The organism is Pseudarthrobacter sp. MDT3-1, assembly GCF_054510755.1.
The window spans coordinates 1-57,671 of sequence record NZ_JBTNDX010000008.1; the positions used below are offsets into that span (position 1 = coordinate 1).

Sequence of the window (57,671 nt, forward strand, 5' to 3'; positions counted from 1 at the left end):
CTTCCGCGTGGCCAGGCGAACGCTTTCGCTTCGGCGATTTCGGGTACGGCGGTGACGATGCGGGCCGCTGCTGCGGCGATCTCGGCTGCCACAACCCAAACACAGGTTGACGCCGCAGCCGAACTTGTCAAAATTGAGTCCGTTCGGTCATCCACGGCCAAACAGGCGGCCAACAAACTGGTCCGGCTCCAACAAATGCGGCTTGAGCACATTTCTGTCGTGACCATGGCTCTGCAGGACAGAGCGGCCGGTCGAATCTCAGTCGCAGCCTACTCCGAACTGGATTCAAGGGCCGCCGCGTTAAGCACTCTTCTCTCGGTTGCGGTCAGCGCCCAGCTGCAGACGGTCGGCAAAGCAGTGCCCTCACCACCGTTGACCGTTGAAGCCCCCCTCGCGGCTCTCAAGTCAGGAACCGGGCCCATCACCCCTGCACCGGGTTGGGTGGGATTCCCCGGCGGCTGTGCTCTTCCGGCAGGGCAGGACGCGTTTCGCCCGGTCCCCCTCTCACCCGGACCATCGATTGTCACCACGGCCAAAATGGTCCGGGACGCCAAAGCCCGCATGATGGCCGACCCCGTCCAAGCCAAGGAGCATGCCTACCTCCTAAGGTCCGCTACCGCAGAAGCCGCCATTGTCCGTGATCCAACAACGCCGTGGGTCTGGTTCCCCAACCGGGTTTTGCGTCTGGGCTATGGCTGGCTGGCGGGGCAAGACACCTCCTCACGCGACAAACTCGCAGCGGACACCCGGAACATATTGTTAGCCGGACCCGAATCCATGGATGATGTCCGGTCGGCCACTGTCCTGACGGCAGCGGCGATGGCCGTGGACTGGACCGGAGGCATGCCTGCGGTCAACGATTCCGTTCTCGTCAAGTGGATTGGACCCACGACGTGTATGTTGTCCGACCATGACAGCTGGGTAGACGGACCTACGAACCTCTCGGCCGCTCACGATTCTGCAGTGTTTCTTGCCGCAGTGGCCTTCCTGAAGGACCGCCCCGCCCAATCAGCCACCCTGGCAAAGGCAGCCCTCACGGCAGTCCAACCGGCTCTCAAGACCATCACGGCCGACGGAGGAACGTTCGAGGGGCCGGGGTACTGGAATTACCAAAGTGGTGCCGTGTCATCTTTGTACTCGACTGTGGCAAACGTCTACAAAACGGCTCCGGCACCCCTCCCCGCACTCACCGGTGTGTCCAAATACGCAATCGACGCTGCCACACCGTCCGGGCAAGCGGTGTCCTTTGCCGACAGCTCTCCACAGCGAGTGTCCGCCCTCATGCCCGCCTGGGATTCCTACGCCCGGCAGGACGCCGCCGTCGCCGGATGGGTCACCGGGGAGTACCAGAAAGCCAGGGATGTCCGGCTCCTTTGGTGGTGGGTCAACCCCGGAACACCGCGGACACCCGCATCCGCGATGTTCCCGGCCACAGGCCTTGCGGTTCTTCAAGCCCCAGGAAAGACCGCCGCCCTGAAAGGCGGCGTCAACGGATCCCTGCACAGCCACCTGGATCTCGGAACGTTTAGCTACAGCAGCAAAGGCGTCGACTGGATAATTGACCCGGGCCCCGGCTCATACAGTCTCCCCGGATACTTCTCATCCACCCAGCGATGGACGTATTGGAAGACCAGCACCGCAAGCCATTCAACGATCAGCGACTCAGGCAAAAATCAGCCCCTCACCGCATCAGCCCCCCTGGCCGTCCCCTCCCCAACAGCGGCGGCCGTAGACCTTCGCGCCGCGCTGCCAGGCACCACCAGAGCCCTCCGCAGCGCGACCCTCACCACGACAGGCGTCAATCTCAAAGACTCAATCCAGGCCCCCCAGCCACGAGATCTGAAGTGGCAAATCGTCACCGACGCCGTCGTCACGGTAACCGGGTCACAAGCCACCCTGAACAAATCAGGCCAGACCCTCACCATCACATTCACCGGCGCTCCCCCGACCGCCCAACTCAACGCCATCCCAGCACCCGAAACCAGCTCCACAGGCGCCAAACTCACCCTCATCACCCTCTCCCTGCCCAGCGCCACCGCGCTAACACTCACCGCAAGCTTCAACTAGTGCGAAATTGGGGCTGGTTCGGTCAATTTAGAAGGTGACCCTAGACGCATGGCAATCCTCGACCATCCCGCTCACGGGGCCCAAATCGGCCGTGCTGAATTTCGAGGCCCGCGCCGCCGCGGTAGCTGTCCCCGAGTAGTGAATGGCCTCGTGCGCCCAGGGCGAGATCGCGGACATCGCCAGCGCCTCCAGGGGACCCGACAAGCCTAAGGAAACAGATCCACCCCGACGCGATCGACGTAATAGCTTTGGCGGCGCCCACGATAGTGAGCGGTCCCTCAGGGCCCAGCCTCCCTGTCCGTAGCCCGCAGACCTTGATGGAGGCGGCGTCCATGACCGTCCCGGGATGCGACACCTAGTCGGTCGTTGAACCGCGATTTCCCGCTGCTTAGGTTGGATCCCAAAACCGAAGATCGAGGCCCATCGCACGACCCGGATCTGCAGTCAAATGGCGCGTGCGCAGGCCCCGTTCAGTCATCAGAGGTGACGGATATCCCCGACCTTGCGTTCACCCTGGGCCTAATGCCTTGCCGGCATGGCCGTCTGCTGCGGTTTGTTCCCGATACTCGATACCGGGCTACGACGCCGGCCTGACATTACTCGCCACTGACTCGGCGTACTCATGTTGATCCGCGGGGCTACTTGGTGCCATCTGCCGTGTGTACCTGACTTTCGTTACAGCCCGAATTCGGGTAGTTCCAGCTGTTGTCCGCCTATGTTTTCGCGTGCCAAAGTCTCCCTACCAGGCCGGATGCAACCACCCGGCGACGGCGCAGTCAACTCTGGGGGGCACAATGAATTCGCTTGCGAGATCCGTATCCATGGGGCTGCTCGTGTACGCGTTGATTTCTGCCGGCGCCCCACCGCCGTCCCATGCAGGCCAGCCCGTCTTCGCCACGATTCACCCCGTAACTGCCCTCGGTACAATCAGCGAGCAGCGTGCGGTACTTCGTAGTGCCTACTACCTGTCCCTCCAAGAAATCAGCGACGCGCAGGCGGCTGGTCGGACTCTTCCGCGTGGCCAGGCGAACGCTTTCGCTTCGGCGATTTCGGGTACGGCGGTGACGATGCGGGCCGCTGCTGCGGCGATCTCGGCTGCCACAACCCAAACACANGACCCGCACGTTAGGCCGAACATGACCTTCGGTAGTGCCAGCACGGGACTATCTCATTAACGACGTATCCGGCGTTTTCATTTAGTAGCTTTCAGCTGCCGGGAAACGGTCGCTGAAAGTGATGGCGAAGGCGTTCAAAGCGGGCTTCCAACGCACGGCCCATCGGGTCCTGCCGGCACCGGTCGGATCGAGGGATCGGGTGACCAGATACAGGCACTTTAGCGCAGCCTGTTCGGTGGGGAAATGACCCCGGGCCTTCACTGCGCGCCGGTACCTGGCGTTGAGGGATTCGATCGCGTTGGTCGAGCAGATCACGCGCCGGATTTCCACGTCGTAGTCCAGGAACGGGATGAATTCCTCCCAGGCATTCTCCCAGAGCCGCACGATCGCCCCGTATTTCCTGCCCCAGCGCTCCGTGAGCTCCTCGAACGCCGCCCGCGCGGCCGCAGCATTCGGCGCCGTGTAAATGGGCTTCACATCGCGTCTGAGGGCGTCCCAGTCCTTCTTGGACCCCAACCGGAAGGTGTTCCGGATCAAGTGAATGATGCAGGTCTGCACGGTCGTCAGCGGCCACACGTTGGTGACGACTTCGGGCAGGCCTTTGAGGCCGTCGTAGACCAGGAAGAACGTGTCTTTGACGCCGCGGTTCTTGATGTCAGTGAGCACGCTCATCCAGAACTTCGCGCCTTCACCGCCGGTGCCGGCCCACAGGCCCAGGATGTCCTTCTCCCCGTCCAGGGTCACGCCGATGGCGACGTAGATGGGCCGGTTGGCGACCTGCCGTCCCGGACTTTGACCACGATGGTGTCGATGAAGATCGCCGCATAGACCTCGTCCAGCGGCCGGTTCTGCCAAGTAGCCATCTCTTCAAGGACCCTGTCGGTGATCCGCGAGACCGTCTCCTTCGGCACCGAAGCGCCGTAGATCTCGGCGAAATGGGCGCTGATCTCCCCGGTCGTCAAGCCCCTGGCGTAGAGGGAGAGGACCATCTCATCCACGCCGGTGATCCGACGCTGGCGCTTGGCAACGATCTTCGGTTCGAACGGTGCCTTCCCGGTCCCGCGGAACGTCGATCTGCACCGGTCCGGTCGTCTCCGTCAGCAAGGTCTTGGCCCGAACGCCGTTGCGCGAGTTGGCGGTGTCCTTAGCCGCGGTGTCGTGTCTTTCATACCCAAGATGCTCGGTCATTTCCTCATCGAGAGCGGTCTCAATGACGGTCTTCGTCAGCTGCTTGAGCAGCCCGTCAGGACCAGTCAGGGCCACCAGGCCCTGTTCCTTGGCCATCCTCACCAGCTCGCGCGCGGCCTCGACCTCGGATTTTTCTGTCAGTTTTTCAACGGTTTTCGTACTCGGCACAGCCCCAAGTGTTGCGGCCATATCGGGCTCCTCCCCGCCAGGCTCACCGCCCGGCGTGTCGAGCCGGATACACCGTTAATTCCACAGTCCCGCCAGCACTGCCGAGTCTTCCGGTAGAATCGCCTCGGCACGATGAAGGCCTATGGGGGATTAGCCAGTTTTTCTGCGTGCGCGATGCGTCCGGATTAACGCTTCTGGCGTGACGAGTCCTCAGCCTATCTGCTAGCCGCTGGGTGAACATCCTTCATGGGGACTCCCTTGTGGTATGCCCGGACATTGGATGCATTGAGAACGGATGAATAATTGAAGAACCTCGTAGTAGTTGGCCAGGGATATGTGGGGCTTCCCCTCGCTCAAGGCGCGGTGTCCGCTGGCATGAATGTAGTCGGGCTAGAATTGAATCCTGCGATCGTGAAAAACCTAAATGCGGGCATGTCACACGTTGATGACATCTCTAATTCCGATCTCCAGACGATGGTCGACGCCGGTTATCGAGCGTCCACCGATGCAGCGGTTATCCGTGATGCAGATGTGGTCGTCATCTGCGTGCCCACGCCGCTGGGTGAGGCTGGAAGCCCGGACCTGAAGGCCGTGATTTCGGCCACGGAATCGATTGCTGCAAATCTCTCGCCAGGGACTTTGGTGGTTCTCGAATCGACGACCTACCCCGGTACTACCGAGGAGCTGTGCCAGCCGATACTGGAACGCCACGGAGCGCATATCGACAATGATTTCTATCTGGCATTTTCACCGGAACGAATTGATCCGGGTAACGAGACGTACGGGTTGAAGAACACGCCGAAGGTTGTGGGCGGAGTTACTCCTGAATCAACTGAGGTTGCAGTCGCTTTCTACAACAAGTTCGTGGACACTGTCGTCCCTGTCAAGGGCGCCAAAGAGGCGGAAACAGCCAAACTGCTTGAAAATACATACCGTCATATCAATATTGCGCTTGTCAATGAAATGTCGAAGTTCTGCCATGAGTTGGACATCGATCTTTGGGACGTAATCTCAGCAGCCAAAACTAAGCCCTTTGGATTTCAGGCCTTTTACCCCGGACCAGGGGTTGGCGGCCACTGCATTCCTATCGACCCCAACTACCTTAGCTACCAAGTGCGTCGTTCCTTGGGATATCCTTTCAGGTTCGTTGAACTGGCAGAAGAAATAAACAACTCCATGCCACGCTACGTGGCTGACCGCATCCAGGCGCTTTTGAATGACGTGTCCAGGCCGCTGCGGGGGGCCAGCGTGCTCCTGCTGGGAGTCACGTACAAGGCCAACATTGCCGACGAGAGAGAGTCACCAGCGGTTGATGTCGCCGAGGTCCTGGTAAGCCGGGGAGCTATCCTTAGTTTCCATGACCCCAAGGTAAATACTTGGACTGCTGCTGGCGCCACGTATGCATCCGTCGAGGACGTGGACGACGCTGTTGCAGGCGCCGATGTTGTTGTGCTCCTTCAGAATCACTCTGCCTATGACGTGAATTCCCTGAGCGACAAATCGTCCATCTTCTTCGACACTCGCGGCGCAACGTCCACTTCGTCCGCGAACCGACTTTAAGGCGGAGTGGGGTGTTTCAGGGTTTCGGCACTTGGCAACTGCGCGTTTCTGGCATTGGTTGCACCGCAGCTGTCGGGGCGGTTATCGGCGCTGCCTTCGGAAACGTGCTGCTATTGACCATGGGCATTTCCGTTGCCTTGGTGGTAGTGATGCTGTTGGTGTTGTCTGCTGCGCGATTGCAGAACAATAGGACGCAACAGATCAAGTTGTCATTGGCTCGTCTGGAAGCCAAAGCGAAACGCGTGGAAGCGGGCCAGCCTAACGCACCCCTCTCGGCCGGGGACCTGGGGAGTGGCCTGACATCGAAGGCACCCACTTTGCGCGTCGGCGCAGAATTCGAGTATGCAGGGCGCATAAAGACGATGCAGTCTCACTTCGAGACCTTCGCTCTACGCTCGCGAAGCCGCCTTATCCGGGACTCCTTTGCACGAGCCGCCACGGGTGGATCCATGGGCTACTCCGATTTGGTTCGTTCATTGGCAGTAATCGAACTAGGTTACGCATCTGAAGAATCAATCCAGCAGGTCAAGACTTGGCGGTCTGATTCTTTGCTCGCCCTTGCAAGATTGGCCGCCAACCAGAGGTCAGCTGAACTAGACCTCGAAGAGGCAGCCCGACTTTTCGCCTGCGTGGAGAAGAACTTCGGCACCAAAGCGCTGGGACGGAACGATCGCCTCCTTTATGTGGAAGCCTTGGGTGATCTCGGATCGACCAAGGCTCTTCGGCTCGCAATCAAGCGCTTCCAGCTAGGAACAAAATACCCGGTCCAAAGTTCCCTCCTGTGGTCGAATGCCCTGCAGGTGACGGACCAGGGCGAAACAGACTGGCTAGAAACGCTAAATGGGATGTTCAGGGATGGCGGCATAAGCGAAGTCCGCCTGCGTGAAGGTTCGATGGATCGAATCGACCGACTGATTCCGGCCGAGTCGGAGTCGGTGACAGACGGACCTCTCGTGAGCATCATTATGCCTACGCACAATGGTTCGGAGCTCATCGAAACAGCCGTTTCCTGCCTCGTCAACCAAACGTGGCGGAATATCGAGATCATTATCGTCGATGACTGTTCCGACGCGTACCACCGTTCGCGCGTAGAGCATCTCCGGCAACTGGATCCGAGAATCGTTGTGCTCCAGCAACAGACAAACTTGGGGGCTTACTGCGCACGGAACCTCGGTCTCGGGGCTGCCAGGGGACAGTTCGTGACTGTTCATGATGATGACGACTGGTCACATCATCAGAAGATTGAACTCCAAGTGCGTCACCTTGTCGACAACCCAGAGCTGCCGGCAAACATGAGCCAGCATGCCCGGTGTACCCCTGAGTTGAACTTTTTGAGGATAAACAACAATCCGCAATTTTGCCAACCGAATTTCTCTTCGCTGATGGTTAAGACGTCGATCCTGAAACACTTAGGCGGCTGGGACGCTGTAAATAGAGGCGCGGACGCCGAGTTCCGCGATCGCTTGGTGGCCGCCCATGGGATTGCTATTCCCGTCGTCGGCGACCTGCCTTTGTCGTTCACCAGAACTCGAGAGGGTTCGCTCACCTCCGGTGAAATGTGGCGCGGCTACGTAGACTCCTCTCGACTCCTCTACCTCGCTGCCTACCAGCGATGGCATGCAGCGGCCGATGACCCTAACTCGTTCACCCTGAGCTCTCAAACGGAACGTGCGTTCCCAGTCCCGCAGTCGATGCTTCCTGGCATGCGTGGCCAGCATTTGGGAAACTTTGACGTTGTTTTCGCAACGGACTTCAGATTCCCCGGAGGTACTTCCTCTCTCACTCTGGCAGAAGTCCGTGCCGCCGCCGGGGAGGGGTTGCGCGTGGGTGTCATGCAGCTGGATTCACCTCTGAACCAGGCTACGGACAAAATATCCGATCGCTTCTTCGATGCCCTTGAGCTCCCGCAGGTAGCAACTATCGGGCTTAGGGATGTCGCGGACGTGAGACTTTTGGTGGTCCGCCACCCGTCTGTGGCCACGTTCCTCGACGCGGCCGATAGCAAGCTCGCGGTGAGCCGGTGCGTCTTGATTGTCAATAACCCACCGGTATTGCACGGCGGAAAAGGCATGGTATTTGACCTCCCAACTTGTGTGGCCAACCTTGACCGGCTCTTCCGCCTGCGGACAACAGTGGTGGCCGAATCAAAACTCACACGCGACCTATGCCGGGGCCTTATTGCAGCGCCGCGGCTTGCAAATGGAACATGGCCTGGCTTTGTGGAAACAACCCAGAAATCCACGGCATGTCCAAGCCCGGGCTCTGCCGTGTTGGGCAGGCATTCACGGGACCATGAACTTAAGTGGCCAACACGTGAGCAGGATTTCAACGCCGTCTATAAGTCGGAGAACGGCAGTTTCAAGACAGTCATTCTGGGCGGGATCCAGTCTTTGAACTCTAAATACGGAGCAAACGTTGAGAACGGAATTACTGTTCATCCATTTGACTCCTTAAACGTAGGCGATTTCCTCGAAGAACTTCATTTCTGGGCATATTTCCACGATGACCGGCTCACTGAGTCCTTCGGCATGGCAACAGCGGAGGCTATGGCTGCCGGCAAGGTCGTCATACTCCCGCCCTACATGGAAAAGACTTTCGGCACTGGGGCCATCTATGGGCAGCCCAAGGACGTTGCGGCGATCGTGGCAACGTACACATCCCAACCGGAACTGTTCGCGCACCAGTCAAGAGTTGCACAAGAGACCGCTCTGCGGGACTTCTCTTCCTCAGCGCTGCTAGCTCGGATTGATCGCTTTTCCGAGCGGACGGCCTCTGCGGAATGAGCAGGAAGAAGGACCTTGGCTTTGCTTCACTGGTGCTGGGAGGCCTCGTGGTGTCAGCCACGCTCGGCGGCGCCGCCTTCCTCACGGGGGATCTGATTGCAGTCACCAGACTTATCGGCACCGCCGGCTACGTTCTGGGCGCGACTGTCCTCGTTCTCTTGTGTGTCGTCGGGTATCGCCAAGTGAGGCTGGGTGAATCAGCCCGACGGCAGCTTTCTGCTTTTAGCAAATCAGAATCTCGGCATGATTACAGCCGAAGAGTCCAATTAGATCAATTTCAGTCAGGGCTGGCCAGACTGCGGTTCTTGACCGAGGGAATAAGTGGCTATCAGGCGCCATTTGACCCTCGGCTGAAGCTCCCGTTCGACGAGGAATCAGATCTTCCGCGTGTGTTGTTTGTAACCAGCAATGGCGCAGGGGTGGGTCACCTCACTCGATGCCTCGCTGTTGCGCGGAGTGGGCGCGAGAAGTTCCAAGCCCAATTCGTCTCCTTGTCATCTTCCGCAGAAATAGTCAGACTGTTCGGCTTCGATGTCTTGAAATTTCCGAGCCAGGCGGCCACTGCGCAGGACACGGCGGCCTGGAACGACAGTTTTGCAACCTTTTTCGACGCGGTCTGTCGGCTGAACCATCCCCGGGCGATAGTCTTCGATGGGACCTGGATCTATCGCGGCGTGCATGAATCCGCCAAACGACACGGGGTTTCACTGATCTGGCTCCGGCGTGGACTTTGGATGGATACATCCGACGTAACCCAACTAAAGACTGCCCACCTGCTGGCTGACCGTGTGCTCGTTCCAAGGGACGTCGCAGACACCGCAGACGCAGGGCCGGTATCTGCGTCGCCAGGCACTGTCGTTCCAGCGCCTACGCTGACTACGCCTTCGGAGTTTCTCACGCGGGACGCCGCTCTCGGTGAACTCGGACTCGACCCGGCGAGAGGCTATGTCCTCGTGCAACTCGGGGCCGGGGCCATCAACGACGTTTCAAATGCCAGGGAACAAGCAATCTCCCGGATTCTGACGCTCAGCCCTTCAGTGGACGTTGTAGTGGGCCTTTCTCCCTTGAGCAACGACTACGTAGACAACAGGCCCGGGGTCCACGTCCTTAGGCAGTACCCTCTGGCAAGATACTTGGCGGCGTTTGACTTCATGGTCATTGCCGCCGGCTATAACTCAATTCACGAATCGGTACGTTTCCAGACGCCCGCAGTGGTGGTTCCAAATCTCCAAACCAGCACTGACAACCAGGCTCTGCGGGCAGCTGAATATGAACGACAAGGCTTCGGCCTTGCAGCAAATTCTCTCGAGGAACTTGCTGATGCCATCCAACGAACCAGCGATCCAGAACTCCGACGGTGTTTCAGGAAGGCGCTCCAGTCGGTTTCTCTGCCACTCGACTCCGGTGAAGGTGCGGCGTCGAAAATTCATGGCTGGATGACCTGCGGCTAGACCGATAGAAGGACCCAATCTCATTGCGTTCGCGATGGATTCAACGAAGAACGGATAATCTAAGAATCAATGCCCACAGAAGACCCAACCACCTCTGACCCCGCATCCGCGGACACGAATGCACACTACAAGGTTCCAATTCGGCGACATTCGAGCTTGGAGGACCTTCAGCTGCTGCCGAACACCAGCAGTGTCAATGAAGTAGAGTTCGCCGATGGTGCGAGTCTTCATTTCTTTGCACGACTCGTACCCTCGGACACTCTCTACGTCGCGTTTCATGGTGCAATGCGCGTCGACCATGACACATATCCGAGATTCGAACGGGTCAACTCGCTAAGCAAACGATCATCAACGTTCTTGTCCTTTGCCGATCCCACCTGGCATCTCAACCCTCATATGAATCTGTCTTGGTTCCTCGGCGGCCCGGATTGGGATGCCCTGGATCCGATTGAGCGCGTCGTGCGGCGAGCCCTGGACGTCACCGGAGCCAAATCTGTCGTGTTCGTAGGAGGATCAGGGGGCGGTTTCGCCGCTCTGCGCATTGGGATCCGATTCCCCGGATCATTGGCCTACGTTCAGTCCCCACAAACCGTCATTACTCGTTATCTACCGTCAACAGTTGATCTGTACTTCGAGTCGGTCTGGGGCGAACCCAAGATTCAAGTAGTCAAGCGCACACCCCACAAGTTTGATCTCACTGGCCTGTACCGGACCAACCCGGGCGTGAACTTTGTCTACTATCTCCAAAATCTGAACGATCCGGCGCATATAAGAGATCACTATCGGCCGTTCAAACGCATACACGGAATTTCTGAGGCTCAGGGCACCAGCCGTGACGCCATGAAACGTTTCTACATCTCAGACTCCGAGCTACTGCGCCACGGCCCTCCGACTTCGTCAGAATTCGAACTGAATTTCAGCCGAGCGATCCAATTTCATCAAGCTGGAACTGGTACTGCGAAGCATAGCGGGGCTTAGCTCACCCATCATGGAGCATGTACGACATATGTAGATATTGCACTCTGGCAATGGGCGACTGCTTCGCTAAATGCCGCTGCCTATCTCCGAGAGACGATCGCCCACAAAATCGTAAAAATCCTGCACGTAGTGAAAAGGCGCCAAGCCCCATTTATGGTTCGGATCACTAATGATTACATTAGCTGGCGGTCGGATTATTTGTCCCTCCGGGAGCTTAGAACAAAAATATTCACGATACCGAGCGTAAAGACTATTGGCGGCGTCGGGTGTTCGTCCGGCGTGCGATAGCCCGCGGTCCGCTCCCGCTCCCGCGACCGTTGTAGCCCACCCCGCGTCCAGAAAAGCGACCGGCGCCGGACGGGGAAGACCGCCGACGACGTTCAGCATACGGTCCAGGGCATTGACCCATCCCTCGAAATGTTCGTCGCTGCCGCTATCGATGCGCCGCCAAGCTGCGGCTTGATTTGCTGGAAAATCCGACTCCCTAAGCGCCGGGGAGTCTGTCAGTCTCTCTTCGCCTTTGGACAACACATTGAACCTTTCGTCGACGATGTCCACGAGTAGGAGGTCATACGGCAAGGAGCGCAAAACTTTGGGCAGACTCTTCTCAGCATCTGCCTCAAGCATCCGACGCTGGAAACTGGAGCGAACATGGGCAGACGAGCCGGCGAGATTGGTTGGCCTGCGGGCAAAGGCCGAAAGCAACGACGACCGCGCAGAATAGCCGGCTAACTCGACTCCTGGCCGTCGAGCAAGTTCAAGACTGTCTCTTGAGATGCAACTGCCATAAATGAGTACGCGCACTTCTAGATGACATCCAACACTAGCGGCGCCACGACGGCAGGTCGTGACCACAGACCGCATACATCAACCACCGCCGCAGCGGCAATATCTTCACGAACCAGTCCCCTGAAGGCGGAGTGATCCACCAAAACGCCCAACACGCCCTTTTCAGCGGCCACGCCGCCCGAACCGACCAGACGAACATTCACCAAGCCCTGCAATGTCAACGGGAGGGCCGAAATGTGTGGTTCGACCACATTGACCTGAACTTTCGGAAGCGCAAGGGCCACATCTCGAGCTATTTGCACCGAAGGGGACTCCCGTAAGTCGTCGATATCCGCCTTATACGACAATCCCAACAATGTCACTGAAGTGGCTCGGCACTCACCCACTGCTCGCGTGATGTCCGTCGCTACGTGAGCTGGCTTGGCGTCGTTGGTGTTCCTTGCCTGGCGCATGAGCGGTGTCTGATCAGGTGCTGCGCTAATGAGGAACCATGGATCTACTGCAATGCAGTGCCCTCCCACGCCTGGCCCCGGTTTAAGAATATTAACGCGAGGATGCCGGTTCGCGAGCTCAATGACTTCCCAAACATCAATATCGAGGACATCAGCGACGTTCGAGATTTCATTAGCCAAAGCGATATTGACGTCCCGGTACGCGTTTTCGACGAGCTTTGCGGTTTCAGCTGTCTCGGCTGTCGTCGTCAACACCTCCCCTTTGCAGAAAGTTCGGTAGAGAGCGGAAGCCATCTGAGTCGACGCAACGGATAAGCCGCCGACGATCCTGTCGTTTTCGATCATTTCTGTCATGATTCGACCGGGCAATACTCTTTCAGGACAGTGAGCGAATAGGACGGCGGATGACCCATGCTCATCACTGAGAGCCATCTCCAAGTCCGGACGCAAATCCCCGATTGTACGAGCCAGGCGTTTTGTCGTGCCTGGCGGTGACGTCGATTCCAAGATGATCAGCTCGGACCCTGTCAGCACGGGAGCGATGGCTCTCGCCGCCGCCTCAACGAACGAAAGATCTGGCCGATGGCCCGCCTTGAAGGGCGTTGGCACCGCAACGACAAAGATGTCTGCCACGGGCATCTCGAACTGCGCTGACAGCCACGATCGGCTGACAGCGCCCGCCACTGCAACGTCCAGGTCGGGCTCCACAAATGGAACTTCCCCAGCGTTGACGGCGGCAACAACTTCTGGGTTGGTGTCCACACCAATAACATGGAATCCGTGGCTTGCAAGAACGGCTGCTGTCGGCAACCCAATGTACCCCAGTCCGATCACGGCCACTGTTTTATTTTCCATCGATTTCCTTAGTCTTCAGTGCAATGGCTATTCGTAAAAGACGCTCGAACGGACGGTGTGTCAGACTTAGTCACAAGAAGACATGCCCGCTAAAGTCGCCATACGATTCGACGTCGCCGGTAGAAATGGCCTCCATGTCACTTAGCTGCCACGTGTGAGCGTGCACACCACGGACCTGAACGAAATTAAAACGATCGGCCGCGTAGATCATTCCGCCGGTGGCGCGCACGCGAGACAGGAAATCTGTGTCTTCTCCTCGTGTCAGGTCGGCAAAGGGCACCTCCAGAAACAACTCTCGCGCTCCCGTTATCGTGGGGCCCATGACTTGGCTTACGAAACGATGTTCGTTTTCATGGAACCGGCGTATCAGAATCTTTGAATCCTCCAAATACATGTAATGTGCTGACTTACCGACCACATCCGCACCACTAAAGGATCGGGCGTGCACTAAATCTCGCAGATAATGCTGACCATATAAATCGTCATCGTCCATTTTCGTCACTAGAGCTCCATCAGCAGCGGTGACTATTGCGTTCAAACATGTACCCAGAGAGTCAGATGCGCTCCGCGTCAGGTGAATAAAATTTTCGACATCATGCGCGCGGGCAATTCGCTGTAGAGATTCATCGGCGGGATCAAAACCATGCGTGAGAAGGACCAACTGCTTGCGCTCATAAAGCTGGCTCGAAAACTGGCTAAAAATGTGCTCCAGCTGCTTCGGCCTGTTGGTCGAAACCATGCAGGATACATCTGGTCGCAAATTGGACAAGTGAGCCGAGAGTCCAACTCTCTCTAGAACGTTCTCGACTCTGTGGGAGTACGTATGAGCATCCCATATTCTACGTTGAGCCAAATGTACTGCACGTTCACCAAGACTACTGTTCCGGACCAGCGCCCTGACAACATCCCGAGTCTCTTCGGCGTCGGTGGCGACGAAAATCTCTGCAGGCGGAAAAAACTCCCCAATAGCTAAACTAGGCGCACTTACTACCGGTGTTCCGGAGGCGGAAATTTCAAATATCCTTCGTGCACACATACTCGGCGAATCTGTCACTGAGTTAACGTTTAGGAAGACTTTGTATGCTTTGTAGGCAGTGAGCATTTCCGCGTAGGGAAGTTGACCAACCACCCTGTCAGCGAATGGCTCAGGAAACTGATATCTTTCATCATCGCCGAGCATCCTGGAAAAAATTTCAAGTCCGGAATCCATGCCTGCGCTGCCCGCTATCGCACCCCGGAGCAGGAAGTCCATTTGTTCCCGCCGTTCCGGAAACTTGTGACGAAAATACATGCCGGCAAAGGCGATGTCTCGCGAGTGCCAACCGCTCCGAGGCCGAACAGGGTTATGAATCTTCGGTTGGGCAGCAAAGGGCAAGACGTAGACTCGATCGTGGCCGAGATCCCGAACATAATGTGGACATCTCGTCGCATCACTTGTAAATATGACATCAAATAATCGCGCCGTCTCAAGAAAGTCAGCGTAGTGCGGCGGGTCTTCTTTATTCCAAAACACTGTTGGAATACTCTTGCTGCGACACCAAGCGACCAGACTACGAAGGTCCTGCGAGGGTCCACTATCTCCAGTCAGGTGATACTTCCAGGCTCCGGAATTTCCTACCCAGGCAGACTCCACAAACAAGATATCGATCGGATCGTCTGTGATCTGCAACAGCCAGTTGGTTGGAGTTACGGCGACGCTGTTCCACTCAAAACCAAAACACATGGACGAAAATTCATCTAGTATCACAGCTGCCCGCAAGTTGAAACGCGGTTGATCCACGCCACTAAGATCGACCGGGGAAAACGAAAGTCGCCGTGCACCCCAGCGGCGTCCCCTCAACCGTGAGAAAGTTCTCGGGCGAGCAGAGCCCGGGCCTTCCAAAGTTGCATTGCGCCGGGCCATCCATATCTTCAGCTCAGACACGCCCCCGCGCCGAAGGTGCCAGAGGCCAGTTCGAAGATGAGCAAGCCGCTTATGACCGCTCACTTCCAGCGCCTTCGTCCGGCGGCCCGCTCGGTGACCTCGACCCGCTTCATTTCACGACGAGCGGCGCGTCGAATCTTCTCAGCTGAAACCTGGTCGTCGCGTCGAAGATACCAGATGAATTTCTCATAGAGACTTACCACTCGCTCGGTAGCACCATCGTGGAGCATCTCCCCCTGATCGAGCCAGACGACCCGAGTGGCCAGATCCCTGATCGAGGACATGCTGTGGCTCACCAAGAAAACGCAGCCCGCCTGCTCTCGCAACTCAGTCATTCGGGCCCTGGTGCGTTCGCCAAATTCGGCATCGCCGGTATTCAGTGCCTCGTCCAGAATTAGTATTTCAGGGTCCACCGCCGCGGCGATTGCAAACCGCAAGCGAGACGCCATGCCAGAGGAATACGACTTCATCGGAAGGTGAATGGCTTTGCCCAAGGCAGAAAGCTCCACGATCGACGCGAGTTTTGAATCAATCTCGTCTCGACCTAGTCCCATGGCCAGGCAACCGAGCACGACGTTGGCTTCACCTGACAAATCAGGAACGAGCGCTGCGCTGACACCCAATGCGATTGGGGTGCTTGTGGCTAGAACGCTGCCCGTTGATGGGCTCTCCTGACCGCTGATGAGCCTCATTAGCGTACTCTTGCCGGAACCGTTTCGGCCAATGACGCCGATGCATTCTCCATGCTCCGCAATCATCGACATACGTTGCAGGGCTTCGACGCTAACGGTTGGGTGGTGATTTCGGAGTCTGCTCCGCATTTTCCCGAGTACGTCCTTTGGCCTATTGTCACTCGACTCCGAACTAATGACCCGGTAAGTCATACTAACGTCATCGACAACCACGGCTGGAGACGAGACCGAAATATCAGCTCCGTCCATAACGCTCCTCCGCCCGCCAAAAAAAGACAATACCCACGGATAAACTTCCCATTGCCCAGATGCACAATGTTAGCCACCGCACCATAGTCGGCCAAGTGTCATAAAGTAAACAATCCCTGGCAATGTCTAGGACAACAAACATTGGATTGGCGTTCATGACGGCGATAATCCACGGTGTATCCGCGAATCGATCGACTGAAAAAAATACGGCCGACAAATAGAGCCATGCACGCAATGCAAAGCCGAGCAAGTGAGACACGTCTGGAACGAACGCCACCACTCGAGCCATAATCAGAGAAATTCCTAAATGGAACAATGACTGAAGACAAACGGCGGGCACCAAAAGGATCCATTTAATGGAAATTACCTCAGCTGGTGGAATAAAAATCACGAGCAGAAGCATGACAATTAACGTCGGGACCGAAGACAGCGCCTCTCGCACGTTGACGGCGATCGGCAAAGTCGCGCGCGGAAACCTAAAGGCCTGAAGGACATTGCGATTCGTAATCATTGAGCGCGCAGAAGTTGAAATTGATCTCGTACTGTATTGAAAAAGAAAAAGTCCAATAATAAGATACGAGATGAAATTTTCGATTCCATGACCCGTGCCTAGCATTATACCAAATATCAAATAGTAAACTGCCCCATTCAATAGCGGTGTCAATATCAACCAAGCTCCACCCAGTCGATCCTGCGAGGTCCCGCTCATAACACGGGCTCGGGAATCGTAGTACACGAAATGACGATAATCCCACAGGGTAACGAGGTAGTCCAAGAACTTTGGCCGCGATCCTACTCGTTGCAGCAACCTTATATTTACGGGCGTCGGGGTCGGTGCCGGTACGAGCGGATCGTGCTGACTCATTGCCCGTGTCCTCTGATAATGCGGTCGTACTCGCCCGCGAATCTCTCAGCATTGGATGCCCATGTTCTATCCCGAAGCACTTCCGACCGTCCTGTAGTTCCAAAGGCTGCCCTCGTTGCGCTCGAACCAAGCAGTTGCGCTAATTTTTCCGCCAAGTCATTATAGTCACCGGGCTTGGTGAAGATGCCTGTTCGGTCTTCAGTAACAATCTCTCGGAGCGCAGGTAGGTCACTAGCGATCACCGGCCGCCCCGAGGCGAGTGCCTCGACTGGCTTGAGAGGTGTTACGGATCGCGTCACCTCAAGATCCTTGCGGGGCACAACAAATACGTCCAATGCTTGGTGGTAGCGAGCAGCTTTGTCCCGGGGCACCCGCCCCGTGAACACGATTCGATCACTCACGCCGGTTCTTTTGGCCTGTTCCTTCAGGAACGGAGCCGAGACCCCATCTCCGACGATGAGCAGCCTCAGGTCCGTGTGGCTCTTGGCTAACAGGCAGAAGGCAGCAATGAGATCGTCAATCCCCTCATAGGGTACCAAGCTGCTTATCGTGCCGACGTATTGCCCCTCCTCGGGGAGGCCAAGATCCCGGCGTGCCTCTGCTGTAGCGAGTGGCTCCAGCAGGAACCCCCCGCCGACAGCGTTGGGTGCAATGAGTACATTTTCAGCAGCTACCCCTGCGGCAACAATATTGTTTTTCATGTTGTCGCCAAGGGTCACTACCAGGTCCGCCGACAGCATGGCCTCCCTCTCGCGTGCTTGGAACAAACGGTATCGTTCGCTATTCCGGGCCTCCGGTCCGCGCGTGGCAGCCCACGTGTCTGCGAGCTGGCCGCGGACCTCATATACCCACGGGATGTCCAACGCCTCGGCCACCGCCCGCGTGACGATCGCATTCACGTGATGGGTGGTCGTATGCATCAGGCTTGGCCGGAATTTCACGGCCACAGCCAACAGGGCCTCGGCCTGCTGTTGAAGGCGGCCATCCATGGTGGCTGCGAGGCGGGACGGCAGCAGCCGCTGGTAAGCGATGCCGTCCACTACGTCGCGATGCCGGGCAGCGAGTTTCCCGACCTGCACTGGGTAACCCACTCGTGTGACGGCAAGGGTTTCCCAGCCGGCCTCCTGCTGGGCAAGCAATATGGAGTGCGAACGCTGCGCATAGCCACTGGCTGTGTGGGGTAAGGAATTTGTCAGAACGTGTAGAACCCGGCCTGGACGTGGATCCATGTGCACCGGATTGAGCCTCGGCCTCCAACCTTCGAGGATCCGCAGCTCAGCCGCCAAGCGTTTGCTCTGTCGGCGTTCGCCGCCGCCGGCGTCCGCCAGAACTTCGACCGCGGAAGTAACCGCACCGCTGTACCAGAACCTCCGCGCCTGCACGGCCCGGAGGCGGCGAGCTCCGGTTGCTTGCGCCAAAAGGGAGTCAGCCAGGTCAGGTCGGTGGGCGACAAGTGCGACATCGGCCATGGACCGTGCCTTGTTGGCAGAAAAAGTGCCACGGGACAGAGCGCTTTCGAGGCGCCGAACTATTTCTTCCTGCTCACCGGCGACCAGGCCGGCCAGCAGCACCGGAACCGAAATGGAATCCGCGGCGCAACTGCGTCGCACCAACCCGGCGATCGGCTGCACGAGGCGGTCCGGCAGCCGGCGAGAAATCTGCAGCATGAGCAGGGCAGGATCGTCCGCCAGATGTTGCGCTGCCGTTTCCGCCGCGAGGCGAAGGTTGGCGAAAAATTGCATCATGGACGCGGGCCGCCACTGGTGCTTAGCAGATCACGGATCAGATCCATGTACCGGGCAGCCAGCACGGGGTAATCAGCATGCTCTTTGACCCAATGTCGCCCGTCGCCATTTCGGATGAGCTTTCCGCGGTTAGCCGCGAGGTCCCGCCACAGGGCGGCAACGGCCTCAGGGTTGCTCGGAACGATGTCCCCCGCACCGGCTTCGGCCACGATCCGGGCGGCCTCGCCCTTGACTATGCCGGTCACATGGCGGCCCAGGGCCAACACTTCATAGGTCTTGGACGGAACAGTCGTATCAAACGATTTCCAATCGTCCCGCAAGGACACCACGCAGGTGTCCGCCGAGGCATATCGATCCAAGACGTCCTGGCCATGCAAAGAATCGTGGAAGGTAACAGGAGCGTTCAACTCTTTGGCTAGCTTCTCCAGGGCAGGGCGCTGTACTCCATGACCCACCATGTGAAGGTGAATCGAATGGCCTACAAGGGCACTGGCTTGGATGGCGATTTCTAGCCGCTGGCTCTTGCCGTGGTTTCCCAGATAAAGAGCCTCAAATACTTCCCGTTCCAACGCCGGAGCGTCCAGTACAGGAAGCGTCTCCAAGCGGACCCCGTTGCTGATGGTGGCAACATTCTTTAGGCCGCGATCGCGCAACGTTTCGGCAAAGCCCTCCGTCACCGTCACCACAAGATCAGCACGGCGCTGCACAAATTCGACTGCCCTTTCAGCCAGGCTCTTGACGTTGCCCTGAACCAGGCGCGCATCCCGGGCGAGGTCCGGCCAGGCGTCCCGCATCTCCACGACGAGCGGAATCCGTCGAAACCGGGCAAGTGCATAGCCGGCGCCCAGCATGGGCAGACTTGGAGCCGTGACAATGAGGACGTCTGATGGGCGTGTCAGCAAGCCGAGAGGAACAGAAAGCAATGCGGAGAAGCATTGATCAATGAACCTTGTGGCGTGGGAATTCCCATGCCACAAGTAAGGAACACGCCTGATCAGCTCGGCATATTTCCCCTTCTGAGCCAGCAAGGGGCGTCCGGCCACGCTGCGAGGCAACTGCCGGCGTCCATGTGGTGCGTGCGCCACGGGGGTAACGACATCAACCTGCCAGCCGGCCACCCTCAACTCTTTGACAAGCGCACTCCACCGTCGTTGCGGTGGACTGCTCTCTGGCCAGTAGGAATGGGTTACAAGCGTAACGCGCGGCTCAGCCCGCGCCCGGTCGGGCGCCTGTTCGGATATTGGCATTGTCCGCAGGCTACTTCACGGACTTGGACGGCATGCGGGCCCCTTTGGACCCCAGGGTTCGAAAATACGCAACGCCCGCGCCGATGAGGGCGAGGACGGTGAGTACCTGTACGTACAGTGGGCTGCCTGTCGCTGTGGCAACCACGGCATCGATGGTCTTAGTGACTGGCTCGGGTAGCGCCACGGGCGCAACAGCCGCACGTGGTTCAGAAGTGATGCTGGGGGTCGGCGTCGGTGTGGCGTCGTCCGCGAGGACGACTTCCTGACCCTCCGCAGCCGATCCCTCTTGCATCGGCAGGGGCACTACGGCCGGAGCTAACCCTGAGTCTGCGGGCACTGGGTTTACGACTCGCTGAGCGCTAGGAACTGCAGGCTGTGGCTCCTGGAGGGGATCCGGCAGGGTCACAGTCGTAGTGTCTTCAGGCGGTGTCGCCGTAACGTCAGGCGTAGTGGTAGTAGCGTCTTCAGGCGGTGTCGTCGCCGTAACGTCAGGCGTAGTGGTAGTAGCGTCTTCAGGCGGTGTCGTCGCCGTAACGTCAGGCGGACTAGTCGTGTCTTCAGGCAATGTCAAACCAGGAGTGTCAGCAATGATGGGCGGAGTCTCACCATTATCACCGAATGCAGCGGGAATCGGCGCGGCGCTCAAAAGCAGGGCAAAACTAACTGCCACCAGGCATTGGCGGCGGGCCATACCACTCGTCTTTTTCACTCAATGCCCCCCAGGCTGCAGATCTTCCGAAAGTTGCTGTACCACTTGGAATGCCCAAGTGGGACGCTATACGTCGTCGTACAAGCAAAGTCCAGTCACTGGACGTTCTAGCCCAGCTTACTTGATTCAAGCATCAACACAGATTCCGGTGTGCGTTAGCGGAGCACATTTCTCAGATAGGCGACTTACATGACGCCCGCGTTGGGAGGCCTGTGAAACCCCTCAGGAGAGGTGGGCGATAGGCTGGATAGATGCCTAATCCCCCTTTTTCCTTGCCTATCCGCGTGTCACGAATCCTGCTGACGGCGGCCATCGCTGGAGGCGTTCTGTCCGCCTGCGCCCCGGCCGTGGATGTCACCGCCGCAGCCGATGCGGCGAACCCGGCCTGCGCTCCGATGATGGTGGCCCTTCCGGACGCCATCGGCGATGCTGACCTTCGGAAAACCAACAGCCAGGCCACCGCAGCCTGGGGGGACCCGTCACAGGTGATCCTGCGCTGCGGCGTCAACGTTCCAGGCCCGACGACGGACCGGTGCGTGAGTGTCAACGGCATCGATTGGGTCATCAAGGAGGGCGACCCGGTGTGGACGCTGACGACCTTTGGCCGCGAACCCGCCACGGAAATCCTGATGGATCCGGAGAAGATCAGCTCCGCGACGGTCCTGGCTGATCTTTCCGCCTCAGCCGGAAAGATCCCGGCCAGACGGAACTGCGTGGGTCAGGAAGAACTGCAGAACCTACCGTCCAGCAAGTAAGTCGCCGGTGAGGTGGGGACTACCTTAGGCCGGTCTTCCGGTTCAAGGCCAGGTAGATCAGCTCATCGATCAGGTCCGCATAGTCCAGGCCCGATGCTGCCCACATCTGCGGGTACATGCTCTTGGGCGTAAACCCGGGCATGGTGTTGATCTCGTTGATGATCAGTTCGCCGTCGGGCGTGTAGAAGAAGTCCACTCGGCTCAGGCCTTCCGCACCCACAGCGTCGAAGGCAGCTGCCGCGAGTTCCCGGACCCGTACGATGGCTTCCTCGGGAATGTCGGCGGGGCAGCTCAGCGCGGCGGCGTCGTCCTCAACATACTTCGCGTTGAAATCGTAGAATTCGTGCGTTCCGGCGGCGACGGAAATTTCGCCCGGCATGGACGTCCGGGGGGAATCGGTCCCGCGTCCTTCCAAGACCGCGCACTCAATCTCACGCCCTACGATGCCTGCCTCGATGACCAGTTTGAGGTCGTGGCGCCGGGCTTCCTCGACGGCGGCGTCGAGTCCCTCGAGCGAGTCCACTTTGGAGATCCCCATGGACGAACCCGCCCGCGCCGGCTTGACGAACACAGGAAAGCCGAGCTGGTCCACCTGTTTGCGGACGGCCTCCGCGTCCTTGACCCACTGACGGTCCGTGACGGCAATGTAGGGCCCCACGTGCAGCCCGGCGGCCTCGAACACAACCTTCATGTAGTGCTTGTCCATGCCCACAGCCGACGCAAGCACGCCGGCGCCAACGTAGCGCGTGTCGGACAGTTCCAGGAGCCCCTGGATGGTGCCGTCCTCGCCAAAGGGACCATGGAGAAGGGGAAACACAACGTCCACCGTCCCGAGTTCCTGCGGTACCTGGTTCGGTGAGGCGACGATCAGCTGGTGCTCGCCGCCGATCTCGGCCAGTGTCACCGTTTCCGACGACGGCGGGACCTCCGGCAGCGACGACGCGGACAGCGACCATTGGGCGGTATCCCCCGCGGCCAGCACCCATTGCCCCGATTTGGCGATGCCGATGGGGATGACATCGTACTTGTCTTTGTTGATGGCGCCCAGGACGCCGGCAGCGGTCACGCAGCTCACGGCATGCTCGCTGGACCGGCCACCAAAAAGCACCGCGACGCGGGGTTTGGCCCGTGGGGCTTCATCCGCTGCGGTCAGGTTTTCATCGGACATCGTCAGTAATCGCCTTCGGGTTTCAGGTCCCGGGCCAGCAGCAGCGGCCCCAGTTGGTCAACGGACAGTTTGCCGGCCAGGACGGCAACGACGGCGGCGGTGATGGGCATCTCGACGCCCAGTTTCCCCGCTAGCTCGTGCACGGCCTGGCCGGATTTGATGCCTTCGGCTGTTTGGGTCATCTTCAGTGCCAGCTCGTCAAGAGTGAGTCCCTGGCCCAGCAACCGGCCAGCCGTATGGTTTCGCGACAGAGGCGAGGAACACGTCGCCACCAGATCCCCCAGGCCCGCCAGCCCGGCCATGGTCCGTGCCTCGCCACCAAGGGCAAGGGCGAGCCTGGATGTTTCGGCCAAGCCTCGGGTGATCACGGAGGCCTTGGTGTTGTCCCCCATCTGTTTACCTTCACAGATGCCCACGGCCAGCGCTATGACATTCTTGACGATGCCGCCAATTTCCACACCGACGACATCCGCCGTGGTGTACGGACGGAAGTACGGTGCGGTGCAGCTCCTCGCGATCCAGCCCGCGGCCGCCGCATCGGAACAGGCCACCACAGAAGCAGTCGGTTCCTCCCGGGCGATCTCCATGGCCAGGTTGGGACCGGAAACCACGGCAATGCGGTCCTTGGGAATCCCCAGTTCGTCGCTGATCACCTCACTCATCCGGGAGTCCGTGCCGAGCTCCAGGCCCTTCATCAGGGACACCACCATGGCGTCAGCGGCGATCAGCGGCTTCCATTCACGGAGCTGGAGTCGCAGTGACTGTGCAGGAACGGCCAGGACCACCAGGTCCGCGCCCGCCAGCACCTCGCTGACGTCTGTGGACGCTGTGATGCTGGGCGGCAGCTCTGTGTCCTTCAGGTACTGGACGTTTCGGTGCGTGCTGTTGATCTGCTCCACAACTTCGCTGCGTCGGCCCCAGATCCGGATGCTCCGCTGTTCCCCCGCTGCCCGAGCCGCATCGGCGAGGATCTTGGCGAACGTGGTACCCCAGGAACCGGCGCCCAGGACGGCGACAGACCGGGCGGAACCCTGACGGCTTCCGTCAGCCATCAGGTGGCATCCGCAGCGTCGTCAGGATTTTCCCGCACAACGAAGCGACCGTGCGTGGCTTGATTGTGCTTGGAAGGGTCCCAGCGTTCAGCGGGCGGCTCCTCCCCGCGGATGTCGGCCAGCAAACCGGTCACGGCATCCATGATCTTCTCGGTGGCCGCGGTCAGCGTTGCTTTGTCCAGTGGCCGGCCCATGAACTGGCTGAGGTCAACGGGCTTGCCCACCATCACCCTGGACGTCCTGCGCGGGAAAAGGTGGAACCGCTTCGCATAACGCGGGAACACCTCATGGGCGCCCCAGTGCGCGATCGGTACCACGGGAATGCCGCCTTCCAAGGCAAGGCGGGCAGCGCCGGTGTGGCCCTTCATCGGCCACAGCGCGGGATCGCGGGTGAGTGTGCCTTCGGGGTAGATGATGATGGCCCCGCCGTCCGCCACAATCTCCTGGGCGAGCTGCAGCGAGCGGTTCGCTCCCGCCGTCGAGCGTTCCACCGGGATCTGCCGGGTGGCCCGCAGGACCGCGCCCAGGACGGGAACCTTGAACAGCCCGGCCTTCGCCAGGAAGTGCGGGGCGCGGTTCTGGTTGTAGAGAATGTGCCCCACGATCAGCGGATCGATTTCCGTGCAATGGTTAGGCGCGGCAATAAACCCGCCGGCGGGGAGGTTCTCGAGGCCTTCCCACTTCTTGTTCATCATTGCGTTCAGCACCGTGCGCACTATGGCCGCGACCACAACGAATGTGGCCTGGCTCTTGGCCGTTTCCTTCACGTACCCACCGCTACTTTGTCGAGGTGATGTCGAAGTCGGCGCCGAGGCCGGACAGCTTTTCGGTGAAACGTTCGTAGCCGCGGTTGATGATGTCGATCCCGGTCACGCGCGACGTGCCCGAAGCGGCCAGCGCCGCGATCAGGTGGCTGAAGCCGCCACGCAGGTCCGGTACGTCGATGTCGGCGCCCTTGAGCTGGGTGGGACCGGAGATGACGGCGGAGTGGAGGAAGTTGCGCTGGCCGAAGCGGCACGGCACGCTGCCCAGGCACTCGCGGTGCACCTGGATGCTCGCGCCCATCCGGATGAGCGCGTCGGTGAAGCCGAACCTGTTTTCATAGACGGTCTCGTGAACGATCGACACGCCTTCGGCCTGGGTCAGGGCCACCACCAGCGGCTGCTGCCAGTCGGTCATAAAGCCGGGGTGCACATCCGTTTCCAGGACCAGAGGGTTGAGCTTGCCGCCCCGGTGGTAGAAGCGGATGCCGTCCTCGCCGATGTCCATGCCGCCGCCTACCTTCCGGTAGGTATTCAGGAACGTCATCATGTCCCGCTGCGAGGCGCCTTCGACGAAGATGTCACCGCGGGTCACCAGTGCTGCCGAAGCCCACGACGCCGATTCGTTGCGGTCCGAGAGGGCACGGTGGTTGTAGCCGCCCAGGTCCCGGACGCCTTCAATGCGGATGGTCCGGTCGGTCTGGACGCTTATGATGGCGCCCATCTTCTGCAGCACTGCGATGAGGTCGATGATCTCAGGTTCCGTGGCAGCGCCGGAAAGCTCCGTGATCCCTTCGGCGCGGGTGGCGCTGAGCAGCACCTGCTCCGTCGCACCCACCGAGGGGTAGGGCAGATTGATCTTGGCGCCATGCAGGCCCTTGGGCGCAGAGATGTGGATGCCGCCCGGGCGCTTTTCCACCACGGCGCCGAACTGGCGGAGCACGTTCAGGTGGTAGTCGATGGGCCGGTCACCGATCTTGCAGCCGCCAAGGTCCGGAATGAAGGCCTCACCGATCGCATGGATCAGGGGTCCGCAGAGCAGGATGGGGATACGCGAATCACCGGCGTGGGCATCGATCGCCGTGCTCGGGGCGGTTTTGGCCGCCTTCGGATCCAGGGTGAGGTCACCGCTGACGGGATCCTTGACCACCGTCACTCCGTGCAGCTGCAGGAGCGAGGTGACAACCTCGACGTCCTTGATCTCCGGAACGTTCCGCAACACCGACGGCTCGTTGCCCAGTAATGCTGCCACCATGGCCTTGGGAACAAGGTTTTTGGCTCCCCGGACGCTGACGCGGCCTGTAAGCGGGACTCCGCCGCGGATTGTCAGAACACTACTCATATACCGGTTTCCTTACGATTACTCGCCCCAAAATCCTTGCAAAGGCTCCAGCTAAGCATAGGAGGTTGCGTTACCGAACCGAAATACGGGCGCCGAAAGCCTCCGGCGCGGCGCTGTACAGGCGGCTCCGTCCGGGGCGGGAAATTCCGCGCTCCCGCTCAGGAAAGGCGGGCCGGAAGCGTTTTGGGCATAAAGGCCGGACGGGTGGCCTCGAAGGCGGTGATGTCCTCTTCGTGCTGGAGCGTCAGGCCAATATCGTCCAGGCCTTCCAGGAGGCGCCAGCGTGTGTAATCGTCGATTTCAAAAGGCGCGACGATACTGCCGCAGATAACAGTCTTTGAAACGAGGTCAACGGAGACTTCGGTGCCTGGTGCGTTTTCCAGTTCTTTCCAGATCAGCTCGATATCGTCCTGGGCGAGCTCGGCGGCCAGCAGCCCCTGCTTGCCGGAGTTCCCACGGAAAATATCGGCGAAACGTGAAGACAGGACCGTCTTGAAGCCGTAGTCCTTCAAAGCCCAGACGGCGTGTTCACGGGACGAACCGGTACCGAAATCCGGGCCCGCCACCAGAACGGAGCCGGCGTTGAACGGCGCCTGGTTCAGGATAAAGGCCGGGTCCTTGCGCCAGGCGGAGAACAGTGCGTCCTCGAAGCCGGTACGGGTGATCCGCTTGAGGTAGACCGCGGGGATGATCTGGTCCGTGTCAACGTTGCTCTGGCGCAGCGGGACGCCGATGCCGGTGTGGGTGGTGAACTTTTCCATGGCGGCCTCCTAGGCTGCGTCGGTGCGGATGGCGGCGGATTCGGGGGCCGGATCGAGATCCGACGGCGAACTCAGGGTGCCACGGATGGCCGTGGCCGCTGCCACCACAGGCGAGACCAGGTGGGTGCGGCCGCCCTTGCCCTGCCGGCCTTCGAAGTTACGGTTGGACGTCGAGGCGCAACGCTCCCCCACCTCGAGCTGGTCCGGGTTCATGCCCAGGCACATCGAGCAGCCGGCGAAGCGCCACTCGGCGCCGAAGTCCTTGAAGACCTTGTCCAGGCCTTCGGCCTCTGCTTCCAGCCGCACGCGGGCCGAACCGGGTACCACCAGCATCCGGATATTGGGGTCCTTCTGGCGCCCGCGGATGATGTCCGCGGCGGCGCGGAGGTCCTCCATGCGTGAGTTGGTGCAGGAGCCCAGGAAGACCGTGTCCACCCGAATCTCCTTCATGGGCGTACCGGCGGTCAATCCCATGTACTGCAGGGCGCGTTCGGCGGCAGCCTTGGCGTTTTCGTCGCCGAAGTCCTCCGGGGACGGCACTTTGGCGGAAAGCGAAACACCCTGCCCTGGGTTTGTGCCCCAGGTGACGAACGGCTCCAGCGTGTCGGCGTCCAGGGCCACCTCGACGTCGAACGTGGCGTCGTCGTCGGTCCTCAGCGTGTTCCAGTACTCGACGGCGGCATCCCAGTCGGCGCCCTGTGGCGCGTGCGGGCGGCCATTCATGTAGTCGTAGGTGATCTGGTCCGGGGCCACCAGGCCGGCGCGGGCACCGGCTTCGATGGACATGTTGCAGATGGTCATGCGGGCTTCCATGGACAGCGCGCGGATGGCGGAACCGCGGTATTCCAGGACGTAGCCCTGGCCTCCGCCGGTGCCGATCTTGGCAATCACGGCCAGGATGATGTCCTTGGCGGTAACGCCCGGGCGCAGCGTGCCTTCGACGTTGATGGCCATGATTTTGAACGGCTTCAGGGACAGCGTCTGGGTGGCCATGACGTGCTCCACTTCGGACGTGCCGATGCCCATGGCCAGGGCACCGAACGCGCCATGGGTGGACGTGTGGGAGTCACCGCAGACAACGGTCATGCCAGGCTGCGTGAGGCCAAGCTGCGGGCCAACCACGTGCACAATGCCCTGTTCCGCGTCGCCGAGAGAGTGCAGGCGGACGCCGAACTCCGCGCAGTTGTTGCGCAGCGTCTGGATCTGCGTGCGGCTGGTGAGATCGGCAATGGGCTTGTGGATGTCCAGCGTGGGAGTGTTGTGGTCCTCCGTGGCGATGGTGAGGTCCGGGCGGCGCAGCTTGCGGCCGGCCAGGCGCAGGCCCTCGAAGGCCTGCGGAGAAGTCACCTCATGGACAAGGTGAAGGTCAATGAAGAGGAGGTCGGGCTGGGCATTGGCTCCTTCGCCCTCGCCTTTGCGCACCACATGTGCGTCCCAGACTTTCTCGGCCAGTGTCTTTGCCACGGCCATCTCCCTTCACTGCTGTTTGGCTGTTTGGTTCCACTGAACCAGCAGGGCTGCATTTTGTGCCAGCCCAAAGATTTGCATCTCAGATAATGAGACGGCAATATCATTACATGGACAATTCTAGTGGAGTCGGTGTCATTGATAAAGCGGCCCATGTGCTTGATGCATTGGAGGCCGGCCCCACCACGCTGGCACAGCTGGTGGCCGCCACGGGCCTGGCCCGGCCCACGGTGCACAGGCTCGCCCTGGCCCTGATCCATCACCGGCTGGTAAGCCGCGACATCCAGGGCCGGTTTGTCCTCGGCAGCCGCCTGGTGGAGCTGGCCTCCGCCGCCGGCGAGGACCGTCTCATCGCTTCTGCCGGGCCGGTCCTGATGCAGCTGCGCGACGCTACCGGCGAAAGCTCCCAGATCTTCCGCCGCCAGGGCGAATGGCGTATTTGTGTCGCCTCCGCGGAACGCCCCATCGGCCTGCGCGACACCATCCCCGTCGGCACCAAGCTTTCCATGAAGGCCGGCTCCGCCGCCCAGGTGCTGCTCGCCTGGGAAGACCACGACCGGCTTCTCGAGGGCCTGCAGGCCGCCCGATTCACGCCCACCGTGCTGGCAGGCGTACGACGGCGGGGCTGGGGACAGAGCCTCGGCGAACGCGAGCCCGGGGTCGCCTCAGTCTCGGCACCGGTCCGGGGACCGTCCGGACGCGTGATCGCCGCGGTCTCGATCTCCGGCCCCATCGAGCGGCTCACCCGCCAGCCGGGCCGCCTCCACGCCGAGGTGGTTTGCAACGCCGCGCGGATCCTCACCGAGGCCCTGCGCAAGGGCAACGACTGAAGGCTCGCCTCCGTCCAGGCCTGGCTGCCCCCGGCTAGGCTGTCGGCATGAACAGCTACGCAGTCTTCCTCCGCGGGATAAATGTCGGCGGGATCAACATCAAGATGGCGGACCTCAAGACTGCGCTTGCATCGCAGGGGTTCGCGGACGTCAGGACACTGCTGGCCAGCGGCAATGTGGTGCTTGCCAGCGACGAGGATCCTGCCGCGGTCAAGCAGACCTTTGAAAAGTTCCTGCGTGACGCCTTCGGCTACGAGGCCTGGGTGGTTGTCCTCACGGCACGGCGGGTCTCCGAACTCGTGGCGGCCTGCCCGTATCCGGCAGACGACAAGGCAACGCACACCTACATCACGCTGGCATCGGACACCGCCATGCTCAATGAGCTTGAAGCCGCCGGCGCAGCCTTTGAAGGTACCCAGCAGAAACGCCTCGGCCCGGAGGCATTGGCCTGGCTGGCTCCGGCCGGCGGGACGTTGGACAGCCCGTTCAGCAAGATTTCGTCCAAGGCCAGGTTCAAGGCAACCACTACCACCCGGAACCTGCGGACGCTGATCAAGGTCAGGGACGCCGCAACCGCACTGGTGTAACTACCTTAGTTTCCGCCCGCGACCTTCAGTGCGGCGTTGAAGGACGCGAGCCTGCTGACCTCAATTTCAACCGGCTCCACTACGAAGTCCCGGGCAACCTCGCCCACCGCTGCCCGCAGCCGTTTCCTGGCCCTGGCTGCACGCGCCCTCGCGGCTCCTGACCCAATGAACTTTCCGGTCAGGGCCAGGAAGATCCCCAGCGCCACGCCGCCGCCAATCATCAGCGTCGGCAGGGGCCAGCCTTCCACCTTCGGAACCTCGGGGACTGGCAGTTGTAGATAGCCGAGTCCTGCCAGCACGCCGAGCCAGCCCAGGCCGCCCAGGACTGTCAGCAGCGCGAGCCACTGGACCACGTTGAACATGCCCCACCACCAGGACTTCCGGGACGCCATCAGGTCCGTGCCTGCGATGGCCTGGTCCAAGGCATCCGGCAACGCCTCCCGCCCCTCCCGGGCAGCACCCCTGATCGCGGCACGCCACGGTCCGGGTGCGCCCGCACTCGCCGCGTCCGCAAACTCACGGACAGCAGCATCCGTCCGGGCGCGTTCCGGGGCGCCCGCGGCCGGGAGCGAGGTCCGGTTAAGTTGGGACGGAGAAGAACTTCTCAGATTGAGCCGGCGGAGCGGATCAGGCCGGAACCGCACCAGCCACCGCGTCACCGGCCACCCCGTGCGGCGCGTCGACTCGATGCGGTAGGACCGCGCAACTGCGTCCACCACCACGGGCACGTTGGCGGCCGTTGCCAGCTCATCGGTGAGCCGGGATCTCGACGCCGGCCTGACACCGGCGGCTTCCCCGGCGCCGGCGGCTTCCCTGAGTTGCCCGGAGGCCCGTGAAACGTCAGCGGCCAGCCGCTGTGAAAGCGCCTGGCGCTGCACCACAACATGTCGGATGGCACTCCGGACTTTGTCCACGCCGGTGCCCTTCAGGGCGGATGCGCCCAGGACCTGGACCTTGCCCAGCCCGTCGCGGGCAAGGATCCCTTTCAAGGACTCCAGCACAGGCTGCACGTCCCGTTCGGGCAAGCGGTCCACCTGGTTGAGGACCACCAGGGTCACGGCGCCATGCGCGGACAGGGGCGCCAGGAAATCGTTGTGGACCGCCGCATCGGCGTACTTTTGCGGATCCAGTACCCAGACCAGGACATCAACCAGGCCAACCATGCGCTCCACGATCTCGCGGTTCGCGGCCCTGGTGGAGTCGAAGTCCGGCAGGTCCAGCAGGATCAGCCCCGTGCGCTCGTCCGCGAAACCTGCCACGGGCTCCGCATGGTGGCGGTTGCCCACCTCAAGCCAGTCCAGCAACGGCTCGCTGCCGTCCGCTCCCCAGACACCAGCCAAAGGTTCCGACGTTGTGGGCCGGCGGGCGGCCGCCGTCGCGATTTCAGCGCCGCTGACCGCGTTGAAGAGTGACGATTTTCCGCTGCCGGTGGCACCGAAGAACCCAACAACGGTGTGATCAGCCGACAGTGACCGCCGGGAGCTCGCGCGTTCCAGGAGCTGGAACACCTCCTCGAGTGCAGCATCCGGTAAGACGCCTTCGGCGAGTTCACGGGCATCGTTGAGGGCTTCGAGCCTGCGGTCCAGCTGCGACGCTTCACGGGCTACGCTGTGGCGGCTCATGCCTTGTCCGCCAGCCGGGCCAGGGCAGCGGCGTGGCCCGTCAGGATCCGGCCGGTGACCGCGCCGCCCTCCGGCAGGCGTTGGATGAATTTCTGCTGCTCTGCCTGCAGCAGCCGCTGGCAACGGGCATGGAGGTCATCCCGCGCAGTCTTCGCAAGTCGGCGGACCGCGTCTTCGCCGAACACTGCCTCGAGCAGTTTCTGGCCGACGACGGCGGTACCGCCCGCGACGCCGATCTCCAGCCCGGTGAGGCCGGCTGTCATGGAAAACACCACGATCATCAGTGCGGCACCCAGCCCGTTAATCCCGAAGGAAAGCCATCTGGCCTGCGTGCGCTTGCCCTGCCCTTCCGTGCGGATCAGTTCCATCAGGCCGGCCTGCCAGGCCCTGATCTCCGCTGCGGCCGCATCGGCAAAGCCGGGGCTGGTGCCGGACAGATCCTCCGTCCCCAGGAGCTCGCGGCCGGCCGGGTCCGAGCGCCACCGCTCGTCGGTTTCCTCGCCGGCGTTGGCGGCCTCGTCCAGGATGACGGCCTGCAACCCCGTTTCGATGGCGGCCTCAACCCGGACGGCCGGCGTCGGCTCGCCCCGGAAGAACGCTCCCACGCGGTCCCGCAGCCGTCCGATGTTCTGCTCCAACGCCCGGAAGAATTCCCCTGTTCCAACGAAGTCCTGCCAGCGCGCCAGTACTTCGCCACGGAGGAGGGCGCCGTCCTTTGTTGCGTCCAGGATCCGGGCCCCGGCATCGCGATAGGCGGCCTCAGCGCCTGCACGGAGCGAGGCCGCGGCACGCTCCTGCCCCTGGACCGCGTGCGCCACGGAACCGACCCGCCCGGCCAACGCCTTCACCGTCCCGTTGAGGGTACGGCGGGCAATTTCGGACCGCCCAGCGGCGTCGGCAGCAAGTTCCTGCAGCCAGCGCCGCAGCGGCTCCACGGCGCTCGTTGGCAGCATGCCAAGATGGTCCAGGTCCGTCTCCGGCACAATGAACAGTCCGGCATCGCCGAGGCCTTCTTTCTGCAGCAATGTGCGGAGGTCGGCGCTGACTTCGGCTTCCGCCTCCGCCGACACACGGTCCAGGACCACGGCCACCATGATGTCCCGCGAGGACGCGTCCAGGAGAAGCTTCCACGGGACCGCGTCCGCGTAGCGGTTGGCGGTGGTCACAAAAACCCAGAGGTCCGCGGCGGCCAGCAATTGACCGGCGAGCCTGCGGTTGTCGTCGGAAATAGAGTCGACGTCGGGGGCGTCAAGCAGTGCGATCCCCTGCGGAACAGCCTGGTCCGCTACCAGCACCAGGGAGGAAATGGCTTCCGCATCGGGTGTTGCGCCGGCCCGGCTGGCCGGAACGGGTTCCCTGGAGACGGTGCCCCGGATCCGGTTGAGGGTGGGCAGCACGCGGTGGCCTTCGAACCAGCCCGCATCGGCCGGGTGGTGCAGCAGAATTGGCTGCCGGGTGGTGGGCCTGATGGCCCCGGAGCGTGTGACCGGGTGCCCCACCAAGGCGTTCACCAGCGTTGACTTGCCGGCACCGGTGGAACCTCCGACGACGGCAAGCAGCGGCGCGTCCAGGCTGCGGTACCGCGGCAGGATGTAATCGTCCAGCTGGGCGACGGCGTTCCGAGTGTCCTGGCGCGCCTGTTCCACGTCCGCAAGGGCGAGCGGCAACGACACGGCGGACAGATCCCCACGCACGGCCTCAAGCAAGGCCACGGCTGGCTCCGATGCCGCGTCGGGCCGGCCCGGCTGAGTTCGCGGTGCGCGCTTAGGCGGCGGAGGCTGCGTGGGACGAAGCCCGTCTGAGGAGGTCACAGGATCATCATGCCAGTTGCGCCGGCTGTTCCACCGGGCCCCGGCTTTGTCCTATATCCCGCAGCGCAGCCTCCACAACGAAAAAACGGCCCCGGGCTGATGCCCGGGACCGTTCGTTGGTGACCCCAGCGGGATTCGAACCCGCGTTACCGCCGTGAGAGGGCAGCGTACTAGGCCGCTATACGATGGGGCCGCGTACTTCCAGGAAGTTTTCACTTCCAACCGGCGCCAGGCCGGTTTGCTAAGTGAGTATTTCATACACTCAGCGCGCGTTTCAAATCGGCGAACCGATCTGAAACCACTGATTTGCCGCGGTTAGCCTGCGACCAAACAGAGCTGGGATACCAGGACTCGAACCTAGAATGACGGTACCAGAAACCGTAGTGTTGCCAATTACACCATATCCCAATGATACTTTCGGGCCGGAGTTTCGGGCTTCAAGCCCTGCTCCGTGCGCCTCAGCACGAGAAATTACTCTACCCGAGACTTTGGGCTGGCACAAATCGGCACCGAAGACCCAAGGTCCGAACCCCTTGCCAGATCACCCGGAATAAGTTTACTCTCGGTAAGTTACCCGAGAGTAACCACCCTCTGCCTTTGCTGCAGGCACTTCGGAATTTAGATTTTCGTCCGGACTGCCGCCCCTGGTCCAGGTGGGTGGCCGGCAGATTTCACACTGCCGGCAAACCGTCGAGAGGACCCACCGTGACACAAAGTCGTGCCGCCGCGCCCACCAAGACCCGAACCCGGGCACAGCAGCTAGCCATCGCCGTCCTGGCCCTGACGCTGATTGCTTTGCTTGGATTTTACACCCTGGTCACCGGCAGGATCACCGACGGATCGGCCAAGCTGATGGACGGTGCGGGCCAGGCCTCGGCCGGCGCTGAGCAGCTCAAGGACGGCGCCGGTCAGCTGGCGGCCGGCGCGGGCCTGGCAGACACCGGTGCCGGCAAGCTCTCCTCCGGCGCCGACAAAGTCTCCCTGGGAGTCAGCGAGAAGCTGGCCCCGGGCGCTGAAAAACTGCAGTCCGGTGCAGACCAACTCGCCGCTGGCGCTGTCAAGATCGAAACTGACGTCAACAACAAGTTCGCGCCCGGCGTGTACAAAGTGGACGATGGCGCCCGAAAGCTCGCCGCCGGAGCCACCCAGCTCGCCGCGGCACTGACGCCTTCGGCCGCCGGAAACGCCGAGAACAACCTGGCCGACGGCGCGACTGCGCTGAATGCAGGTGCGGGCCGTCTGGCCTCCGGAACCGGCGAGCTGGCCGCCGGAACGGCCCAGCTGAAAGGCTACCGGGGAGCGAACAACTCCCCCGAGGCGGGCACTGGCACGGCGGCCTTGGCACAGGCCCTTGAGCTGCTGGAAGCGGCAGCGTCGGACCCGCTTCAGGGGCTGGTTCCACTGTCCGTTGTCAAGGACAAGATCACCAATATCACCGCTGGAGCCCACAAGCTCGACGCCGGGGCGCAGCAACTGCAGGCTGGTGCCGGGAAGCTCAATGAAGGAGCGGCACAGTTGCACACGGGAACAGGGCGTCTCACCGCCGGCTTCGCCACGCTGGGTGGAAAGCTCAACAGCCGCGATCCCAACAACCCCGGCGTTGTGCTGGGTACCGAACTGCTGGCCACCGGAACGTCCCAGATCCGCACTGGTATGGACGGCGTGCCTGGCAATGCCGACCGCCCGGGCCTGATCAAAGCCGTCGCCAAGATCACGGAGGGCAGCTCACGGCTGGCGGACGGCACGGTGGCGTTGAATGCCGGGATCAAGGGCGATCCGGCCGATCCGTCAAACCCTGGCCTGCTCCACGGCTCCCAGGCACTGGCTGCGGGCGCTTCGGAGCTGGCCACAGGCAACACCAAGCTGGCCTCGGGATCGACAGAGCTGGCCACCGGTGTCCAGAAACTTGCTGATGGCAATGCCCGGATTGCGGCTGGCACGGACACCCTGTACTCCAGCGCAGCGGCCATCTCGCCCACCAGTATGGTGGGGAAGTCGGATACCGCCGTTGCTCTCGGCCTGGTTGCTGTGCTGGTGCTCGGATCCGTGAGCATCTACATGGTGCTGTGGAACAGGCGAAGGCTGCAGTCTGCGGAGTAAGCGGCCGGTCAGCCCAGCAGCTGCCCCAGCGAGCTGACCTTGTGGCCGGAGAAATCCGGCGCAGGCTCCCCCACCCTGTTGAGCCAGACGCCTACCAGGCCCGCCGCCGTCGAACCTTCTGCGTCCAGCATTCTGTTGTCCCCAACGTAGAGGGTCTCCTCCGGGGCAGTCCCCAGCAGGCGGACGCCTTCGAGGTAGATGGCCGGCTCGGGCTTGGCAACGCCTACCGTGTCCGTGCCAACCAGGCGGCGGACGCGTTCCAGGCCGGCGCCGTCGAGCTTGGCCCGCTGGTAGTCGTGCACGTTGTTACTGACGGCACCGTAGGGGATGCCGGCAGCGTCCAGCAGGTCCAGGAGCGGCAGCACGTCCTCAAAGGCACGCACATACGTGGGCTGCAGCCGGCCGTAGGCCGAGAGCCACCCGTGCGCTTCTTCGCCGTCGGCAAGATCCACACCGAAGTGCCCCAGGGCGGCGCGTCCCCGCAGGAGGCGCTGGTCGTTGAAGGTCAGCTCCCCCGCCAGGTACCGGTCGTAGTAGTGCGTGGTCTCGTGCGTGAAGATCCTGCCGAAACGCTCCCACCCGGTCTGGTCCAGACCCGGCAGGAGGTGCTCGCTGACCTCACGCAGGGCGGTAGTCATGGCGTATTCGAGGTCCACCAGGGTGTCGTCGATGTCGAAGAGGACGCCCCGGATGGACCCGAAGCGTGTGCTCAGGACTCCGTCAGCCGTGGTGCCGGTGGTAGACATCAGCCGCGGAAGGTGCGGAGCCGGCTCAGGGACGAGTCCTTGCCCAGGAGCACCATGGATTCGAAGAGGGGCGGCGAGATCCGGCGCCCGGAGATGGCCGTGCGGACAGGACCGAAGGCCAGCCGCGGCTTCAGCCCGAGATCCTCCACGAGTGCCTGCTTCAGGGCCGTCTGGATCTCCTCCGGGTTCCAGTCCTGAATGGGCTCAAGGGCAGCAAGGGCGGCGTCGAGGACTTCGGTCAGGTTGGCGGGCAGGCCCTTGCGGGCGTCGTCTGCGACGTCGATCGCGTCGTCGGCCTTGAACAGGAAGGCGAGCATTTCCGGGGCCTCCCCCAGCAGGGTGATCCGCTCCTGGACGAGGGGTGCGGCCTCGGTGAGGATCTCTTCCTCCCGGTCCGTGAGGATCTCTCCGACCAGGTCCGCGGCCCTGAGGTACGGCACCAGGCGCGCACGGAAATCGGCCGCCTCAAGCAGCCGGACGTGCGTGCCGTTGATGGCCTCTGCCTTTTTCAGGTCAAAACGTGCCGGGTTGGCCAGCACATCGTGGATGTCGAAGTGCTCCACGAGCTGCTTGACAGTGAAGATGTCCTCGTCGGCGCTCAGGGACCAGCCCAGGAGGGACAGGTAGTTCAGAAGGCCTTCGGGAATGAAGCCGCGTTCGCGGTGCAGGAACAGGCTGGATTCGGGGTCGCGCTTGGAGAGCTTCTTGTTGCCCTGGCCCATGACGTAGGGAAGGTGGCCGAACTCCGGCATGTACTCGGCCACGCCGATGGCGTAGAGGGCACGGTACAAGGCGATCTGGCGGGGCGTGGAGCTGAGCAGGTCTTCGCCGCGCAGCACGTGCGTGATTCCCATCAGGGCATCGTCCACCGGATTTACCAGCGTGTACAACGGCGCGCCGTTGGCACGGACCACCGCGAAGTCCGGCACGGAGCCGGCCTTGAACGTGATCTCGCCGCGGACGAGGTCCTTGAACGTGAGGTCCTCGTCCGGCATCCGCAGGCGCAGCACGGCCTGGCGGCCTTCAGCCTTGTACTGGGCCAGCTGTTCCTCGGTGATGTGACGGTCAAACCCGTCATAACCCAGCTTGGGGTCGCGGGAGGCCGCACGGTGGCGGGCTTCGATTTCAGCGGGCGTGGAGTAGGACTCGTAAATGTGGCCGCCGGCCTTCAGCCGTGCGATGACATCCTGATAGATGTCGCTGCGCTGGGACTGCCGGTACGGCTCGTGCGGGCCGCCCACTTCGACACCCTCGTCCCAGGTGATGCCCAACCACTTCAGCGCGTCCAGCAGCTGGTGGTAGCTTTCTTCGCTGTCCCGCGCCGAGTCCGTGTCCTCGATGCGGAAGACCAGGGTGCCTTTGGTGTGCCTGGCATAGGCCCAGTTAAACAGCGCCGTGCGGATCAGGCCAACGTGCGGCGTGCCCGTGGGTGACGGGCAGAACCGCACCCGGACGGGGGTGTCGGCGGTGACGGACGGGATGGCGGCAGGGTTCAGCGCGGAGGCAGTAGTCATAGTGGTTCCAACTTTACCCGTCAGCGGCGGACCACCGGGTTGGACAGTCGTCCGATGCCCTCGATCTCCACGTCAAAGCGGTCCCCCGCGGTGACGAGGTCAACGCCCGCCGGGGTGCCGGTCATGATGACGTCGCCCGGAAGCAGGGTGAAGGCGTGGGACACGATTGAGACGATTTCCCGGACGCCGCGGATCATCTGGCTGGTGCTGCCGTCCTGGCGCAGTTCGCCGTTGAGCCAGCCCTTGATGGCCAGGTCTTCGGTGTCCAGCTCGGTCTCGATCCAGGGTCCAAGCGGTGCCGACGTGTCGAAGCCCTTGGCACGGGCCCACTGCAGGTCCGTTTTCTGGACATCGCGGGCGGTGAGGTCGTTGCCGCAGGTGTAGCCGAAGATGACGTCGTCCACGCGGCCTTCCGGGACGTCCTTGCAGATCCGGCCGATGACTACACACAGCTCGGCTTCGAAAGAGACTTCGTCAGAGAATTCCGGCAGCACAATAGGGTCGCCCGGGCCGATGACCGAGGTGTTCGGCTTCAGGAACAGCAGCGGCTGCTGCGGGACTTCGTTGCCCAGCTCGGCGGCGTGCTCGGCGAAGTTGCGGCCCACGCCGATCACCTTGCTGCGGGGAATGATCGGCGCCAGGAGCCGGACGTCTTCGAGCTTGTGCTTGACATGGGTGCGCTCCACCCCATTGAAGAAGGGATCGCCGTTGATGACAGTGATTTCCTCACTGCCGGGCTCGCCTTCAACAACGCCGTAGAGGGGATCAGAATCGACTACAAACCTGGCAATACGCATGGTTGCTAGCCTACCGTCATGAGCGGCCGCCCTGCCCTTGCGTCACGTCTTACTGTCAGGCGCCGGGCATCCCACGGAGGTAGTCAAGCTGCGCGGCAACCGACATTTCGGCTGCCCGCCGGACGGAAGGTTCGACGTCGGCGTACACGGCGTCTGCCACGGCCGCCACCGCGGCGTCCCCGCCAAGCAGGACCAGCGCCGCGCGGATCTGCCCCAGCCTTTCGTACCGGTGCTCGCGGTAGGCGCGGGTAACGGCCTCCAGGGAGGGAAGTACAGGCCCGTGGGCCGGCAGGACGGTGGCCGGGCCGAGGGCTTCGAGCCGGTCCAGGGACTCGAGGTAGTCCCCCAGCCTGCCGTCAGGGTAGTCCAGCATCGTGGTGCCGCGGCCCAGGATGGTGTCGCCGGTCAGCACAGAGCCATGTGGGCCGTCGTCGGGAAGGTGGAAGCATACGGAATCGGAGGTGTGGCCCGGCGTGGCCAGAACCTGGACCGTCACTCCCGCCGCCTGGATGGTTTCGCCGTCCTGCAGGGGCCCGCCGCCACCGTGGCAGTGCCGGGGATCGACCGCGCGGACCGGGGCGCCGGTGAGCTCATGGAGCCGCTGGGAGCCTGCCGTGTGGTCGGCGTGCCGATGCGTCACGAGAATGAGTTCCACTGGGCCCACATCTGCGAGGCGGCGAAGGTGGCCCTCGTCCGCCGGACCCGGATCCACCACCACGGATGTACTGGCGCCGGGGGCGGAGATGACGTACGAATTGGTGCCGTCCAGGCTCATGGGCCCGGGGTTGGGTGCCAGGAAGAAAGCCGTCAGTGGGCTGGCAGCGACTGGAATGCCGCTCGAGGTGGAGTTCACTGCACCATCTTCGCATCAGGACGGCACGGAATAACCGCACCCCCGGGGCGGGTTATGGCTGGTGAACCCACCGCCCAGAGAGAGCAGCCAGGCACCACCATGAGCACTTCACCCACCATCTCGCTGTCCGAACTGTTGTCCGGCGCCGACGCCGCGGGACACGACCACGCACTGACGGAGAAGAACAGCGGCCTGCAGCACATCCATAACCACGCGACCGGGGCCATCGTCTGGTTTCCCACGTGGCGGAAGTTCCGCGAAACCACCGATTGGCGCGAGGAAGTCGATGCTTTCGCCGAGGACCTCAAGTCGGGTTCACAGCTGGTGGAAAAAGTGGCGTCCCGTTCCGTAGCCGGAGAGTTGGAGTCACTCCTGAAGCGCGCAGCCGCAGCAAGTGATGCGAATATCTTTGTCCAGGACAACCTGACCAGGCACCTGACCCGGACCTGGGCTATTGCCGACGCCGTAGCCGAGGTAACAGGGAAGGACCTGCCCGCCGGCGGCACCATACCGTCCATCTTTGCTGACTACCCCTACGACGTTTACGCCCAGGACGGCGGCGCCTTCGCCACCGCACTCTGGAACGACGTCATCGATGCCCGCCGCAACCGCGCCCTGGCCGACGAAGCGGCACGCAAAGCCCTGAAGCCGGTCTCGCGCAAGGCCCTGAAGAACGCTGCCCGGAAGGCCGCCCGCCGCTGAGGGTGCCTGGAATCAGCAACGCGGGGTCACTTAACGCCCATTCCGATGGGGATATCGGGCGTTAAGTGACCCCGCGTTGTGGTGGCCGGGGCGCGAAGGTGGTGCTTAGGCCAGGCGGGTCAGCCAGCCGTGGGTATCCGGCACGGTTCCGGTCTGGATGCCGAGGAGCTGTTCGCGGATGGCCATGGTGGTCTCCCCCGCCTTCGCGTCCTCGGAGCCGATGAATTCGGTGGTGTCCTTGAGGACACCGATCGGGGTGATCACCGCTGCGGTGCCGCAGGCGAAGACCTCGGCGATCTCACTGGAGGCCACGCCGTCGCGCCATTCATCAAGGGTGATCTTGCGCTCCGTCACCTCACGGCCCATGTCCTTGGCAACCTGCATCACGGAGGAGCGGGTCACGCCTTCCAGGATGGTCCCGCTGAGCGCGGGAGTGGCCAGTGAGCCGTCCTTCATCACGAAGAAAACGTTCATGCCGCCGAGCTCTTCCACGGCGTCATCGTTGAAGTGGTCCAGGAACAGCACCTGCTTGCAGCCGTTGGCTTCGGCTTCCTGCTGGGCGATCAGGGAGGCGGCGTAGTTGCCGCCGCACTTGGCCGCACCGGTGCCGCCGCGGCCTGCGCGGGCGTATTCGCGGGAGATCCAGATGGACACGGGCTTGAGTTCGCCGCCGAAGTAGTTGCCGGCGGGCGATGCGATCACTCGGAAGGACACCTCCCGCGCTGCCCGGACACCCAGGAACGCCTCGGTGGCGATCATGAACGGGCGCAGGTACAGGGCCTCGCCGTCACCGCCGGGAACCCATTCCTTGTCCGCCTGCACCAGTTCCCGGATGGCGCCGAGGAAGTATTCCTCGGGCAGTTCCGGAAGGGCCAGGCGTCGGGCCGACTTGTTCAGGCGGGCCGCGTTGGCCTCCGGACGGAAGGTCCAGATTGAGCCGTCAGCGTGGCGGTATGCCTTCAGGCCTTCGAAGATCTCCTGGCCGTAGTGCAGCACCGCGGCAGACGGGTCCAGGGAGATGGGTCCGTAGGCCTCAACGCGGGCGTTGTGCCAGCCACCCTCGCCTTGCTCGTCCACGCTGTAGTCGACGACGGCGGTGTGGTCGGTGAAGTAATTGCCAAATCCCGGGTTGGCCAGGATGGCTGCACGCTCTTCAGCTGACTTCGGGGTTGCCGAGAGCTGCTGGTTAAATTCGACGCCATGGGCGGTCTGAGTCATGGTTCCTCCACGATCGGCTGCCTTCTGAATGTGGTTCAACACTGAACCGCAGGGCAGCATTTGGTGATTCGAAACAAGCTTACGCCCGTTGGCAGGACCTTCCGGCCGGGCCTAGAGCGCTGCGGCGATGGCGTCCCCGACGGCGCTGGTACTGCGGGCGCCGCCGTCGCGGGTTTCGACGTCGGCGATCACCGCAGCTTCGATCCTACGGGCAGCGGCGGTGTAGCCGAGGTGGTCCAGCAGGAGCACCGCCGACAGGATGGCCGCGGTGGGATCTGCCTTCTGCTGTCCGGCGATATCCGGGGCCGAGCCGTGGACCGGTTCAAACATGGACGGGGCGGTGCGGTCCATGTTGATGTTGCCGGACGCCGCCAGCCCGATGCCGCCGGTGATGGCTGCTGCGAGGTCGGTCAGGATGTCGCCGAAGAGGTTGTCCGTGACAATGACATCGAAGCGGGAGGGGTCGGTGACCATAAAAATGGTGGCCGCATCGACATGCAGGTAATCGTGGGTGACCTCCGGGAATTCCTGGGCCACCGCCTCGACGGTGCGTTTCCACAGGTGGCCTGCGTAGACCAGGACGTTGTGCTTGTGCACCAGGGTCACATGCTTGCGTTCGCGGGCGCTGGCGCGGCGGAAGGCATCGCGGACAACGCGCTCCACGCCATAGGCCGTGTTCAGTGAGACCTCGGTGGCCACCTCGTGCGGCGTGCCGGTGCGGAGGGAGCCGCCGTTGCCCACATAGGGCCCCTCGGTTCCTTCCCGGACGACAATAAAGTCGATGATGCCGGGATTGGCCAGCGGGCTGCCGACCGTTCCGTACAGCCGCGACGGCCGCAGGTTGACGTAGTGGTCCAGGCTGAAGCGGAGCTTGAGCAGCATCTCCCGCTCGATGATGCCGGACGGAATCCGGGTGTCGCCGGGGGCGGCTCCGACCGCACCGAAGAGGATCGCGTCCCGTGTCCGCAGGTCGGCGAGGACCTCGTCCGGAAGGGTCTCGCCGGTGGCCAGCCAGTGCTCGGCACCGAGCTTGTAGTGGGTCTGCTCGAGGACAACGCCTTCAGCGGCGACAGCCTTTTCGAGGACTTTCAGTGCCTCGGCAATGACCTCTGGGCCAATGCCGTCACCGGGAATGACAGCGAGATTGATCGTGGATGCACTCATGCTCCAAGAATATTTAGATCATCCGCATGCCGGACAATCAGTCTCATTTACTGAGACGGAGGAGTGGGTCCTCCGGTGAGGCCACCACCACCACGTTGGTGCCCCAGGCATCACCCGTATAGCAGGAAATCAGGACCAGCCTGTGGGGTGCCACCTGCCAGATGGGGCTGTCTTTGAGGCCGGACTTGACGTAGTTAGTCACCGAGTCCACCAGGTAGGCCACTTCGCCCGTGGCTGTGGCCACGGTCAGCCTGTCACCAGCCGCCGCGTGTGTACTCAGCCGGTTGAACGGCGCATCCCGGTCCGTCCAGCTGTGCCCGGCGATGTACGTGGTATTGACCGAGCCCACTCCGGGCACGCCGTAGGGCAACAGCCAGTAGCCGTCCATGGTGGGGGGCGGCACGATGGTCTGGGTGGCTTGGTCCTCGCCCGTGGGTTCGAGCGGATGGACCACCACATCGATGTCTGCGGCCGGGTACACCAGCCGCTGCGGCGGCGACGCTGCCGGACCCGCCGGGACCGGGGCGCCGGTGTCCGTGGAGGGCGTGGGGGTGGACGGCGCTGGGGCCTGGGTGGTCGGCTGCACAGCAACCCCGGTCACGGTCGGCGACGGTCCCGGCCCGGCCAGGAATGGCAGAAACGCGAACGCCAGGTAGGCCAGCACACCGCACAGCACCACAAAGACGATGCTTTTGGTGGTGAAGAGCCTTCGATCGCTGTCCATGGTTACCCCGTTTGTGAGTCGGATTTGCCTGGTTTGCCGGCAGGCGCCGTGCCCTTGCGGCCACGGCGCCTGCCGGTGATTCAAACAGCGCCCCTGCGGGCGCCAGTAGCCGGCGTCATTCCTTCCGGGGCCGGGATACGGTACCGCTGGCTGCCAGGGTCCTGCGGGCAGCCACTCCCGCTGCAGCGAGCAACATTACGACGATGCCAGCGGCCCAGGGGGCGATGGAAACGTCAGTCGAACCTGCCATTGCTGTCTGGACATTGAAGCCAGGGTTGTTAGCGGCTACGGCACCTTGACCCGCCGGCGCACCCACAACAGCACCTCTGGGAGTTTCGCCCGGCGTCACCGGAGTAACAGCAGGCGGGACCACCGGAGGAACAACAGGCGGGACCACCGGAGGAACAACAGGCGGCACTACTGGCGGCACCGTTGTGGGAACGCAACCGTTGTTAAAGGTTGTCTGTCCCTTAGCCGTCCAGTTCTGGCCTGCAGGCAGCACGTTGCCGTTGTTCGGCGGGATGATGTCTTCAGTGTGCTGGTGGTTGGCGTTGGCGTGGCCGTTGAGCCCCTGCAGGGCGATCGTAATCGGCACGTACGGGTTCTTGTCCGAGCCGGTGGCGTGGCAGATGCTGATCTTGTGATCGCCACGGCCGTTACCCTCGCCTGGTGCGGCGCAGCCTGCATTCCAGATGCTGGCCTTGTCAAGGTTCTGGCCTCCGGGACGAACTTTCCCGTCGTTGGCCGGAATGATGTCCTCATCGTGCTGGTGGCCCACGTGGGCGTTGAGCGCGTTGAGGCTGATGGTCACCGGCACGTAGGGATTGCTTTCCGAGCCGGTGGCGTGGCAAATGGTGATCTTTTTCTCGTCCTCAGAAGGCGACGCGGTGGCCGGCGCTGTGGCACCCAATAGCGCAAGACCCGCGACACCAAAAGCGGCAAGGATCCGTTTCATTTCCGTCTCCATCCATTGTCTGGTCCAAACTGATCAGACGTGTGGAGGAACGGCGCCATCCCCGACACGGAGGGCTAAAGGCAAACGGACAGCATCGGGGCGACGGTTCTCCCAGATGCGAATCATCAGTTTGCTAACCAGATAAGGCTAGACAGACGGACACCAGGATGTCTCCAGTACTCAGTACCCGCCTTACAAGGTGGACCCTACTGACCGGACCCGGAACCGTACTCAGTCCGCGTACCAGCAAGTAGCCAGCCGGGACATACCTAGGCTTCGGCCGGCTCCTCATACTTGGGGAAGACGGGCGCCGGGGCCGGCAGCGGCGTACCGGCGACAATCGGCGTGGTGAGCGCGGAGAACTGGCGGGATCCGCCGTCGGGCTGTCCCAAGGTGTCCAACAGCGCGGCGGTAGCCGTGGGCATCACGGGCTGGGCCAGGATAGCCACGATGCGCAGCACTTCCAGCGTCACATACAGCACGGTGTTCATGCGTTCGACGTCGGTCTTCCGCAGTACCCAGGGAGCCTGCTCGGCAAAGTAGGCGTTGGTGTCCCCCAGGACGCCCCAGATGGCCTCGAGTGCGCGGCTGAATTCCTGCTTTTCGAAGGCAGCCCGGGCCGTCTCCAGGAGTCCGTTGGCCTGTGCCAGGATCGCGGTGTCTTCAGCCGTGAAGGCACCCGGAACCGGGACCCGGCCCTCGCAGTTCTTGGCCACCATGGACAGCGAACGCTGCGCCAGGTTGCCGAAGTTGTTGGCCAGGTCCGAGTTCATGCGGCCCACGATGGCCTCATGGTTGTAGCTGCCGTCGGCGCCGAACGGGACCTCTCGGAGGAAGAAGAACCGTACCTGGTCCAGCCCGTACTGCGCCACGAAGTCTGCCGGTGCCACCACGTTGCCGAGCGACTTGGACATCTTCACACCGTTGTTGTGCAGGAAGCCGTGGATCATGACGCGCTTGGGCAGCTCAATGCCGGCGCTCATCAGGAACGCCGGCCAGTAGATGGCGTGGAACCGTGAGATGTCCTTGCCGATCACATGCACATCGGCGGGCCAGAACTTCTTGAAGGACTCCGAGTCGACGTCCGGGTAGCCGACGCCGGTCAGGTAGTTGGTGAGCGCGTCCACCCAGACGTACATCACGTGCTTGTCGTTGCCGGGGACGGGGACACCCCAGTCGAACGTGGTGCGGCTGATCGACAGGTCTTCGAGGCCGCGCTTGACGAAGCTGATGACCTCGTTGAAGCGGGACTGCGGTGCCCCGAACTCCGGCTGGGCCTCATACAGCGCCAGCAGGCGGTCCTGGTAGGAGGACAGCCGGAAGAAGTAGCTCTCCTCAGCCGTCCACGTCACCTCGGTGTCCGTCTCCTTCGAGTACCGCACGCCGTCGTCCTTGACCAGGGTGTCGTCCTCCACGTAGAAGGCCTCGTCCCGGACGGAATACCAGCCCTCGTACTTGGACAGGTAGATATCGCCGTTGGCTTCCATCTTCTTCCAGATGGCCTGCGACGCGGCGTAGTGGTCAGCGTCCGTGGTCCGGATGAAGCGGTCGTAGGTAATCCCCAGCGCGGCGTGGGCAGACTTGTAGACTTCCGCGTTGCGGTCCACCAGCTCCTTGGGCGTGACGCCTTCCTTCTCGGCCGCCTGCGCAATCTTCATGCCGTGCTCATCCGTGCCCGTCAGGAACATCACGTCAAAGCCGTCAAGCCGTTTGAAGCGCGCCATGGCGTCGGTGGCGATGTACTCGTAGGCATGTCCGATGTGCGGAACACCGTTCGGGTAGGTGATGGCCGTGGTGATGTAGAACGGGGTTTTGGCTGTTGCGCTCACGTGCGGACGTTACCTTTGGTGCGGAGGGGCAGGGCTAGATCAGTTCAGTCAGCGTATCGCTCAGGCGGACCAGTTCGTGGTCGTGTGAAGCGACCAGTACAGCGATGCCGTCCGAGGTGGTGTCCTTGAGGATGCTGATGATGCGGTTGGCTGAGGCTCGGTCCAGGCTGGCCGTGGGCTCATCAACCACCAGCACGCGCGTACCCAGGATCAGGGCGCGGGCGATCGCCACACGCTGGCGTTCACCACCGGACAGCTGGGCCGGACGGTGCCGCATCCGGCGGCCCAGGCCCACCAGGTCCAGGAGGTCCTTGGCCATGTCGCGGCGCTGGTCCACCTCGCCGTCGGGCACGGCCGGCAGGAGGACGTTCTCGAGGGCGCTCATGCCGTCGATCAGGGCGCCGCCCTGGTCAACGTAACCGATCAGGGCCCGACGTCGGTCGGCGATTTCGTCGTCGCCCATGCTTTCGAGGGAATCACCTTCCCAGAAGACACGGCCCGACGTCGGCAGGGTCAGTCCCGCACCCACTGTCAGGATGCTGGTCTTGCCGGATCCGCTTCGGCCGGCCACGCAGTGCATCTCGCCGGCGTGCAGCGTGAGGTCGAAGTTCTCCACAACACTGACGGCTTCGGCACCGCTTTTACCGCCGCCATAGCGGATGGTGATGTCGCTCAGTTCCAGCGGGGTCCCGTGGTCCGCGGCCTTGACGATGGTGTTGGCACGGGTCTGCAGGGGCGACTCAGCCGGGCCGGACCTCCGGCTCCGGTAAACGTTCGTCTCGTTTGTCATTGGACCACTTTCGTTGCAATCGGTATCCAGCAAAGTACAGCCACGAGGCCGGCGACGCCGGCCCATAGCGCGGCATACGGGGCAAGGAGGAGCCCGATGCCCAGCGCGCCCAGGACGCCCAGCGGCAGGGCCACCGTGCCCACCAGCGCGTTTTCGAAAAGACGGACCTGGCGGAGCATGTCCGGGTTCCAGCCCATGGCCTCAAGGATGCCCAGGTACTGGCGTTTGGCGTTCAGCTCAAACCGGCCGGTGACCAAGGTCAGGACCAGCCCCACTGCGACGCCGGCGAGTGCCAGGAGCATGCTGGGCATTGCCACGCTTGCTGCGGCCAGGCCGCTGAGGGCGCTCGCTCCGGCAGCACGGGGGATGTCGATGAGCAAGGCAACCAGCCCGCCCACCGCGGCTCCGAACACTCCGACTGCGACGGCCAGGGACAGGGTGTTGAACTTGTTCGTGCTGAGCTGCCGGTTGGCAAAGGTCAGCGGGGAGTCCACCGGGATCAGCCGCTCGTCGTGCTGCGGTTCCTGGTCCACCTCATCACGGTGGCGCAGCTGTTGGGCGGCGAAGAAGGCCGCTGCCGCATACAGGACCAGGACGGAGGCTGAGACGATGGCTGTGGTCACGCTCCAGCTCACCAGGCTCAGGACGATCCCGGCTACCGCGAGCAGCGCAGCGCCGACACCGAATTCCTCAAGCACCCAGTTCCTGATGCGCACTTGGGTCCAGCCCATGGCGCGGAGGGTCCCGGCTTCACGTTTGCGTTTGCGGATGTAGCTGACGGTGGAGGCGCCGGTCAACAGCGCGGCTCCGCACAGGGTCAGGAAAAGCAGTGTCACGTTGGTCCCGGTGAGGGAGCCGGAGACTGCGTCCGCTGCATTCTGCCGGACCCAGGACTGCTGGACAGTGCCCAGCGCTGACTCCTTGCCGGCGTCGTCCTTGGAGTATCCGGGGACAAAAATGCTGGCGTCCTCTCGGGCGGAACCGGCCACAACAGTAGCCTCAAGACCCATTTCGCGGATCTCGCTGGCGAGCTTTTCGACGTCGGGCTGGGCTTCCTTCCAGCTGCCAGGAGCCTTGGCCCGGACACGTACGGCATCGATCACGGCGGCGTTGTCCTTGTAGCCGCGCGCTGCGGCCAGGCCGTAGAAGTCGGTGATGGCACCGGCCGACTGGCTCGCCAGTCCGGTGGCACTGAGTGAAGGCTTGAGTTCGGTACCGGTGACCGTCTTGCCTTCCGCGTCCTTGGTGAGGGTAAACGGAGTGGGGTCGTAGCCACCCAGCGGAAGGCGGTTGACGTCGCCGGCAGCTTTCTCAACAGCCGCGGGGTCGAAGGTCCCATAGACCATGGCCAGCGGAGCCGCGAGCTTTTCCCCTGTTGCCAGGTCTTCCCGGTAGGAACGTTCATCCACGGGCTCACGCTGGGTCTGGTCCACCGGGGCGCCGTTGGCACCCTTCTCCGGCAGGCGGTTTACAGTGACCCAGTCGCTGGGAACGGCGGTCTTCTGGACCGCACCATTGGCCGCGGCGTCGCCGTCCGTGTACTTCGGCGCGGCAGCGAAGTCGGTGCTCCACTTGGCCGGGGTGTAGAGGCCCTGGTTGAAGTTGCCGGCGCTGCCGAGGAGACCGGAGTGGTCGGTGGAGCCGGGCCAGGACAGCGCGAACGGGTCCTTGGACACAAACGGCAGGTAGTCCTTGCCGAGGGAACGCGTGGCGGTGCCGACTTCCTTGACAACCTTGCCCGCGGCGTCGATCTCCTCGATCTTTACGTTGTACTTAAGGTCCAGTGACGTGCCGGAACGGACAACCAGGGGAATGGCCTGCGAGTCCGCGGTCAGCTGTCCGCTGCGCTTCGCCTGCTGGTACTGCGTCATCAGCGGTGCCCAGTACTTGAGCTTGACACCGAGGAAGTCAGGGCCCTCGTTGAGCTCTTCCAGGCTGATGCCGTTGGTGAAGAGGCTTTCGAAGTGCCGGCCGATTGCTCCGGCGTTCCGCGCGTCAGCGGGCGGGGCCTTCTCCAGCGGGGCGAGGAAGTCGCCCGCCGAGCCGAGCAGTGCCCGCTCGGAGACGGGGTCGACGGCGACCACGGACTCGGTCACTTCGGGAGACAGGGGCAGTGACACCGAAAGGTTGAACAGGTTATGTTCGGAGCCGCCGGCTGGAGCGGGGAATTTGATGCCTGTCTCGCCTGCGGGTGGTGCGATCCGGATGCTGGTGCCCCCGGCAGCCTTCTCCTCGACGAGTTTGGCCTTTCCCAGGCTGCCCTCGGCGGTGGACTTGAACAGGGTCTGCTCGGAGACACCGTCGGAGCTGACGGCGCTGGCGGTCAGGCGGTAGTTCTTGGGGGTATCGCCGAGCACGGACTCAGCAGCGGGCCATTTGCTGGGATCTGTGGCGCCGGCGGCCTGGTCCGTGGTCGCTGTGCCTGCCAGCCCGGAGTTGTAGCCAAGGTAATCCATGGCGTCGAGCCGTGGCGCTTCCAGGTTCTGCGTCACGCGGGACACCAGGCTGATGGGTGCCGCCACGGACGTTCCGGAAAGCTTCCGGATGTTCTCGAGCTGGTCAAAGCCGATGCCGCCGCCACCGTTGGCGATCTCCGGCTGCATCAGCGCCCCGGAGCCTGCCTTGGCCTGGACCAGGACGTCGTAGAGACCCCGCGAGTTCTCATCCACCGTTCGATTGAGTGCGGCCTGCGACTGGCCTTGGACGAGGACCGACAAGCACATGGCTGCGATCAAGATGGCCGCGGTCAGCAGCAGCACTTTGCTTCTGATGAACCTCTGGACGGCGTTCATTGGGCTCCCTGAAACCTGGATTGCGTGCGCACACCGGGATCCGCAGGCGGCGGATATATAGGATTTCCTGCCTGGTGTGCAAAAAGTATTGGCCGGTCTGCCGGCGTGGTCCTGAAACAGGACCCAGCCATTGTAAGCAGACCGGCCAATCATACGTGGCCGACGTTAAGGTTCGGTCACGCGTAGTTGATGGCGGTGCGGTTCTCAGTCCTCGAGGTCCACTTCGCGGACCATTTCGGCGCCGATGCCTGCCTTGATGGCGTCAAGCACCTGCTGCGGAACGGAACTGTCGATGGTCAGCAGTGCCAGAACCTGGCCGCCTTCCGCCTGCCGTGCCACCTGCATGCCGGCAATGTTGATGTTGTTCATGCCCAGGATGTGTCCGATGGTTCCGATCACCCCAGGCCGGTCGGCGTAGGCCACCACCACGAGGTGCTCGCTGATGGGGATCTCAACGTCGTAGCCGTTGACGCCGACGAGCTTCTGGATCTGCTTCGGACCCGTGAGCGTACCTGCCACGGAGATCTGGCTGCCGTCGCTCAAAGCACCCCGGATGGTGAGGACGTTGCGGTAGTCCTCCGCTTCCGCCGTCGTGATGAGGCGGACGTTGATGCCGCGCTGTTCGGCGATGACCGGGGCGTTGACGTAGGAAACCTGCTCGGTCACCACATCGGCAAAGATGCCCTTGAGCGCGGCGAGTTCCAGGACCTTGACGTCCAGCGCCGCGATCTCGCCGGCCACCTCGACGTCGATCTGGGTCAGGGAGGCGTGGGTCAGCGCGGTGAAGATCCGGCCCAGCTTTTCGATCAGCGGGATGCCCGGACGGACATCGGAGGCGATCACGCCGCCGGCCACGTTCACGGCATCCGGTACGAGTTCGCCGGCCAGCGCCAAACGCACGGACTTGGCAACCGAGACGCCTGCCTTCTCCTGGGCTTCATCGGTGGATGCGCCCAGGTGCGGGGTGACCACCACGTTGTCCAGGGCGAAGAACGGAAGGTCCGTGCTGGGTTCCTTGACGAAGACGTCCACGGCTGCGCCGGCGATCTGGCGGTCCTGCAGGGCTGCGTAGAGAGCCTCTTCGTCCACGAGGCCGCCACGGGCCACGTTGACCACGTAGGCGGTGGACTTCATCTTGGTGAACGCGTCGGCGCCGAGCATGCCGACGGTTTCCGGCGTCTTGGGCATGTGGATGGTGACGAAGTCCGACTGGCTCAGCAGTTCATCGAGGGTGACGAGCTTGACGCCGAGCTGCGCGGCGCGGGCCGAGGTGATGTACGGATCGTAGGCGAGGATTTCGGTGTCGAAGCCCTGGAGGCGGGCAGCAACGAGGGCGCCGATGCGGCCCAGGCCGATGATGCCGATCTTCTTCTCGAATAGTTCGATGCCGGTGTACTTGGAGCGCTTCCATTCACCGTTTTTCAGCGCGGAGCTGGCCTGCGGGATGTGGCGTGCGAGGCTCAGGATGTGGCCCACCGTCAGTTCCGCTGCCGAAATGATGTTCGACGTCGGGGCGTTGACCACCATCACGCCGGCCTGTGTGGCGGCCTTAATGTCAACGTTGTCCAAGCCAACACCGGCGCGGGCGATGACCTTGAGGTTCTTCGCGGCGGCAATGGCTTCGGCGTCCAGGTGGGTGGCGGAGCGGACCAGGATGGCGTCCACGTCCGCGATGGCGGCGAGCAGCTGGGACCGGTCGGAGCCGTCAGTCTGGCGGATCTCGAAGTCCGGGCCGAGGGCCTCGATGGTGGCGGGCGAAAGTTCTTCGGCGAGCAGTACTACGGGTTTTGACACGAGTGATCCTCTGCGTTGCAGTCCTTGGGATGGAACAAGTCTAGGCGGACGGAAAGGCCGGGCTCACATTGTTAAGTGAACCCGGCCTCATGATGGCACCCCGAGGGGCACCCGCACAGCAGACTTAGCGGGCTGCGGAGCCCTCTACGTAGTCCTCGTCCGTCTGCTGCCAGGCGAACAGTGAGCGCAACTCGCGGCCAACGGCCTCGATCGGGTGCTGCTCAGCCTTGGCACGCAGGGCCTTGAACTCTTCGCCGCCGTTGTCCTGGTCGTCGATGAAGCGCTTGGCGAACGCGCCGCTCTGGATGTCGGCGAGGACAGCCTGCATGTTTTCCTTCACCTCGGGGGTGATGACGCGCGGGCCGGAGACGTAGTCGCCATACTCTGCGGTGTCGGAAACACTCCAGCGCTGCTTGGCGATGCCGCCCTCCCACATGAGGTCAACGATGAGCTTGAGCTCGTGAAGAACCTCGAAGTAGGCGATCTGCGGCTGGTAGCCGGCTTCGGTCAGGGTTTCGAAGCCGTACTGGACCAGCTGGGACACGCCGCCGCAGAGGACGGACTGCTCGCCGAAGAGGTCGGTTTCGGTCTCTTCGGTGAAGGTGGTCTTGATGACCCCGGCGCGGGTGCCGCCGATGGCCTTGGCGTAGGACTTGGCCAGGTCCCAGGCTGCGCCGGTGGCGTCCTGCTCCACGGCGATGATGTCCGGGATGCCTCGGCCGGCTTCGAATTCGCGGCGCACGGTGTGTCCCGGGGCCTTCGGGGCGATCAGGATGACGTCAACGCCCTCCGGTGCCTCGATGTAGCCGAAGCGGATGTTGAAGCCGTGGGCGAAGGCCAGGGCCTTGCCCGGGGTCAGCTTGTCCTTGATGGAGTCGTTGTAGATCGAGCGCTGGTACTGGTCCGGCGCCAGGATCATGATGACGTCGGCCCATTCGGCGGCGTCGGCAACGGTCAGGGCCTTGAAGCCGGCTTCTTCGGCCTTGGCGATCGACTTCGAGCCTTCCTTGAGGGCGATGACAACCTCGACGCCGGAGTCGCGCAGGTTCAGCGCGTGGGCGTGGCCCTGGGAGCCATAGCCAACAATGGCGACCTTGCGACCCTGGATGATCGACAGGTCGGCGTCGTCGTCGTAGAACATTTCAGTCACTTGGGTAACTCCTCTTGAGTGATTCACTGGTAATTAGTCTGGGGTGTTGCGGTACTGCACGGGCATTGCGCCGCAGGTGGGGCCGTGCCCCGCCTTAACTAAGCGCTGCGCAAAGCCCTGTCACTCATGGAGCGGGATCCCCGTCCAACGGCAAGGGTGCCGGACTGCACAATTTCGCGGATGCCGAAGGGCTCAAGCACTGAGAGCAGCGCCGTGAGCTTTTCGGGGTGGCCTGTTGCTTCAATGACCACGGAGTCTGTGGAGACGTCAACCACTGAAGCACGGAACAGGTCTGCAGCCTGGGTCACCTGCAGACGAGTCGCGGCATCCGCACGTACCTTGACCAGGATGTGGTCTCGCTGCACGGAAGATTCGGAGGTGAGCTCAACAATCTTGATCACGTTGACCAGCTTATTGAGCTGCTTGGTGACCTGTTCAATCAGGTCACCGTCGGCGTCGACGACGACGGTCATCCGGGACATGCCCGGAACTTCCGTCGGGCCCACGGCCAGGGAGTTGATGTTAAAGGCGCGTCGGGCGAACAGGCTCGCGACGCGGGTCAGTACACCGGGCTTGTCTTCAACCAGAACGGACAGTGTGTGGCGGGTCATGTTCAGTCCTCCTCTTCCCATTCCGGGGTCATGTTGCGGGCAACCTGGATCTGGTCGTTGCTCACGCCGGCGGGCACCATCGGCCACACCATGGAGTCGGGGCTCACGACGAAGTCGATAACCACGGGGCGGTCATTGATTTCGAGGGCCTTCTGGATGGTGGCATCAATATCCTCGTCCCGCTCGCAGCGGAAGGAGGCACAGCCGTAGGCCTCCCCCAGCTTGACGAAGTCAGGGATGCGGACGGATTCGTGGCCGGTGTTGAGGTCCGTGTTGGAGTAGCGCCCCTCGTAGAACAGGGTCTGCCACTGCCGGACCATGCCCAGCGAGGAGTTGTTGATGATGGCAACCTTGATTGGGATCTTGTTGATGGCGCAGGTGGCCAGTTCCTGGTTGGTCATCTGGAAGCAGCCGTCGCCGTCGATGGCCCAGACCACACGGTCCGGCTCCCCCACTTTGGCGCCCATGGCAGCCGGTACGGCATAGCCCATGGTGCCGGCGCCGCCTGAGTTCAGCCAGGCGTGCGGGCGCTCGTACTTGATGAACTGTGCCGCCCACATCTGGTGCTGGCCAACGCCGGCAACGTAGATGCCTTCGGGGCCGGTCAGCGCGCCGATGCGTTCGATGACGCGCTGCGGGGCGCTGAGCCCGTCCTCCGGCTCGGTCCAGCCCAGCGGGTAGGTTTCCTTAAGGTTGTTAAGGAACGCCCACCAGGTGGTGAGGTCCGGCGTGCCGGCGGATTCGAACTGGGAGCGTACAGCCTCGGTGAGCTCGGGGATGATTTCCTTGACGGATCCCACGATCGGCACGTCGGCGGTACGGTTCTTGGAGATCTCGGCGGGATCAATATCCGCGTGGATCACCTTGGCGTTCGGGGCGAAGGACTTCAGGATGCCCGTCACCCGGTCATCGAAGCGGGCGCCGAGCGTGATGAGCAGATCGGACTGCTGCAGCGCCGTGACCGCGGAAACCGTGCCATGCATGCCCGGCATGCCCACGTGCTGCGGGTGCGAATCGGGGAACACACCGCGTGCCATCAGGGTAGTGACAACGGGCGCACCCGTGAGTTCCGCCAGTTCGCGGAGTTCCGCGGCAGCGTGTGCCTTCACCACACCGCCGCCCACGTAGAGCACGGGTTTGGTGGCCGAGGCGATCAGCTTGGCAGCTTCGCGGACCTGCTTGTTATGGCCGCGCGTCACCGGGCGGTAGCCGGGGAGGTCGATCTTCGGCGGCCAGGAGAAGGTCATCTGACCCTGCTGGGCGTCTTTGGCGATGTCCACCAGGACGGGTCCCGGACGTCCGGACGAGGCCAGGTGGAAGGCCTCCGCCATAACGTGCGGGATGTCGTTGGGGTCGGTCACCAGGAACGAATGCTTGGTGATCGGCATGGTGATGCCAACAATGTCGGCTTCCTGGAAAGCATCGGTGCCGATCACACCGCTGGAGACCTGGCCGGTGATGGCCACCAGCGGCACGGAATCCATGTGGGCATCCATGATGGGGGTAACGAGGTTGGTGGCACCGGGGCCCGAGGTGACGATACAGACGCCCACCCGGCCGGTAACCATGGCATAGCCTTGCGCGGCGTGGCCGGCTCCCTGTTCGTGACGGACCAGTACGTGATTCATGCTGGAGGCCATCAAGGGGTCATAGGTAGGCAGGATAGCGCCACCAGGCAAACCAAAAATATCGTCGACGCCGAGTTCTTCGAGCGATCGGACAATAGCTTGCGAGCCGGTCATCACCGTTGGGGGTACAACGTTGTTCGGCCCAAGGACAGGAGAGACAGCGGCAAGATCAGCGACGACGGCGGCCTGGTCAGCCGTTCGGTCGGCGCGTTCCGGAGCCTTGGGGGCTCCAGCGGACTTAGTAGCCATCAGCGAGGGGCTGATCGGCGATCCTTTGCTCATCGGACTCTTCCTTGTGGATCATCTGTGTACTCGGAAATGCGGAAATAAAAAAACCCCTCAGCCTGGCGGCTTTTCGAGGGGTTGCGCGTGACGGTTCGTTACCAGTCGGGCTAGTGAGCCACGCGCTTGGTAAGGACGACGGCTGCATCTGCAGCGGCGCAGCTGGTAACGAATGCGATCATGCGTTCAGTTTTCCCTCTGTGTGAGATACATGTCAACGAGGACTGTGCGCATCTCACAGTGTGGACTTCATTGTCCACTGGTTGGCCACGTTCCCCAACTGGGTCGCAGTAACTGTCGTTATGAGCGCTCATAACGACAGTTACTGCTACCTAGTTGGGCTCAACCAGCAGCCGAGGTTGAGGAACGAAATCGTGCTACCCGCAGTATGCGCCGGTGGAGGCGCTGTGGACCAGCTTGGCATATTTGGCGAGCACGCCCTTGGTGAACTTGGCAGGGAGGGGCTCCCAGCCGATCTTGCGGGATTCGAGCTCGGCCTCATCAACCAGCAGGTCGAAGCTGCGTGCTGCGATGTCGACGCGGATCCGGTCCCCGTCCTTGACGAAGGCGATGGGGCCGCCATCGACAGCTTCCGGTGCAACGTGGCCGATGCAGAGGCCGGTGGTGCCGCCGGAGAAGCGTCCGTCGGTCAGCAGCAGCACGTCCTTGCCGAGGCCCGCACCCTTGATGGCGCCGGTGATGGCGAGCATTTCCCGCATGCCGGGGCCGCCCTTGGGACCTTCGTAGCGGATGACCACAACGTCGCCGGCCTTGATCAGACCCTCATCCAGGGCGGCCAGGGCACCCTGCTCGCGCTCGAAGACGCGGGCGGTGCCCTCGAAGACGTCGGCGTCGAAGCCTGCACTCTTCACCACAGCACCCTCGGGGGCCATCGTGCCGTGCAGGATGGTGATGCCGCCGGTCTTGTGGATCGGGTTGTCCATGGCACGGAGGATCTTGCCGTCCAGGTCCGGCGGGTTGATCGCAGCGAGGTTTTCGGCCACGGTCTTGCCGGTGACGGTGAGGCAGTCACCGTGCAGCAGGCCGGCGTCGAGCAGTGCGCGCATGATGACCGGCACGCCGCCGATCTTGTCGACGTCGGTCATGACGTAGCGGCCGAACGGCTTCAGGTCGCCCAGGTGCGGGATCTTGTCGCCGATGCGGTTGAAGTCCTCCAGGTTCAGCTCGACTTCAGCTTCGCGGGCGATGGCCAGGAGGTGCAGGACGGCGTTGGTGGAGCCGCCGAATGCCATGGTGACGGCGATGGCGTTTTCGAACGCCTTTTTGGTCATGATGTCCCGGGCGGTGATGCCAAGGCGGAGCAGGTTGACCACTGCCTCGCCGGACTTGCGCGCAAATTCATCACGACGGCGGTCTGCCGAGGGCGGGGCGGCCGAGCCGGGCAGCGACATGCCCAGTGCCTCGCCGACGCAGGCCATGGTGTTGGCGGTGTACATGCCGCCGCAGGCGCCTTCGCCGGGGCAGATGGCGCGCTCGATGCGGTCAAGGTCGCCGAGGCTCATCTTGCCGGCGGCGCAGGCGCCGACGGCTTCGAAGGCGTCGATGAGGGTGACTTCCTTTTCGGAGCCGTCCTCCAGCTTGACCCAGCCCGGCATGATGGAGCCGGCATAGACGAAGACGCTGGCCAGGTCCAGGCGGGCGGCTGCCATGAGCATGCCGGGGAGGGACTTGTCGCAGCCGGCCAGGAGGACCGAGCCGTCGATGCGCTCGGCCTGCATCACGGTTTCCACGGAGTCGGCAATGACTTCGCGGGAGACCAGGGAGAAGTGCATGCCTTCGTGGCCCATGGAGATGCCGTCCGAGACGGAGATGGTGCCGAACTGCATGGGGAACCCGCCGCCGGCGTGGACACCTTCCTTGGCGCCCTGGGCCAACCGGTTCAGGGAGAGGTTGCAGGGAGTGATTTCATTCCAGGAACTCGCAACGCCGATCTGGGGCTTCGCGAAGTCGTCATCGCCCATGCCGACGGCGCGGAACATACCGCGCGCGGGGGCGGCATGGATCCCGTCGGTGACCACCCGGCTGCGGGGCTTGATGTCAATCTTGTTCTCGGTTGCTGTTTGGGTGTCCTCACTCATGGGTCAAAGTCTATGACTCCGATCGGGACGCCAACGACCCGAACAGCCCGTTTGGCCCATTTTCAGGAATATTTCGATCAAATGGTGGACTCTCGTCTCAAATTCTGAGACGGACTCTTACCGGTCCGCCGGAACCTAGACAGTCCCGTTCGCGCCGACGTACCGTCAGGGAACGGCAACCTTGCCATCCGGACTGAAGGGCCCTGCTATGGATTTTGTCTTCTGGATTATCCTCATTGTGCTGATCGTAGGCGTTGTGTGGTGGCTGCTGAACCGCAGCAGCTCCTCGAGCACCGGCGACTCCACGCCGATCCGGACGGACGGCGGCCTCGCCGGCGGAAGCGCAGCCGCCTCGGCGGAAGCCGCGGGCACGGCGGGCATCCCCAGCGCTGCGGGCTTCGGCGCTTCTGAGCCGGCGCCACCGACGACGGCGGACAAGGCGCCCGTGCGGTCCAGCACGGCAGAACCCCAGGAAGCCGGGGGTGGGCACAAAGCCGGCCTTGGAGAACCCAGCTTGGAAAAGGACACCATCGTCGGGCAGGACGCCGGTGTTGACCCCGACGTTGTCGGTTCCACTGTTACTGCTGGTGCAGCAGATACCGCTGGCGCCACAGACACTTCTGGTCCCGCAGAAACCGCTGCAGCCGATGCACGGGAACGCCCGTCCGCCGAAGAACTGTCATCCCCCGAGTCGGCTGGCTCTGGGGAACCCGGCCGACCTGGGCAGCCGGCTGGGCAAGAGGAGCCGGCTCGCCCGGAGTCGCTAGCAGCCCAGGAACCTGGCAGCAAGGAGAGTGTGAGCCGGCAGGCAGACGAAGCCGAGTGGGAAACCCAGTGGTCAGAGGCAAGCGCACCAGCCCAACCCGCCGCCAGCCACCGGCCGGCAGGCGAAGCGTCCACCGTAATTGCCGACACCCCAACGTCCGAAGC

Annotated in this window: 43 protein-coding genes, 2 tRNA genes and 1 pseudogene (1 of these 46 running past the window's edge); 11 read left to right on the top strand and 35 right to left on the bottom strand. The window is 62.5% G+C overall.

Annotated features, from left to right (window positions below; all coding sequences use genetic code 11):
• Positions 1 to 372 precede the first annotated feature (372 nt).
• Entirely contained in the window at positions 373 to 2,067 is a 1,695-nt protein-coding gene (locus ACX80X_RS07955; protein WP_459311701.1) for a heparinase II/III domain-containing protein, read from the top strand.
• A 1,196-nt stretch (positions 2,068 to 3,263) separates the two neighbouring features.
• On the opposite strand, the pseudogene ACX80X_RS07960 reads toward ACX80X_RS07955, so the two are convergent.
• Positions 3,264 to 4,559: pseudogene (locus ACX80X_RS07960) on the bottom strand (IS256 family transposase).
• A gap of 282 nt (positions 4,560 to 4,841) precedes the next feature.
• Here ACX80X_RS07960 and ACX80X_RS07965 point away from each other — a divergent pair.
• The 4 genes from ACX80X_RS07965 (at position 4,842) to ACX80X_RS07980 (ending at position 11,310) form a co-directional block, all read left to right on the top strand.
• A complete protein-coding gene (locus tag ACX80X_RS07965; RefSeq protein WP_252601369.1) occupies positions 4,842 to 6,098 on the top strand; it encodes a nucleotide sugar dehydrogenase in 1,257 nt (418 codons plus the stop codon).
• Positions 6,099 to 6,109: 11 nt separating this feature from the next.
• The gene (locus ACX80X_RS07970; RefSeq protein WP_252601372.1) at positions 6,110 to 8,881 is read left to right on the top strand and encodes a glycosyltransferase; all 2,772 of its coding nucleotides are present in this window, start codon (positions 6,110 to 6,112) and stop codon (positions 8,879 to 8,881) included.
• Positions 8,878 to 10,332 carry a glycosyltransferase gene (locus ACX80X_RS07975; protein WP_252601375.1) on the top strand — a complete coding sequence of 485 codons (1,455 nt, stop codon included), beginning with the start codon at positions 8,878 to 8,880 and terminating at the stop codon, positions 10,330 to 10,332. The genes ACX80X_RS07970 and ACX80X_RS07975 overlap by 4 nt, the downstream gene beginning before the upstream one ends.
• 156 nt (positions 10,333 to 10,488) lie before the next feature.
• Positions 10,489 to 11,310, top strand: a complete 822-nt coding sequence (locus ACX80X_RS07980) for a hypothetical protein (protein WP_252601379.1) — start codon at positions 10,489 to 10,491, stop codon at positions 11,308 to 11,310.
• 66 nt (positions 11,311 to 11,376) lie between these two features.
• Here the strand turns inward: ACX80X_RS07980 and ACX80X_RS07985 are convergent, their stop codons facing one another.
• From ACX80X_RS07985 to ACX80X_RS08020, 8 genes are all read right to left on the bottom strand, one after another.
• On the bottom strand, positions 11,377 to 12,174 hold the full coding sequence (locus tag ACX80X_RS07985; protein ID WP_252601382.1) for a DUF6270 domain-containing protein: 798 nt from the start codon (positions 12,172 to 12,174) through the stop codon (positions 11,377 to 11,379).
• The gene (gene wecC, locus ACX80X_RS07990) at positions 12,117 to 13,406 is read right to left on the bottom strand and encodes a UDP-N-acetyl-D-mannosamine dehydrogenase (RefSeq protein WP_252601384.1); all 1,290 of its coding nucleotides are present in this window, start codon (positions 13,404 to 13,406) and stop codon (positions 12,117 to 12,119) included. Before wecC ends, ACX80X_RS07985 begins: the two co-directional genes overlap by 58 nt.
• A gap of 70 nt (positions 13,407 to 13,476) precedes the next feature.
• Positions 13,477 to 15,186: a glycosyltransferase family protein gene (locus tag ACX80X_RS07995; RefSeq protein WP_308216201.1), complete on the bottom strand. Its 1,710-nt coding sequence runs from the start codon at positions 15,184 to 15,186 to the stop codon at positions 13,477 to 13,479.
• A 203-nt stretch (positions 15,187 to 15,389) separates the two neighbouring features.
• Positions 15,390 to 16,151 (bottom strand): ABC transporter ATP-binding protein, encoded by a 762-nt coding sequence (locus tag ACX80X_RS08000; protein ID WP_252601387.1) that lies wholly within the window; start codon positions 16,149 to 16,151, stop codon positions 15,390 to 15,392.
• A 106-nt stretch (positions 16,152 to 16,257) separates the two neighbouring features.
• Entirely contained in the window at positions 16,258 to 17,007 is a 750-nt protein-coding gene (locus tag ACX80X_RS08005; protein ID WP_252601390.1) for an ABC transporter permease, read from the bottom strand.
• A gap of 125 nt (positions 17,008 to 17,132) precedes the next feature.
• A complete protein-coding gene (locus ACX80X_RS08010) occupies positions 17,133 to 18,881 on the bottom strand; it encodes a glycosyltransferase family 4 protein (protein WP_459311705.1) in 1,749 nt (582 codons plus the stop codon).
• Positions 18,878 to 20,128, bottom strand: coding sequence for a glycosyltransferase family 4 protein (locus ACX80X_RS08015; protein ID WP_256476950.1), 1,251 nt, complete (start codon positions 20,126 to 20,128; stop codon positions 18,878 to 18,880). The genes ACX80X_RS08010 and ACX80X_RS08015 overlap by 4 nt, the downstream gene beginning before the upstream one ends.
• Before the next feature lie 10 nt (positions 20,129 to 20,138).
• Positions 20,139 to 20,420 (bottom strand): hypothetical protein, encoded by a 282-nt coding sequence (locus ACX80X_RS08020; protein ID WP_252601399.1) that lies wholly within the window; start codon positions 20,418 to 20,420, stop codon positions 20,139 to 20,141.
• Positions 20,421 to 21,088: 668 nt separating this feature from the next.
• Here ACX80X_RS08020 and ACX80X_RS08025 point away from each other — a divergent pair.
• A complete protein-coding gene (locus ACX80X_RS08025; RefSeq protein WP_252601402.1) occupies positions 21,089 to 21,592 on the top strand; it encodes a DUF3515 family protein in 504 nt (167 codons plus the stop codon).
• A 19-nt stretch (positions 21,593 to 21,611) separates the two neighbouring features.
• On the opposite strand, the gene ACX80X_RS08030 is transcribed toward ACX80X_RS08025, so the two are convergent.
• The 6 genes from ACX80X_RS08030 to leuC form a co-directional block, all read right to left on the bottom strand.
• Positions 21,612 to 22,760, bottom strand: coding sequence for a D-alanine--D-alanine ligase family protein (locus tag ACX80X_RS08030; RefSeq protein ID WP_252601405.1), 1,149 nt, complete (start codon positions 22,758 to 22,760; stop codon positions 21,612 to 21,614).
• A 2-nt stretch (positions 22,761 to 22,762) separates the two neighbouring features.
• Positions 22,763 to 23,812 carry an NAD(P)H-dependent glycerol-3-phosphate dehydrogenase gene (locus ACX80X_RS08035; protein WP_252601408.1) on the bottom strand — a complete coding sequence of 350 codons (1,050 nt, stop codon included), beginning with the start codon at positions 23,810 to 23,812 and terminating at the stop codon, positions 22,763 to 22,765.
• Positions 23,812 to 24,579, bottom strand: a complete 768-nt coding sequence (locus tag ACX80X_RS08040) for a lysophospholipid acyltransferase family protein (RefSeq protein WP_058932093.1) — start codon at positions 24,577 to 24,579, stop codon at positions 23,812 to 23,814. Before ACX80X_RS08040 ends, ACX80X_RS08035 begins: the two co-directional genes overlap by 1 nt.
• A 10-nt stretch (positions 24,580 to 24,589) precedes the next feature.
• Positions 24,590 to 25,915: a UDP-N-acetylglucosamine 1-carboxyvinyltransferase gene (murA, locus tag ACX80X_RS08045; RefSeq protein WP_056349177.1), complete on the bottom strand. Its 1,326-nt coding sequence runs from the start codon at positions 25,913 to 25,915 to the stop codon at positions 24,590 to 24,592.
• A gap of 158 nt (positions 25,916 to 26,073) precedes the next feature.
• Positions 26,074 to 26,676: a 3-isopropylmalate dehydratase small subunit gene (gene leuD, locus ACX80X_RS08050; protein ID WP_252601411.1), complete on the bottom strand. Its 603-nt coding sequence runs from the start codon at positions 26,674 to 26,676 to the stop codon at positions 26,074 to 26,076.
• Between the two features lie 9 nt (positions 26,677 to 26,685).
• Positions 26,686 to 28,140 (bottom strand): 3-isopropylmalate dehydratase large subunit, encoded by a 1,455-nt coding sequence (leuC, locus tag ACX80X_RS08055; protein WP_252601413.1) that lies wholly within the window; start codon positions 28,138 to 28,140, stop codon positions 26,686 to 26,688.
• A gap of 113 nt (positions 28,141 to 28,253) precedes the next feature.
• Here leuC and ACX80X_RS08060 point away from each other — a divergent pair, with 113 nt between their 5' ends.
• Together ACX80X_RS08060 and ACX80X_RS08065 are read left to right on the top strand one after the other, a co-directional pair.
• Positions 28,254 to 28,973 carry an IclR family transcriptional regulator gene (locus ACX80X_RS08060; protein ID WP_058932091.1) on the top strand — a complete coding sequence of 240 codons (720 nt, stop codon included), beginning with the start codon at positions 28,254 to 28,256 and terminating at the stop codon, positions 28,971 to 28,973.
• A 47-nt stretch (positions 28,974 to 29,020) separates the two neighbouring features.
• Positions 29,021 to 29,560, top strand: a complete 540-nt coding sequence (locus tag ACX80X_RS08065; RefSeq protein WP_252601415.1) for a DUF1697 domain-containing protein — start codon at positions 29,021 to 29,023, stop codon at positions 29,558 to 29,560.
• 5 nt (positions 29,561 to 29,565) lie between these two features.
• Here ACX80X_RS08065 and ACX80X_RS08070 read toward each other — a convergent pair whose 3' ends face one another.
• From ACX80X_RS08070 to ACX80X_RS08085, 4 genes are all read right to left on the bottom strand, one after another.
• Positions 29,566 to 31,182, bottom strand: a complete 1,617-nt coding sequence (locus ACX80X_RS08070) for a GTPase (RefSeq protein ID WP_252601418.1) — start codon at positions 31,180 to 31,182, stop codon at positions 29,566 to 29,568.
• Positions 31,179 to 32,894 carry a dynamin family protein gene (locus ACX80X_RS08075; protein ID WP_459311710.1) on the bottom strand — a complete coding sequence of 572 codons (1,716 nt, stop codon included), beginning with the start codon at positions 32,892 to 32,894 and terminating at the stop codon, positions 31,179 to 31,181. The genes ACX80X_RS08070 and ACX80X_RS08075 overlap by 4 nt, the downstream gene beginning before the upstream one ends.
• Positions 32,895 to 33,110: 216 nt before the next feature.
• Positions 33,111 to 33,186: transfer RNA gene (locus ACX80X_RS08080), tRNA-Glu, on the bottom strand.
• A gap of 143 nt (positions 33,187 to 33,329) precedes the next feature.
• A tRNA-Gln gene (locus ACX80X_RS08085) sits at positions 33,330 to 33,401 on the bottom strand.
• 297 nt (positions 33,402 to 33,698) lie between these two features.
• Here ACX80X_RS08085 and ACX80X_RS08090 point away from each other — a divergent pair.
• Positions 33,699 to 35,093: a hypothetical protein gene (locus ACX80X_RS08090; protein WP_252601424.1), complete on the top strand. Its 1,395-nt coding sequence runs from the start codon at positions 33,699 to 33,701 to the stop codon at positions 35,091 to 35,093.
• Between the two features lie 8 nt (positions 35,094 to 35,101).
• Here the strand turns inward: ACX80X_RS08090 and ACX80X_RS08095 are convergent, their stop codons facing one another.
• Genes ACX80X_RS08095 through ACX80X_RS08110 form a run of 4 tightly spaced genes read right to left on the bottom strand, consistent with a single transcriptional unit; the run spans position 35,102 to position 39,003 of the window.
• Positions 35,102 to 35,839, bottom strand: a complete 738-nt coding sequence (locus ACX80X_RS08095; RefSeq protein WP_252601426.1) for an HAD family hydrolase — start codon at positions 35,837 to 35,839, stop codon at positions 35,102 to 35,104.
• A complete protein-coding gene (gene gltX, locus ACX80X_RS08100) occupies positions 35,839 to 37,353 on the bottom strand; it encodes a glutamate--tRNA ligase (protein ID WP_252601429.1) in 1,515 nt (504 codons plus the stop codon). The genes ACX80X_RS08095 and gltX overlap by 1 nt, the downstream gene beginning before the upstream one ends.
• A 20-nt stretch (positions 37,354 to 37,373) precedes the next feature.
• A complete protein-coding gene (locus ACX80X_RS08105; protein ID WP_252601432.1) occupies positions 37,374 to 38,150 on the bottom strand; it encodes a fumarylacetoacetate hydrolase family protein in 777 nt (258 codons plus the stop codon).
• A gap of 55 nt (positions 38,151 to 38,205) precedes the next feature.
• Positions 38,206 to 39,003 (bottom strand): MBL fold metallo-hydrolase, encoded by a 798-nt coding sequence (locus ACX80X_RS08110; protein ID WP_252601434.1) that lies wholly within the window; start codon positions 39,001 to 39,003, stop codon positions 38,206 to 38,208.
• Positions 39,004 to 39,102: 99 nt separating this feature from the next.
• Between ACX80X_RS08110 and ACX80X_RS08115 the strand changes: the two genes are divergently transcribed.
• A complete protein-coding gene (locus tag ACX80X_RS08115) occupies positions 39,103 to 39,705 on the top strand; it encodes a hypothetical protein (protein ID WP_252601437.1) in 603 nt (200 codons plus the stop codon).
• Positions 39,706 to 39,810: 105 nt separating this feature from the next.
• Here the strand turns inward: ACX80X_RS08115 and ACX80X_RS08120 are convergent, their stop codons facing one another.
• The 12 genes from ACX80X_RS08120 to ilvD all read right to left on the bottom strand — a co-directional run bounded on the left by ACX80X_RS08120 (position 39,811) and on the right by ilvD (position 56,741).
• Entirely contained in the window at positions 39,811 to 40,923 is a 1,113-nt protein-coding gene (locus tag ACX80X_RS08120; RefSeq protein WP_252601440.1) for a branched-chain amino acid aminotransferase, read from the bottom strand.
• A gap of 111 nt (positions 40,924 to 41,034) precedes the next feature.
• Positions 41,035 to 42,087, bottom strand: a complete 1,053-nt coding sequence (locus tag ACX80X_RS08125; protein ID WP_252601442.1) for a 3-isopropylmalate dehydrogenase — start codon at positions 42,085 to 42,087, stop codon at positions 41,035 to 41,037.
• A gap of 43 nt (positions 42,088 to 42,130) precedes the next feature.
• Entirely contained in the window at positions 42,131 to 42,811 is a 681-nt protein-coding gene (locus tag ACX80X_RS08130; RefSeq protein ID WP_252609929.1) for a class F sortase, read from the bottom strand.
• Positions 42,812 to 42,926: 115 nt separating this feature from the next.
• Positions 42,927 to 43,766: a hypothetical protein gene (locus ACX80X_RS08135; protein ID WP_252613496.1), complete on the bottom strand. Its 840-nt coding sequence runs from the start codon at positions 43,764 to 43,766 to the stop codon at positions 42,927 to 42,929.
• A 269-nt stretch (positions 43,767 to 44,035) separates the two neighbouring features.
• Positions 44,036 to 45,595: a methionine--tRNA ligase gene (gene metG / locus ACX80X_RS08140; protein ID WP_252613494.1), complete on the bottom strand. Its 1,560-nt coding sequence runs from the start codon at positions 45,593 to 45,595 to the stop codon at positions 44,036 to 44,038.
• Between the two features lie 34 nt (positions 45,596 to 45,629).
• Positions 45,630 to 46,385: an ABC transporter ATP-binding protein gene (locus ACX80X_RS08145; protein ID WP_252613492.1), complete on the bottom strand. Its 756-nt coding sequence runs from the start codon at positions 46,383 to 46,385 to the stop codon at positions 45,630 to 45,632.
• Positions 46,382 to 49,177 carry an ABC transporter permease gene (locus ACX80X_RS08150; protein ID WP_252601454.1) on the bottom strand — a complete coding sequence of 932 codons (2,796 nt, stop codon included), beginning with the start codon at positions 49,175 to 49,177 and terminating at the stop codon, positions 46,382 to 46,384. Before ACX80X_RS08150 ends, ACX80X_RS08145 begins: the two co-directional genes overlap by 4 nt.
• A 204-nt stretch (positions 49,178 to 49,381) precedes the next feature.
• On the bottom strand, positions 49,382 to 50,971 hold the full coding sequence (serA, locus tag ACX80X_RS08155; protein WP_056349234.1) for a phosphoglycerate dehydrogenase: 1,590 nt from the start codon (positions 50,969 to 50,971) through the stop codon (positions 49,382 to 49,384).
• Between the two features lie 124 nt (positions 50,972 to 51,095).
• Entirely contained in the window at positions 51,096 to 52,121 is a 1,026-nt protein-coding gene (gene ilvC, locus ACX80X_RS08160) for a ketol-acid reductoisomerase (RefSeq protein WP_058932075.1), read from the bottom strand.
• Between the two features lie 98 nt (positions 52,122 to 52,219).
• On the bottom strand, positions 52,220 to 52,732 hold the full coding sequence (gene ilvN, locus ACX80X_RS08165; protein WP_028271611.1) for an acetolactate synthase small subunit: 513 nt from the start codon (positions 52,730 to 52,732) through the stop codon (positions 52,220 to 52,222).
• Positions 52,733 to 52,734: 2 nt separating this feature from the next.
• Complete coding sequence (locus tag ACX80X_RS08170; protein ID WP_252601457.1) at positions 52,735 to 54,642, bottom strand: acetolactate synthase large subunit; 1,908 nt, start codon at positions 54,640 to 54,642, stop codon at positions 52,735 to 52,737.
• Positions 54,643 to 55,019: 377 nt separating this feature from the next.
• Positions 55,020 to 56,741 carry a dihydroxy-acid dehydratase gene (ilvD, locus tag ACX80X_RS08175; protein WP_252609921.1) on the bottom strand — a complete coding sequence of 574 codons (1,722 nt, stop codon included), beginning with the start codon at positions 56,739 to 56,741 and terminating at the stop codon, positions 55,020 to 55,022.
• A 208-nt stretch (positions 56,742 to 56,949) separates the two neighbouring features.
• Here ilvD and ACX80X_RS08180 point away from each other — a divergent pair, with 208 nt between their 5' ends.
• Positions 56,950 to 57,671, top strand: the 5' portion of a protein-coding gene (locus ACX80X_RS08180) for a sunset domain-containing protein (protein ID WP_252601463.1). The gene runs 502 nt beyond the window's last position; the window shows 722 of its 1,224 coding nt (coding positions 1–722); its start codon is at positions 56,950 to 56,952; its stop codon lies beyond the right edge, outside the window.

Excerpts from the sequence above, each read along its gene's own strand:
- ACX80X_RS07975 (WP_252601375.1), top strand. The coding sequence starts at position 8,878 with ATGAGCAGGAAGAAGGACCTTGGCTTTGCTTCACTGGTGCTGGGAGGC.
- ACX80X_RS07985 (WP_252601382.1), bottom strand. The coding sequence starts at position 12,174 with ATGCGGTCTGTGGTCACGACCTGCCGTCGTGGCGCCGCTAGTGTTGGA.
- wecC (WP_252601384.1), bottom strand. The coding sequence starts at position 13,406 with ATGGAAAATAAAACAGTGGCCGTGATCGGACTGGGGTACATTGGGTTG.
- ACX80X_RS08000 (WP_252601387.1), bottom strand. The coding sequence starts at position 16,151 with ATGCGGAGCAGACTCCGAAATCACCACCCAACCGTTAGCGTCGAAGCC.
- ACX80X_RS08010 (WP_459311705.1), bottom strand. The coding sequence starts at position 18,881 with ATGATGCAATTTTTCGCCAACCTTCGCCTCGCGGCGGAAACGGCAGCG.
- ACX80X_RS08015 (WP_256476950.1), bottom strand. The coding sequence starts at position 20,128 with ATGCCAATATCCGAACAGGCGCCCGACCGGGCGCGGGCTGAGCCGCGC.
- ACX80X_RS08020 (WP_252601399.1), bottom strand. The coding sequence starts at position 20,420 with ATGCAAGAGGGATCGGCTGCGGAGGGTCAGGAAGTCGTCCTCGCGGAC.
- ACX80X_RS08025 (WP_252601402.1), top strand. The coding sequence starts at position 21,089 with ATGCCTAATCCCCCTTTTTCCTTGCCTATCCGCGTGTCACGAATCCTG.
- ACX80X_RS08030 (WP_252601405.1), bottom strand. The coding sequence starts at position 22,760 with ATGTCCGATGAAAACCTGACCGCAGCGGATGAAGCCCCACGGGCCAAA.
- ACX80X_RS08035 (WP_252601408.1), bottom strand. The coding sequence starts at position 23,812 with ATGGCTGACGGAAGCCGTCAGGGTTCCGCCCGGTCTGTCGCCGTCCTG.
- murA (WP_056349177.1), bottom strand. The coding sequence starts at position 25,915 with ATGAGTAGTGTTCTGACAATCCGCGGCGGAGTCCCGCTTACAGGCCGC.
- leuD (WP_252601411.1), bottom strand. The coding sequence starts at position 26,676 with ATGGAAAAGTTCACCACCCACACCGGCATCGGCGTCCCGCTGCGCCAG.
- ACX80X_RS08060 (WP_058932091.1), top strand. The coding sequence starts at position 28,254 with ATGGACAATTCTAGTGGAGTCGGTGTCATTGATAAAGCGGCCCATGTG.
- ACX80X_RS08065 (WP_252601415.1), top strand. The coding sequence starts at position 29,021 with ATGAACAGCTACGCAGTCTTCCTCCGCGGGATAAATGTCGGCGGGATC.
- ACX80X_RS08070 (WP_252601418.1), bottom strand. The coding sequence starts at position 31,182 with ATGAGCCGCCACAGCGTAGCCCGTGAAGCGTCGCAGCTGGACCGCAGG.
- ACX80X_RS08095 (WP_252601426.1), bottom strand. The coding sequence starts at position 35,839 with ATGTCTACCACCGGCACCACGGCTGACGGAGTCCTGAGCACACGCTTC.
- gltX (WP_252601429.1), bottom strand. The coding sequence starts at position 37,353 with ATGACTACTGCCTCCGCGCTGAACCCTGCCGCCATCCCGTCCGTCACC.
- ACX80X_RS08105 (WP_252601432.1), bottom strand. The coding sequence starts at position 38,150 with ATGCGTATTGCCAGGTTTGTAGTCGATTCTGATCCCCTCTACGGCGTT.
- ACX80X_RS08115 (WP_252601437.1), top strand. The coding sequence starts at position 39,103 with ATGAGCACTTCACCCACCATCTCGCTGTCCGAACTGTTGTCCGGCGCC.
- ACX80X_RS08120 (WP_252601440.1), bottom strand. The coding sequence starts at position 40,923 with ATGACTCAGACCGCCCATGGCGTCGAATTTAACCAGCAGCTCTCGGCA.
- ACX80X_RS08125 (WP_252601442.1), bottom strand. The coding sequence starts at position 42,087 with ATGAGTGCATCCACGATCAATCTCGCTGTCATTCCCGGTGACGGCATT.
- ACX80X_RS08130 (WP_252609929.1), bottom strand. The coding sequence starts at position 42,811 with ATGGACAGCGATCGAAGGCTCTTCACCACCAAAAGCATCGTCTTTGTG.
- ACX80X_RS08135 (WP_252613496.1), bottom strand. The coding sequence starts at position 43,766 with ATGAAACGGATCCTTGCCGCTTTTGGTGTCGCGGGTCTTGCGCTATTG.
- ACX80X_RS08145 (WP_252613492.1), bottom strand. The coding sequence starts at position 46,385 with ATGACAAACGAGACGAACGTTTACCGGAGCCGGAGGTCCGGCCCGGCT.
- ACX80X_RS08150 (WP_252601454.1), bottom strand. The coding sequence starts at position 49,177 with ATGAACGCCGTCCAGAGGTTCATCAGAAGCAAAGTGCTGCTGCTGACC.
- ilvN (WP_028271611.1), bottom strand. The coding sequence starts at position 52,732 with ATGACCCGCCACACACTGTCCGTTCTGGTTGAAGACAAGCCCGGTGTA.
- ACX80X_RS08170 (WP_252601457.1), bottom strand. The coding sequence starts at position 54,642 with ATGAGCAAAGGATCGCCGATCAGCCCCTCGCTGATGGCTACTAAGTCC.
- ilvD (WP_252609921.1), bottom strand. The coding sequence starts at position 56,741 with ATGAGTGAGGACACCCAAACAGCAACCGAGAACAAGATTGACATCAAG.